Below are 57,671 nucleotides of genomic sequence, written 5' to 3' on the forward strand. Positions count from 1 at the left end.
TTTTATTCAAATGGCTTACAGCATCACCGATATGGCCTGGGTTGGACGCCTGGGCAGTGAAGCCGTTGCGGCTATCGGAGCTGTCGGCATCCTTACCTGGATGACCAATTCGATCTCTCTGTTGAATAAAGTCGGTTCGGAAGTAAGTGTGGGGCAAAGTATCGGTGCACGGAATGAAGAAGATGCACGGAATTATTCATCCCACAACCTCACCATTGCCCTGATCATCTCTGTTTGCTGGGGATTGCTTCTTTTTGTCTTTGCCCATCCGATCATCGGTGTCTATAAACTGGAAGCTCCTATCGCGGAAAATGCTGTCGAGTATTTACGGATCGTATCGACCGCCTTTCCTTTTATATTCCTCTCGGCAGCCTTCACCGGCATCCATAATGCGGCAGGGCTAAGTAAAATACCGTTTTACATCAGCGGAACGGGACTTATCATTAATATGATACTCGACCCGGTATTCATTTTTGTATTCGATATGGGAACAGCCGGAGCCGCCTGGGCAACCTGGTTATCGCAAGCCACGGTATGTGCCATTTTTGTATATCAGTTAAAATGGAGAAGCAAGTTACTGGGAGGATTCTCCTTCTTCGTCAGACTAAAGAAAAACTATTCACAAAGGATTCTGCAACTGGGCCTGCCGGTAGCCATGCTGAATACGCTGTTTGCCATCATCAACATTTTCATGGCACGCACAGCCTCCACTTACGGTGGACATATCGGCCTGATGACACTCACCGCCGGAGGACAGATTGAGGCGATAGCCTGGAACACCTCCCAGGGATTCAGCACGGCACTGAGTGCTTTCGTTGCCCAGAACTACGCGGCCTCCGAAAAGAACAGGGTGCTGGAAGCCTATCACACGACATTGAAGATGACGACTGTATTCGGTATTCTGTGTACCTTATTATTCGTCTTTTACGGCAGCGAAGTCTTCTCACTGATCGTACCCCAGAAGGAAGCCTTCGAGGCCGGAGGTATTTTCCTACGGATAGACGGGTACTCGATGTTGTTCATGATGCTGGAGATCACTATGCAGGGCTTGTTCTACGGAACAGGACGGACGGTTCCTCCTGCAATCATCAGCATTACTTTCAACTCGCTGCGTATACCGATGGCTATTGTATTATCAGCCATGGGATTGGGAATTGTCGGTGTATGGTGGGCAATCAGTATCTCCAGCATGCTGAAAGGAATCGTATCCTTTATCTGGTTCAGGGCTTTACAAAAGAAGATATTGAAGTGAATTTGATATTCCAACCCAATGTCGATGAGTGGATAATCTTGAAATCGCAATTTGCGACATCAAGATGGGGAGGAACCCGCAAACTGCCGTATGCCTTTACAGAACTATAGACCTGGCTATACCAACACTATAGTGCTACTATGGCTAACACGGTGTGCTATCTGTTATGACACTACTGTCCTACATTTGAATCTGTAATATGCCGAATCGAAGCAACATATACAACTTCAATCTATAGATTTCAGCCTTCAGACGCTTCAACAGATTAGTAATCAAACTGCCGCCCTGAAGGGATGAAATGATAAAAGATGTATACGAAAATCCGGACCAGGACAACCTCCAGCAAAACATAGGACCTTTGACTTCAAAACATATATGTTTTGTAATCAAAGGTCCCTTATTTACAAATCAAAACACCTATACCTTGTAAAACGGATAACTACCCGTTGTCCAACGGGTAACTACTGGCCGGGGCATGGCTGCCTACCGGTCGGAATACAAATCAGCAATGCATCCCTTCAGCCAAATGTTTTGAAATATGGTGGATCACACCGGCTGAAACCTGAAAGAGATCAATCGTTTTCTACTACACGGATCATATCGAAGTAGAATTCGCCAGCCACTTCCGCTCCTTTTTCTACAGTACCAGTCTTGGTGTCGTAGATGTAGATGATGGCATTGGCATCAGCTTCGGTATTCACGCCAAAATAAGCTTTCTCGTTGAAGAGAACAGAACGCTGAGAGAAACGGCCACCGCTGTAAGCAAGTTCTTTGCCGTTGTAACCCAAACGAGTCTTTTCACCTGTGGTAAGGTCAATGATGGAATAATAGTGGCTATAGCTGTCGATCTTCGTACCCGAAGCATCATGCCGGCCATAAGCCAACGCTTTGTTATTACCCAGATATTGAACAGTCATCAACTTACCGTCTGCATCCTTGTAACCGTTGTATGAAGCATCAAACTCGAATTTTCCGGCATTGATACGCAGTAACATACCTTTTTCCATATCGCCTTCTTCCGTGAAAGCAGCCAAATAAAGATTACCGGCTTCGTCATACATCACGCAATCTTGCATTAACTCTCCATAAGCACTTCCGGCCATTTCACTGTTGACAGGAGAGACGAGACTTTGTTCTACCTCCATAGTAGCAGGATCGATGACTGCTGTCCGGAACTTCGGTTCATTGGGAGCTCCCACCGGAGTTGTGCTTACGATCTTTCCATAATAGAAATAGAATAGTTTATTATCAGCTTCACGATAAGTCAGGATTCCTGAAGTACTCAGGGTGTTGTATCCTTTCGGAACGGTGATGCTCAATTCGCCTTCAGCGATGATGGACATATCGTCCGCCTTCAGCTTTGTCCAAAGTACTTTTGTCTTGTCCCCATTGGTAGACATGATAACAAGCGTGTTATCGTCAATCCAGGCGTGGGTATAAGAACGTACCTTATAAGTATTTGTCTTGAACGGGCGTTCTGCTACCGTCACAACTTTGTTATCCTTAATTTGATACTTTACAAAACGGTCGTTGGTAGAAGGAATCTGATAGTAATATTTACCCTTCGAGATGGTTTCCATAGAGTACTCTTCAAGCTCTGCTCCTTCCCTTTTAACGGTAATAGTTCCCGCATCGGCAGTCAGCTTATTGATGCTATGGACAATAGTTGTATTCTTGCTACTCATGCCGCCATGCTTCCCTACCGTCAGGAACAAGTCGAAATGATACTTGCTTTCGTCGAAAGCAGGAGCATCGCTGGACACCGTGACAGCGCAAGTGGCAGTAAAAGCACCATCATCCGTTTTTACGGTGATCGTCGCCGTACCTTCGGCAACAGCTGTGACTACACCTTTATCTACTGTAGCGATCTTATCGTCCGAACTGGTCCATGAAACAGTTGTTACGGTTGCATTTTCCGGGGCGACGGTAGCCGTCAATGTTCCTGTGGTTCCCGTCTTCAAGGCTAATGTAGTCGGGGAAACTGTGACTGCGGTAACAGGCACGTCTTTTACTTCATCGTCATCAGAACAAGCCGTGAATGCAAATGAGATCAAGGCTGTCATGAAGGCTAACAAGGCAAATTTGAACTTCTTCATTTTCTTTTGTTTTTAATATGAATGTTAATTAATAAAGACTCTGAATTTCGCAAAGAAAGCACGTCCGGGCTTTTGCAGCTTATAATTGTCGTAAGCCGTTTCATCGAGAAAGTTGGTACACTCCAATGCGATATTGTAGCGGTCATGCTTCCATGAGTAAGTAGCATTGGCATTGCAAATGTGTTGCGAAGGAATACGCGCCTTTGTATCACGGTTGCCATAGGCTTCCCAGGTCAGAAAATACCAATGTACCCACTGGAACGTACAACCTAACCGCAACTTGCCGCCTTGTTGCCAAAGGTTGCGGAACGTATAACTTGCCTCCGCACTGCCGAACAGCCAGGGACGGTTAGGCACATGGTTGTTGTAGGTGGCAGAAGGCTTGCCGTCTTCCTTATACTTTTGCTGGTCGCGGGCATCCTGGTAACTGACATTAGCCATGAGTTGCAACCGTCCGTCCCAGTCATAGCTGACTTCACCTTCCACACCTTTAATATGGACAGCGGGATCGTTGACATACTGCAACATACCTTCTTTTTCGATGACGGAAGTTTGTATATAGTTGTCCACATAACGCAAAAAACCGTTTGTCTCGTAATAGACGGTATGACGGGCGGCCGGACGCCATGTTCCGAACAAGGCTAGATTGACATTGTTACTCTTCTCCGGCTCTAACGCCACATTGGCATAGACGGTCGTTCCGTTGCCCAACAGTTCCCGGGCAATAGGCAAACGTACACTATGCTCGTATGAAATCTTTACAGCCAACGGGTTGAAGAACGTATAACGCAGTCCGGCTCCGTATCCTAAATAGTTTTTCGTAGTCGAACCTTGTACCTTGTCCGAGCCGGTTACGGTGGATTGATCGGTCTGCCGGATATTGGGATGGTTCACGTAGTCTTTGGCAAAGAATACATTCTGCATCTTGCCGTCGAAAAGCGATTGACTGTAAGTCAGTCCGACGATATGTTTGGTTACCGCATCGTTAGACGGCTCGAAACTCTGGTCTAAATCGTCGTAGCGGTCGTTGCCCGTCCGGCTCAGATTATAGTTCAGGTTAAAGCCGTGATGCTCATTCAGCTGATAATCCAAATTGGCACGAGCAATAGTCAGCGGACGCTTATAGTGACGTATGGAGCGTTCGCCGCCACGGATTTCGTTGCGTTGACTCACGATGTAGCCTCCGTCCCAATAATATTTACGGTAGGCGGTATCAATGGTGATGGAATGATCCCATGTGTGTGACAAGGTCGCCTTCAATGTCATGTTTTCTGTGAGAAAGTTGTGTTTGTTGTACCGTGCCGACACATTCCACGCATCCGAATTACGCTCCGCCATGCCATACACTTTGGTCTGTACGGAGCCGGTTTGCAGTTCCTTGTCTGTTTTGGAATAAGATGCCGACACAAAGAATTCGTCCGCCCAAAATTTGCCTACCATTCCTGCTTCTATCTGTGCTAAAAGCGAAAAATAACCGTCATGGAAACGTTTGGGATTGCCATAGATGAATTGGTCGCCAGTCTCGTCACGCATCTGAACATCCTTCATCCGGTAGTCATTTTTCGAATAGTTGATGCCAACGGTAGGACGCACAATCAAGCCTGTGCGTTGTTCCACAAACTGTGCATTCAGGTCGGCACTGTGTGTATGAAAGGAACCAATACTGTAAGATGCATCCAGAAAGTTCTCCTTCTCCGCCTTAGTAATAATGTTGACGGCACCGCCCAATGCATCCGTTCCCAACGAAGCAGGCACCACTCCTTTATAGATCTCCACCCGGTCGATCAGGTTGACAGGTAGATTGGCAAGCGTCACATTGCTCCCTTTACTGTCTAACGGCACCCCATCAATGAAATAACGGACGGAATTACCCGATAACCCGTTGATGGAAAGATCAAAATCAGAACCGACTCCTCCTTCTTCCCGGACCTTTATTCCGGTCGTCCGGTTCACTATATCAGTAAGATTCTTCAACGAGTTGATCTGCGATTTTACATCAAGGGCATTTACCGAGAAAGCACCTTCCTTGATCTTCTGTGTTTTCGATTTGCCATACACCTCGACAGAATTCAGGGTTACGGAATTTTCAGCCATAACGAAATCGAGCGTCTTGTTCCTGCGGATATCAAGAGTTGTTTTTATTGTATTATAGCCCAGTAGGGTAATTATAAGGGTATGTTTTCCTGGTTTCATGCTTAGTGAATAGCGCCCCCGGTCGTCGGTGTATGTCCCTGCCGTCGTATTTTCGATGGCAACAGTAACCGTAGGAAGCGGAGCACCATCTTCTCCCCTCACCTCTCCGGACAGCGTGACCCTGTCTTGCGCCGCCAGACTTACAGGGAACAAACAAATAAACAACAAAAATACATGTATGAAACCTCTCATCCCATCAAAAACATTATATATTAACGACAGGCTTTCGATAAAACTGAACGGAACACATGAACAGTCAGAACTCTCTACAGGATACAGTCAAGTCCTTACTTACATGTTTTTCAGCCTTATTCCTCGAAAGCTTAAAACTACTGATTCTGGCAGGTCTTCTGACTTACTCCGTCATTGAACGTCCTTCCCATTCATTGCGAACAGTGGATTGAGTTGTGTTCAACGACTTTGGCGGAGTTTACAGCAGCGGGTCTGTTCAGGATTTTCACCTGATTCCCTTTTCATCACTTTTCCGTAGAACTGGATTTGTGACACCAAAACCGGGGGCAAAGGTAAAGATTATTTTTAAACAGTACCCTATTTTTTATAAATGATCGTAGATTTGTATTAATGGAACGAACTATTCTTTACTTTTGTCAGCAGAATATAATTACATAGCAAACATTTAATAATATGAGCAATTCATTCAAGCCGGCAACTTTGTGTGTGCAGGGTGGCTGGCAACCTAAAAAAGGAGAACCGCGCGTTCTGCCTATCTATCAGAGTACTACCTTCAAGTATGAGACCAGCGAACAGATGGCGAAACTGTTCGATCTGGAAGAGAGTGGTTATTTCTATACCCGTCTGCAAAACCCGACCAACGATGCCGTAGCATCCAAGATCGCCGCTTTGGAAGGTGGTGTGGCAGCAATGCTGACTTCATCGGGACAGGCTGCCAACTTCTTTGCCTGTTTCAATATCTGCGAAGCCGGCGACCATATCGTAAGCGCAACCGGTATTTATGGCGGTACATACAATCTGTTGTCCGTTACCCTCAAAAAGCTGGGTATCGAATGTACATTCATCGACCAGGATGCCAGTGAAGAAGAAATCAGCAAAGCGTTCCGCCCGAATACCAAGTTATTGTTCGGTGAAACGATCTCCAACCCGGGAGTGATGGTACTGGATATTGAAAAGTTTGCCCGTATCGCTCACAAACATGGCGTACCATTGATCGTCGACAATACATTTGCCACACCGATCAACTGCCGCCCGTTCGAATGGGGTGCCGATATCGTTACGCATTCTACGACCAAATATATGGACGGACATGCGACTGCCGTCGGAGGTTGTATCGTCGACAGCGGTAACTTCGACTGGGAAGCGCATGCAGACAAATACCCGGGCCTCTGCCAGCCGGATGATTCCTATCACGGCTTGACTTATACAAAGACATTCGGGAAATTGGCATATATCACCAAAGCTACCAGCCAGTTGATGCGTGACCTGGGTTCTATCCAGTCTCCGCAAAATGCTTTCCTGCTGAACCTGGGACTGGAAACATTGCATCTGCGTATGCCGCAGCATTGTAAAAACGCACTAGCCGTAGCTAAATGGCTTCAGAATTGCGACAAAGTAGCCTGGGTAAACTATCCGGATCTGGAAGGAAATAAATATTACGAACTGACAAAGAAATATCTTCCGAACGGTTCATGCGGTGTCCTGTCATTCGGCTTGAAAGGCGGACGTGAGGTATCCATCAAGTTTATGGACAGCCTGAAACTGGCTGCAATCGTTACTCATGTGGCCGATGCCCGTACTTGTGTGCTTCATCCGGCAAGCCATACGCATCGCCAGTTGACCGACGAACAATTGAAGGAAGCCGGTATCGCTCCGGACCTGATCCGTTTCTCTGTCGGCATCGAAAGTGCGGACGATATCATTGCGGATATCGAGCAGGCTTTAAATCAGTAATCAATAGTTATTCAACAGGAAATCGTATTGTATAGAATACGGTTTCCTATTAAACATAATGAACTCCGTTTCCAGGAGCTCATTAAAAACAAAACCCCGATGGTATTAAATACCGCCGGGGTTGTTTTTTGTCCATTTCCTCCCTTCGCAGGGATACTCATGGATGAACTTTATTTTATTTTTATTACTAAAATTACGCTTCCAATCTGTTCGCCTTCACAGGCTACTTGCCCTTCCCCATAGGGGAAAGGCAGAGAAGCTATTTTCTATTTAATTATTCTTTAATTCTTATTTTACGATTGCTTTAACAGCAGCTTCGCCTTCAACAGCTACAACTACGATACCTGCAGGAGCAGAGATAGTTGCTTCGTCAGAAGAAAGAACTGTGCTAGCAATTGTCTGACCAAGAACGTTGCTGATAGTAACAGTCTTATTAGCAGCACCCTTGATTGTGATGTCACCGTTACCAGCGATTACGCTAACAGTTGAAGTAGAAATTGCTTCGTTTTCTGTAGCTATATCTTCTTTATTACCCTGTTCAACATTGAAGATCAAAGCATCATCAGCACCAGTAATCTGATCGAATGAAGATTCTGAACCATCCAAAGAACCTGACAATACGATACAACCGTTCTGCATCTTCAACCATTGTCCCTTAGTCGGAGCAATATCTTTATCACCTTCAGCTTTCTGAGATTCCATTAAGAATGCACGATCTTCTTCATTTTCCTTAGCAGCCTTTTCAGGATCTACAAAACGCATTGACCATGTTACTGCTTTGTGATTGTCTTTCTGTAAGTTTACGATATACTTTTCTGCATATTTCTTATCTTTTACAGCTTGTTTGATAACAGCAGTATCGAATGTAGCTAATGTTACATCTGCAAAACGGCCTGTCAAAATGAATAAGCTATCACCCATATGAGCTGCTTTCACGAAACCAGCACGAGTGTAACCTTTCCAAGCATAATCAGCTTTGTTAGCTGCATTATTTACAGAGTCTGCGAAGTTAACCAGATATTCACCCATGTGGAACGGAGCCTTACCTGCTTTATCGTGAGGACAGTTTACAGGACGAGTACCACCATTTGCTACAATTTCTTTACATACAGGACACATTTCACCCGGTTCGAATGCCTGATCCATACGGTTAATAGAGATCAAATATTGCGGTTTGATAGCACCATTCCAACGATTTACGAATGCAGTATCAACGATAAATGATTTACCATCTTTTGTAAAGTCAGGAGTATAGATACCTAAGAACTTGATACCATCAACCTTGAAGTTTTCGTTTGCTTCTACCTGTAAATATTCTTTACGATATTTTTCTACGAAACGTAATGTATCGGGAGCATCAGGAGTTTCTTCATTGCCTTCCAAAACCTTAGAGTTGAAACGACGATATAAAGGAGCACCATAAGGAGCAACTAAGAAAGAAGAAGTTCTTACTTCGCTGATAACCTGTTGTTTCAATGTAGCATCTAATGTTTCGTCTGCAACACCAGCTTTACCATTGATATCATCTGCAGTTGAAGCATTTACATCAAATGTAACCAAAGCATAGAAACTGTTCTTTGCGTCATCGCTTGCACGCTTAGCATAGTTATTTTCTTTGAAGTAGAAAGGAGTAGCTGTAATATCGTTTTCTTTAGAAATTACATATTTATGTTCTACATTCTGACCGAACTTCAAGTTACCCTTTGCAGAAGGAGAAACCATTGTATAAGACTGTCTCTTCAATTGTTTCAAATCCGCAATACGGTTTCCTTTAGCAGGTACTGTATAACCATAAGCTTCTTCAGTACCAGCTGTTAATTCAAACGGAATAATACCATCCATTACAACTAACAAAGAATCCGTTGACTTACCAATATATTTGTCGCTTACATACGGATTGAAGTAATTGAATGTATAACGATTAACCTTCAATTCGTTTTCAGTCAATTTCTTGTAACCAAGATTTTCGTTTCCTAATACAGCTTTATCTGTAATCTGTTCGAATACTAAAGAGTCAGTAATTGCCAAATCATCAAATTCAGCTCCTGCATAGTAATAAGTAGCACCTTCATTTTTATACAACTGATTTGCATTTGTCTTCAAATCTGCAAATTCACGGTTGATAATTTCCACTGTAGATTTATCGGCAAAATAAGAGAGTGTATTATTTTTTAATACAACCCACTGATAAGCAGGCATATTAGCAACGCTCTGTTCATTAGCATCAACAGTTACCCATTTTGCTTCATCACCGTTATTGTAGATCGGAGATGCTAAGTACTGACCTTTAGAGTTCTTAATATAATACAAACCGTCAGCTACAGATGTTTTATAGTCGCTTGCTGTTGCAGGATCAGAAACTGCAAAAAGCAAGTTTTCCTCTACCAATGTAGCAGAAGTAGGAACTGCCGGTTTGTAGAATGTCATTACTTCTGTAGTCGGAGTTAATAAGATGCTTGACAAAGTACAATAATCAGCTGCTGCATGAGGAGTTCCTGTCAAAACCATAGCTGTAGCCCACTGTGAACCAGTTGCATTACCTGCTTCATCATACGTAAATCTTGAACCATCTTGTTTGATTGAAACAAAAACGCTGTCTTTAAACAAATCTTTTACAATCTTAAAATGGTTAGGAACAGAAGCTGCAGTAGTTTCACCTGTTTTCAGTTCTTTACGAGCCAATTGATAAAGATTATCTTTATTCAAACCGGTAGCAACATGAACAGCAGTATCTACACGCAGATACTTTTTAGTACCAAGTTCTTTCAAAGCAACATAACCTCCAGTGATATCTTCAGCCTGGAATTTAACGCCACTGATCATATCAACTTTCAGATCCTTTTTCTTTGGAGTTAAAGTGAAATACAGACCATTTGTACCACCGTCCAAAACATTCAGATCATCTTTTGTCATTGCTACTGTTGTCGGTTTAGTAGCTTGAATAGTCAAGGCTGTAACACCTGTTGCTGGTTTTGCATTAGCATACTTATAAGCAAAAACAGTACCGTCTGTAGCAGTAGCCAAAGCCATTGTTGAGTCAACAGACAATGCATAAGTTAATGCTTTAGGAGCTTCCAACTCATCTGAGTAAGAGTTTGCAACCCATCCCCAAGCCATACTCTGACCTGTTAATAACTGACCTGTTGCAGGTGCCGTTACTGCACCATTTTTATCAGCAACAACAGCAGTCTTCGGATCGAATGTAATAGCCAAACCTGTAGCTTTATTCACCAAGGTAAAGTGATTTGAATTTGTTGCACTGGCAGTGATTGTCCACAAAGCATTGTTATAATCTGAAGTCAGATCATTCGCAACTTTTAATTTACCATCTACAACCTGAAGATTTTTACCTACAACAGTAGAACCATCTGTCGTTGTAACCGCTGTTCCGGAAGCATTCAAGGCATAAAATCCCTTTTCAAGCTTTGATACCTGATCCGCATAAACCTGCGCATTAGCAGAAACGGATCCAACCAGCAACACGCTGGCTAAAAGCGTAGAAAACTTTTTGTTCATAATCAAAAATTTAATATTAATACTAAGTAATTTAAAGTTCTATCTAATAATACCGGTCTTATCTACCGGCTTTTCATACGATCGTCAAATACTTCAGCAAAAGTAAACAATAGTTTTTTATCCACAATTATTTTCATTGATTTTTTTATCAGGTCATATCCTTTCTTATCAATTGAATACGATAGTTTGTACAAAATCGGGGATAAAAATGACAAACCTTATTTTCCTTTCCCATTTCCGGATTATAACCAGGAACATGAAAAGGGAACCCAGATAAGGAAAGCTATAAGCAAGCATTATAAAATGTACACGTACATTAATATTATATATAAACTAACCGGAATAAATAATGGCGAAGAGCCATTACCGCTTTAACGCAATAAAAACTTATCACAAAAATGCGATACCGGTTAAATCGAAAATGTCTTCGTCACCCTATACACCCAATGCATAGACAAGCGATGCCAAACGGATGATGGCATCTCCTCCATCAACAAATCTTCACGGAATTCACGCAGGATTAACCAATCCGCCTGCTGTACCCAATGGCGGAATACAGGATTCGGCTGGTGGGTTTCTGATAAATGCAGCAAAGCATCCAAATCGAAGTGCTCGGCCACCGTACCCGCTCCCGACAAAGATGCATCATAAGCATTACAGGCCTGTTCAATATGGGTTGGAACCATCAGGACAGGCTTATCCAGATACATCGCTTCGCAAACAGATTCGAAACCGGCTGTCGTTGCATACGCTTTGGCATTTGCCATATATTTGACAAAACGGATATCGTTCAACTGATGAAAAGAAAGTGTATCGTCAATCTTTGTGGTTTCTTTGGTTCCCCGCTTATCCCAAAAGAAATGCATCGGAACCTCCGGATGGGCAGTATGCCACTCTTTCACCTCCTCACCGAATCCGCTATTCAACAAATAGCCATGCAGATAGCTACCTTTTCGGGGAGTCTTATTTATTATTTCCTTACGCAATAAAGGAGGTACTACCACCATCTTATCTGCCGGAACTTCGCGCATCTTCCGAAATGACAGGGCCAACTTTTTCGTAGCACCAATAGCCGTTACACGGGTGAAAAACTTCAACAAAGATAAAGAGACTGCATTCAGCTTGGGAAAAGAGAAATCAGGATGCAGAAAAAGATACTGGTGAGCAATGCAAACCATCATCGCTTTCGGACGGCAAAACAAGTAAGTCAGTCCCGTCAACAACTCATAAAAATTGATTACCACATCTGCACCTGTATCCTTTATCATCCGGTTAATATAGTGTATACTAGCCGTATATTTATGCAGTCGCAATACATTATATCCTATACTTTTCAGCAAATTAACCTGCTTATTCTTTGCCGTAGGCAGAAAGTTCGGACTTTCAAAAGAATAGACCGGTGCATTGATTTTCTCCATAAAGAAATCAGGGATACGACGGGCCGGACTTTTCCCGACAAGCACACCGACAACCTGATGGCCTTCGTCTGCCAGCTTCTGCCGGAGAGACAAGGCTTGTGTCAGATGACCTCTACCCTCCCCTTGTATGATAAACAGCATTTTCATATCACTTCAGCATATAATACAGGTTTTGAAACAGATTCTTCCTCCATATCGTACTCTGCCTTATTGTAAGTCAGAATATTCCACTCTCCTTGTTCATTTTCAACCAGGGCAGTCATGCTTTCCACCCAATCGCCGGAATTCAGGTAATGAACATTGCCGTACCGAACATTTGCCGCCTGATGAATATGACCGCAGATAATTCCGTCAAGGCGTTTGGCTTGTGCCAGTTTTACCAGCTCCTTTTCAAAATCGGAGATGTAAGAGACAGCACTCTTCACCCGGTGTTTCACATGCTGCGAGAGGGAGAAATAAGGTTTACCATGCTTTTCCCGATTCTTGTTATAAATCTTGTTCAGCCACAACAGGAAAGTATAACCTATATCGCCCAGCATCGCCAGCCAACGCATATTCGTTGTTATCGTATCAAAGATATCGCCATGGGTCACCAGGTAACGCTTCCCGTGGCTGTTCAGCAAATAGTCTTTTACGATAGAGATATTGGAGAACCGGAAAGGAACCAGTTTATCGAGGAAATCATCGTGATTACCACGGATATAAATGATTTGCGTTCCTTTCTTCTCCATCATTTTCATCAGGACTTTAAAGAAATCGGTTTGTGCCTGCTTCCATCGCTTGCCGGATTTCTGAAGTTGCCAGCCATCAATGATGTCACCGTTCAAGATCAGACGGTCGCAGTCAATATGTTTAAGGAAATTGGTTACTTCTTTCGTCCTGGAATGTTCAGAACCCAGGTGAATGTCAGAAAGCACAACGGTCGGATAATATTTTCTTAGTTTCATACGTAAGATATTTACACTACACAAAGAAACGCAACCGCTGTTACAGCATTGCAACAACCGTATGAAGATGCTTTTTCTTTTTCCACCGTAAATGCTTACATTTGCCCTTTCAAATTAAAACATAATCATTTTATGGATATTAACTCCCTCCCTGAGAGAGCTAAAAAAGTAGAGAAGGAAACAAAGACTTTTTTCAAATCTATCAAGAAGAACCGTCACCGGGAACTGGACGACACGATACATGCCATTCACCAGGAGGTATTCGATTCTATCAATTGCCTGGACTGCGGGAATTGCTGCCGAACATTGGGACCGCGCATCACAGACCGTGATATCGAACGGATTGCACAAGCATTGCGTATCAAACCACACGAAGTCGTTCAACGACATTTGCATATCGACGAAGATAAGGAGTATGTATTCCGTTCAATGCCTTGCCCCTTCCTGGGAAGCGACAATTATTGCAGTATTTATGAGGACCGTCCGAAAGCCTGCCGGGAATATCCGCATACGGACCGGAAAAAGTTCTACCAGATACATGCACTGACAATTAAGAATGCAGAGACCTGCCCGGCAGTATTCCATACGTTAGAGCAGTTGAAACAGGAGTTTTAAGGAAAAAACGACTTGCGATACCAGCTAAAAGAAACAAAAAAGGCATCCCCCAAAGAGGATGCCTTATAGTTAGATACTAATTTATTAATCAATCTTCTGACTGAGTAGCTTCGTAAGCCTTCAACAGCTTATCCTGTACATCTGACGGTACAAGTTCGTAAGCAGAGAACTTCATTGTGAATGAAGCACGGCCACCGGTAATAGAACTCAAAGAAGTTGAATAGTTGGACATTTCTTTTAAAGGAACTTTAGCCAACAACTTTTCAAAGCCTTTTTCACTGTTCATACCCATAATGATGGCACGGCGTCCTTGCAAGTCGCTCATTACATCACCCAGATAATCACCCGGAACGGAAACTTCTACATCATAAACAGGTTCGAGAATCTTTGGACCAGCTTCTTTAAAGGCAGTACTGAAGGCATTACGACCGGCCAACATGAAAGAAATTTCATTACTGTCTACCGGATGCATCTTGCCATCATAGACAATGATGCGCACATCACGGGCGTACGAACCGGTCAACGGTCCCTGTTCCATACGTGCCATAATACCTTTCAGAATAGCCGGCAAGAAACGGGCATCGATGGCTCCACCAACGATACTGTTAATAAATACCAGCTTACCACCCCAGTCCAAATCAATAGTTTGCGTATCACGTACGCTAATTTTATATTCTTGTCCGCCGAAACGATACATATCCGGAGCCGGCATACCTTCATAATAAGGTTCTACAATCAAGTGAACTTCACCGAACTGGCCTGCACCACCGGACTGTTTCTTATGACGATAGTCAGCACGGGCAGCCTTTGTAATGGTTTCACGATACGGAATCTTCGGTTCAAGATACTCAATCGGCAGCTTATCATTATTTTCAATTCTCCATTTCAACGTACGCAAGTGGAATTCTCCCTGTCCGGAAACGATTGTCTGTTTCAATTCCTTAGACTGTTCGATAACCCATGTCGGGTCTTCTTCACGCATACGGTTCAGGATTTCCATCATCTTTTCCGCATCCGACTCATTAACCGGCTTAACGGCACGGCGGTATTTCGGGTCCGGATATTTGATAAAGTCGAATTTATAATCGCATCCCTTACCATTCAGGGTATTACCGCGACGCACATCTTTCAGCTTCACTGTTGCACCGATATCGCCTGCCACCATTTCAGACACTTCGTTACGAGTCTGTCCGGCAACGGAGAATAACTGTGCGATACGTTCTTTCGAACCACGGTCGGCATTCAGCAAATCGTCTCCTGCTTTTACTTTTCCTGATATCACTTTAAAATAGGAAACCTGGCCGATATGCGGTTCTATAGTAGTCTTGAAGAAGAACAGACTTGTCGGGCCATCGGCTACAGGAGTAACCTCCACGCCTTCGGTTGTTACCGGACGAGGCATCTTGTCGGTACAAGGAACCACATTTCCAAGGAATTCCAACGTACGGCGAACGCACATATCACGTCCTGCACAAACGCAGAATACCGGGAACATACCGCGGATAACCAAACCGGCACGGATACCGGCACGCATATCGTCCTCGCTCAAAGTGCCTTCTTCGAAGAACTTTTCCATCAGCATATCGTCATTTTCGGCTGCTGCCTCAACGAGCGCTTTGTGAAGTTCCATGGCTTTGTCCATCTCTTCTGCCGGAATTTCCAGTACGTCAGGTACACCGCCTTCGGGTTTCCAGCGATACATCTTCATTTTCAACACATCGACAACGGCATTGAAAGAGGCTCCTGTATTAACCGGATACTGGATAGGAACAATCTTGCTGCCAAACTGATCTCTCAGCTGGGCAATTGTTCCGTCGTAGTCCGCTTTATCGTTATCCAACTGATTGACAACGAAGATAACGGGTTTATGAAATTGTTCTGTATACCGGAACTGGTTCATTGTTCCCACTTCCACACCATACTGGGCATTCAAAACCATCAGTGCCGTATCGGTAACGTTCAGGGCTGAAACAGCTCCACCGATAAAGTCGTCCGAACCCGGACAATCGATAAAGTTCAGCTTCCTGTCTTGCCACTCAACACTGAAAACGGTTGAGAACACTGAGTATCCATACTCTTTCTCAACCGGGAAATAGTCGCTCACTGTATTTCCTCCGTCCACAGAGCCACGACGTTTTATAACTCCACCCTCGTAAAGCATTGCTTCAGCGAGAGTGGTTTTCCCAGAGCCCGAACTTCCCAAGATAGAGATGTTCTTAATTTCGTTTGTTTGGTATACTTTCATGATATCAGGTATTTTGAGTTTAACAATAAATATCATTACGTGAATTACTCACGAGGCCGCAAATTAGAGAATGTACAGGAAAAAAACAATTATCTGCCCCGTGTTTGAGAACTATGTTATGTAACAGGCCTCTTCTGGGATATTTTTTCGTACCTTTGTATAATAGATATAAATTAAGATTATTACTATGACAACTATGGAATTAAAAGCACGTAAAATGGATCTGGTTGAAGCTCTGATGCAACTGGATAACGAGAAACTGGCTAAAGCCGAGAAGTACATTAAAAAGTTACTATCCGACTCTCCGACCAAAACGTATGATATGCCTTCCGAACTCCTGAATGCATTGTTAAACCGAGCTGAAAATAATAAAAAGAGCGGAAACTATATCGAAGAGCAGGAAATGAGTGACTTCATAAAATCCTTACAATGAAAATAATCTGGGATCCTCTTGTAAAACAACAAATTGAGCAGATATTTAGATTTAACCAGACAACCTTTGGCACTTCTAAAGCCAAACATATTGTAGAATCTATATATCAGCATATTAATCTGCTAAAAAAATTTCCTCTTATGGGAACCATTGAGCAAAATACAACCGATTGGGCTCCACCTTACCGATATTTAGTTGAAAAACATTGTAAAATATATTACACAGTAGATAAAGATGTAATATATGTAGCATTGATTTGGGATACCCGTCAAGACCCTCAAAAACTATGGACGATACTCAAATAATGGCAGGTCTTTATATCCATATTCCCTTTTGTGCAAAACGTTGTTTGTACTGCGATTTTTTCTCCAATACGGAGATGAAGTACAAAGAGCCGTGCCTTGCCGCCGTGGTCCGTGAACTGGAATTACGCAAGGAGTATACGGATGGCGAACCTGTCGAAACCATTTATTTCGGTGGCGGGACACCATCCCAACTGGAGGCGAAGGATTTCGACCGTATATTCAATGCCATCCACCGGCTCTTCGATGTTAGCCATTGTCAGGAAATCACCCTGGAAGCCAATCCGGACGATATGACACCCGAATATGTGGCCTCCCTGCGCTCACTACCCTTTAACCGTGTCAGTATGGGAGTACAAAGTTTCAAGGAAGAGGACCTCCGCTTCCTGAACCGTCGCCATAACCGGGAACAGGCCTTGCGGGCAGTCGAGTTATGCAAGGAGAACGGCTTATCAAATATCAGCATCGACCTGATATACGGCCTGCCGGGACAGACAGTAAAAGAATGGGAAGCCAATCTCGACACCGCTATCCGACTCGACATTCCACACATCTCCGCTTACCATTTAATATATGAAGAAGGAACGGCTTTATATAAACTAAAGGAAGCCGGAAAGATTTCTCCCGTAGAAGAAGAGGTCAGCGTAGCCCTTTTCACCTCACTGATAGAACGGCTGACGGCAAACGGATATCAGCAGTATGAAATATCCAACTTTGCACGTCCCGGAATGCTCTCCCGCCATAACAGCTCGTACTGGACCGGCAGGAAATACCTGGGGATAGGCCCGTCCGCCCATTCCTATAACGGAATAAGCCGCCAATGGAATATATCCTCACTCCCAGCCTATCTCCGGGGAATCGACAGCGGTTCACCCGACATAGAAATAGAGGAACTGGATTTAAACACCCGCTACAATGACTTCATTATTACCGGACTTCGCACCATATGGGGCGTCAGTTTAATTGAAATTCAAAGACTGTTCGGAAAAGAGATACTTGCCTACTGCCAAAAGCAGGCAGGCCCTTACCTTAAACAGGGCCTGCTTATTCAAAAAGGCGAAACTTTACTCCTTTCCAGGGAAGGAATTTTTATCTCCGATGGCATCATGAGCGACCTTTTATGGGTCTAATTTTAACAAAACAGCCCTCCGAAACAACGAAATGCGGGGTTATTCGTACAAATTCTGCACATTTTCACGATTTTTGAGAAATAAATTGTACAACATATAAAACTATTATCTATATTTGCCCTGTCAAAAGCAGCAAATAGTGCCATATTTATATATAATATCAGGTTGCAACGGAGCAGGAAAAACAACGGCTTCCTTTACAATACTTCCAGAAATGTTGAAGTGTAAGGAGTTCGTGAATTCCGACGAGATAGCCAAGGGGCTTTCCCCTTTTAATGCAGATAGTATCGCCGTAGCTGTAGAAGCAAGCCGTATTATGTATAAGCGCATCAAAGAACTCATCGCAGCCGGTGAGACTTTTGCAATGGAAACTACGCTCGCCACCCGATCAGTCGCAAACCTGATCAGGGAAGCACAAAGGGAAGGATATTATGTGACATTGTTATATTTCTGGTTGAATACGCCGGATTTGGCAGTGGAACGGGTAAAAATGAGAGTGGCTGCCGGTGGTCATAACATACCGGAAAGTACTATCCGTCGCAGATACGAGGCGGGTATTCACAATCTTTTTGAACTATATATCCCCATTAGTGATTATTGGATGGTAACAGACAATTCTATGTCTCCGATGGAAGTAATCGCCAAAGGATTCAAGAATGAAAAAAAAGAGATATATAATTCGGATATTTACACTAAACTTGAACATCATGAGTGAACAAGAAGTAAGAGAATTTGAAGAGAATATAGTTAAAGGAGCCAATATAGCTTTTCAACGCTTAGTTAACCAGAAAAAGAAAGAAGACGGAGAATTAGTATTCTCACGTAACGGATATATTTTCCGCGTAAAAGCAGCTGAACTTGAAAAAGGCATGTTTTAATTATATCAGAATATAAAAAAAGCGAGTGATTGTATCAATCATTCGCTTTTTTTATGGCTTTAATCCCTCCCAGATAGCCCAGACGTTCACATCCAGCTATCCGGAATTCAGATTTCTTTCCTATTATTCTACCAAATCCATCTCCTCCAGCAGATAGCCGGCTCCGGCATATTTGTCGATCAGGAATAATACATAACGGATATCGACGATGATACTGCGCTGATAGTCCGGCAAGTACTGGATATCGCCGCCTACACCTTCCCAGTTACGGTCGAAGTTGATACCAATCAGTTCGCCGTTCGCATTCAGGACAGGACTGCCGGAATTACCTCCGGTAGTATGGGTCGTTGCGCTGAAGGCTACCGGCATTCGTCCGTCGGGCATCTGATAGCGGCCGAAGTCTTTGGCTTCATAAAGCGCTTTCAGGCGGGACGGTACAACAAACTCCCAATTCGTAGAATCTTCCTTTTCCATCACACCGTCCAGAGTGGTCTGGCAGTTATAATAAACGGCATCCTTCGGACGATAGCCTTTCACCTGTCCATAGGTCAGGCGCAGAGAGAAATTGGCATCGGGGAAATTGGCTTTATCCTGATACATTGCCAGCAATCCTTTTACATATTCTTTATGAGCCAACGCATATCCGGTATCGAAATCGGCCAGGGCGGCATTCAGATTCGCTTTTTCCTCCTGCACGGATTTGGCAAACAAGATCATCGGGTCCTGCTCCAGGGCTTTCACGGAAGGGCGCGTTTTGAACTTGTCGAAGTTCTCTTCGCTCCCGTAGATAGATTTATCGAACAGGTAATCTACAAAACGGTCTACATCACCCTTGAATTTCTTGTCAATCAAAGAGAAATAAGCAGGCTGGGACTTTGCGGGAACCAGGCGGCGGTATTCCTTCAGCATGACCTTTGCAATCTTCTTGTCTACTTCCGGGGCATAATCCTTATCGGCGAAACGATGGTAAGCCATATCCAGCAGACGGATTTGTTTCTGTTGCTCGTTGCGGTCTTTTCCGCTCAGGGCATCACTGACGGACTGCACCTCTGTCGGTACTTTTGTAAATTCAATTCCACGCTGGATGGCCTCATCCAGCATCCAGCTACGGAAACGGAGGTCTTTCCGGTCGGAAACTATCTGTTCAAGGGTCGACAAGGCTTCCGGGTAGCTTGATTCGTTATTCTTTTGCGCCCAGGCAATCAGACGGTCTTGTTCTTCTTTCTTTACCTGCTCGAAGTTACGTTTCTTTATTGCCCAGTTGCTTCCGATAGCATTCTTATAGGCATTGGTCGAACCGGCATATTTGCTGGCGTACTGGATACGGACAGAAGGGTCTTTCAGCATCTCGTCCAACATGACTTCCTGGCGAAGGTTACGGATATTGATACGGACAGTATTGTCTATATCGCGACGTTCGGCCACCTCCCAGGAGGTATAGTACTTGTTTGTGCGGCCGGGAAATCCCATCATCATGGCATAATCGTCTTCTTCAACACCTTTGACGGATATTTTAAACCAGCGTTTCGGACGTAGCGGGACATTCGATTCGGAATATTCCGCCGGATTACCGTTCGCTTCGGCATAAACACGGAAGACGGAGAAGTCGCCGGTATGACGTGGCCACATCCAGTTGTCGGTATCCGCACCGAACTTACCGACAGATGAAGGGGGAGCACCGACCAGACGGATGTCGGAATAGATTTTCTTCGTGAACATATAATATACGTTACCTCCGTAGAAAGCCTTAATCTCTACTTCCGTACCGGGATTATCCTGCAGGAACTTTTCTCCGACTTTGGCTTTCGCCAACCCGTTCAGGTATTTCGGGGAAAGGAAGTTCATACTTTGCGGGTCTGTATCTTTCTCCAGTTCTTTCTTTACATAGTCGGTTACATCGTCTATCTTGTCGATGAAGGTGACGGTCAGTCCGGGGTTCGGCAATTCCTGGTCGCGGGTTGTTGCCCAAAAGCCATCGGTCAGATAATCATGTTCCAGCGTACTGTGTTGTTGTATCTGGCCGTATCCGCAATGATGGTTTGTCAGCAACAGGCCGTCCGGCGAAACGATTTCACCTGTACAGCCTCCGCCGAAGATAACGACTGCATCTTTCAGGGATGCGGAATCAGGACTGTAGATATCGTAATCCTGCAATTTAAGTCCCAGCGCCTGCATTTCCGGAAACTTCTGCTGCTGGAGCAACGGAAGCAACCACATGCCTTCGTCCGCAACAGCGGGCAATGACAAAGCGGCGACCAGAACGGATAATAAGATTTTCTTCATGGTGTTTTATTGTTTAAATTATTATTATTTCTTTGTCCATTGGGAATAGGGTTCCTTAGTCAGCATCGAGTTGTAATATCTACGGTCGCCACTGACCTCTTCCCCTATCCAGTCGGGTTTCTCAAACGGTTCATCTTCGGAGGCCAGTTCTATTTCGGCCATAACCAGGCCTTCGTTGGCTCCGTGGAAGACATCAACCTCCCAGGTATGTTTGCCGGCGCGGACCAGATGGCGCACTTTGTCGATAACTCCCGGTTCACAGAGGGTCAGAAGCTGTTCGGCATCCGGCAAAGGAATCTCCTGCTCGAACTCGTAACGGCTCAGGCCTTTATCATCGGAAGGGCCTTTAATGGTAAGAAAACCTTTCTCACCTCTTATACGGATACGCACCGTACGACCGGGCTGCGAACAGATGTAACCTTGCACGATACGCTGGGAATTGCAGACTTCTTTAGAGAAGTCTCCCTTTACAATGAATTTCCTTTCTATTTCGGTTGCCATAGCTTGTTGCTGTTATAAACCGGAGCTAATACCTTTTTCCTCAGCAGGGAAGTTGTTGCCGACGACGTCGGCAATATTGTCGACACTGTCAGCAAAATTGTCGACGCTGTCGGCAAAGCTTTCGACACTGTCGGCAACAGATTTCCTGCAAAGGTAAATAAGATTTACCCGGTTGTTATTGGCTGTTTATCAGGAGGTAATTCTTATTTGATAGTCACCATAGTGGCTCCAAAACCGTATTCACGGAAAGAAGCATCCTGATAATAGTATTGTTTGTATCTTGTTTTCAGTTCCTTTTCTATCGCTTTACGCAGAACGCCATCCCCTTTGCCGTGGATAAAGACAATCTTTTGTCCTTTATGATTTGCGTACTTACCCAGTATTTCATGAAATTTATCCAACTGGTAGGTCAGCATATCCGCGTTGCTCAATCCGTTTGTATTGTCCAGCAGTTCCGTAATATGCAAGTCGACTTCCAATACGGCGCTGTCCGATTTCTTCTTCACGATAGTCTGAGAGGCACGACGGTCTTCCTGAGCTTTCTGATACATCGCCTCTTTCAGGTCGGCCGCAGAAACAAGCAATTCCTTTTCCGGCACGTCGTTGCGAACGATGGGATACACCATTGCGTCTTCCTCGAAGAAATCGTTTTCCATAAAACAATGCTGCTTATAGAATTTGACCGTATCGAGATGTAACTCTACGGAGATGGAGTTCTTCAGGGAATAAGGTTTGTCCTTCTTGAAAGCAATCAGCTGCACGCATATCCGTTCGAGGTCGTTCAGGTCTTCCTTGCCGAATTCTTCCAGGAAGATTTTCGTATTCGGTTCTATCAGACCATTGTAACGGCTGACCCAGCTGTTGTTATGGCGGTTCATATAGTTGAAGAACAGATAGTAGTTGCTGTCGTTGATGAAATAGGCTTCATAACCGCTTTGCTGCATGACCTTTGTCGGTTCGAGCGGAAGATAAGCCAGGTAGATATTCATCCGTTCCCCCTCGGCAGTTTCTTCTATTTTCACTTCCTCCTGTTTCGGCTGCGGTTTAGGGGCCGACTGTTGCACCTGCGGTTGCGGCTGTACTTTCGGACGGTTCGAACTATGCACCTGCATCTCATTCTCTCCGCCAACCACAACGCATTCACGAATCAGCGCCGGAATGTCGAATCCGTCTTCATCTTCCACCAGTACCTGGTCTTTTCCTTTAAAACCACGCACGATACCGCCTCCCGTTGTATTCAGGAAGCGGACTTTATCACCTACCTTTATATTACTCATAGCTTTTGTCGTTTATATTTCGTATCGACAAAGATACTTCATTATACCATAATATCATACAAATTTGTACTTTTGCACCCGGGTTCAACAAGAATGTGCCTGATAAACAGAGATAGCAATGGTTACAAAAACTCAACAGATAAGTATTGAAGATTATAATTATTCGTTGCCAGATGAACGAATCGCCAAGTTTCCCCTACCCAAGCGGGACGAGTCCAAATTATTACTTTACCGTGACGGAAAGGTCAGCGAAAGCGTCTTCAAGCATATTACGGATTATCTGCCGAAAGGCTCACTGATGGTATTCAACAATACCCGCGTAATCCAGGCACGGCTGTTATTCCAACGTGCAACAGGGGCACAAATCGAAGTATTCTGCCTCGACCCTGCCGCCCCGCACGATTATGAACTTATCTTTCAGCAGACAGAAGCATGTAACTGGATTTGCCTGATAGGAAACGCTAAAAAATGGAAGGAGCCGGTTCTTTCCCGGGAGATTACCGTCGCGGGCCAGACGGTCAGACTATCTGCCGAAAAAGTACAGAGTTACGGAGAGACGCATCAGATACGTTTCAGTTGGGATGGCGGTTTCAGCTTTGCCGAAGTACTGGATGCCGCGGGAGAACTTCCGATACCTCCGTATCTTCACCGGAAAACGGAAGAAAGTGATTTAAAGACTTATCAGACTGTTTACTCCAAGATAAAAGGTTCGGTTGCCGCACCGACAGCCGGACTTCATTTCACACCGGAAGTACTGGCCGACCTGGATGCCAAAGGTTTCGGTCGTGAAGAACTGACGTTGCATGTCGGGGCCGGGACATTCAAACCTGTCAAGAGCGAAACGATAGAAGGGCACGAAATGCATACCGAATATATCTCCGTACGCCGCAGCACTATTGAACGGGTAATGCAGAATTTCGGCAAAATCATTGCTGTCGGTACGACTTCTGTCCGCACGCTCGAAAGCCTGTATTATATCGGCGTCACGCTTGCCGCCCATCCGGATGCGACTTCCGAAGAGCTGATTGTCAGACAATGGATGCCGTATGAGGACGCCAATAACCGCCTGACACCGGCCGAGGCTTTGCAAAACATACTCGATTATCTGGACAAACACCAGCTGAATACGTTGATTACAGCCACGCAGATTATCATTGCCCCAGGATATGAATTCAAGATTGTAAAAGGAATCGTCACCAACTTCCACCAGCCGAAAAGCACTTTGCTGCTGTTAATCTCAGCCTTCGTAAAAGGCGATTGGAAGAACATCTATGATTATGCCCTGGGACATAATTTCCGTTTTTTGAGTTATGGGGATAGTTCGCTGCTATTATAATAATGAATCCCGGTCCGGGCAATATCCTATCAATCCGTTCGTTATTACATAATATAAAGATTATCCGGTGATGAATAAGAAGATTACTCCCTATATACTACTGTTTTTAACCGCATTACTGCTGTTTTCCTGCAAATCGGCGAAGCTGAGCGATGCAGAAGAGAAGCAACGGATTGGTGAATACTTTGAGGCGGCGGCTATTTATCGGAAGGTGTATACGAAAACGTCTCCGCAGAAACGGGATTTACGCGGGTATATCGCCTACCGGATGGCTGAATGTAACCGGCTTATCAATAACACTCCGAGGGCGACCAGTGCCTATATGAATGCGCTGCGCTATGACTATCCCGACAGTATCGTGAGCCTGCGCCTGGGACAGATGTACCAGAAAAGCGGGAAATATATGGACGCCATACGCCATTACAACGACTTCCTGTTATTAAACCCGGAAAGCCAACTGGCCCTCAACGGTATCAAAGGAAGCGAACTGGCCCCGCAATGGAAACAAAACCCGAACCGTTATATCGTCAAGCGGATGGAGAAATTCAACTCGCGCCGCGGCGAATTCTGCCCGATGCTTTACGGTGAGAAATACGACCAACTCTACTTCACCTCTTCCCGTACACCGAAAGGTGCCAACAAGGACAAAGACGAAACGATCAGTGCCATCACCGGCCAACGAAACAACGACTTCTTCCTGATCAAACAGGATGAACAGGGCAACTGGCTCGCCCCCGTCGAACTGGAAGATGAAGTAAACACCGAATTTGATGAAGGAACTCCTTCTTTCTCGAAAGACGGCAACACCATGTACTACACCTACTGCGCACAGGACCCGGAAGGACCGCGCACGTCAGAAATATATGTATCCACCCGCAGTAGCGCCAAATGGGGAAAAGGGACGCGTGCCAGCATCGTGAAAGACTCGGTTACTGCCCTGGGACACCCGGCAGTCTCGCCCGACGGGAAATACCTGTATTATGTATCGGACGCTGTCGGCGGTTTCGGGGGAAAAGATATATTCCGCTCCCGGCTCGTAGGTAATGACTTCGGCCCCATGGAAAACCTAGGGCCGGACATCAATACACCGGGCGACGAAATGTTTCCGTACGTACGCGATTCCGTCACACTCTATTTCGCCTCCAACGGCCATCCGGGCATGGGCGGACTGGACCTGTTCAAAGCAACCCAGGACAGCACCGGCAAATGGCATGTCGAGAATCTGAAAGCACCCATCAACTCGATGGGAGACGATTTCGGCATCACCTTCGAAGGAGATAAGGAGAAAGGCTTTTTCAGCTCCAACCGCAATGACGCCCGCGGCTACGACCACCTGTACTCATTCGAACTTCCTATCATAACTATCTTTATCGAAGGTATCGTGTTTGATGTGGACGAGAATCCGATTGAAGACGCAACAGTCCGCATCGTCGGAAAAGACGGTCTGAATGAAAAAGTACTGGCAAAAAAAGACGGTACCTACCGCGTAGAACTGGAACGTGATATCCGTTACGTAATGATGGCAAGTGCCCGCGGTTACCTCAACCAGAATTTCGAACTGAAAACCGGACCGGAAGAAAAGAACGAGACGTATATCGTAGACTTCTACCTCTCCCCGATAAGCAAACCGGTAGTTATCGAAAATATCTTCTATGACTTCGACAAAGCAACCCTGCGCCCCGAATCACAGAAGGCACTGGATGAAATGATTAAGATGCTGAACGACAACCCGAACGTGACAATCGAGTTGGGAGCGCATACCGACCGTAAGGGAAGCGACCAGTATAACGAACGCCTGGCACAACGCCGTGCCCAATCAGTGGTGGATTACCTGATTGCAGGAGGTATCGAAAAAGAACGCCTGGAAGCCAAAGGCTATGGCGAAAGCGTACCGAAAGTTATCAATAAGAAAATGGCTAAGAACTACGATTTCCTGAATGAAGGAGATGTATTGACGGAAGAGTTTATCCTGACGCTGACTCCCGAACAACAGGAAATAGCAGACCAGATAAACCGCCGCACAGAATTTAAAGTACTCAGAACAAACTATAACCTGTTCTAAAGGTTGTTATTCCGTTTTACTCTTCGCCAGCACTTCGGAAAAAGAGATGGGCCAGTCAATCGCACTCATCAATGTTTCGAAAACCAGGCGGTAGTTAAGCGGAATAACCATATACTCTGAATACAGGTCACATACGGTCAGTGCCAACATCATCTTGGTGTTGTAATGCGCCCCTTTCAGGATCACCAGACTTTCCAGGACCGAGGTATCCCGTGCCTTCTCGAAATCCTGCTCCGTCAAAAGGATTTTATTCTGCAACTGTTGATAATGAGGACAATCAGATACGGAGGCATAACCCTCCGTTCCTTCGGCGATATCCAATAAAACACGGCAAACAGCAATCCGTTCTCTTTCTTTTGGGTTCATACGTCAATCAAGCCGCTCCGTTTCCCTCGTTTGGCATTTTATATCATAAAGAAGCGTGGAAACTGTTAATCCATTATTCGGAACTGAGGTATCGCCAAACACCCATCGAACAAATAATAAGACAACAGCCCACGCTCTATTCTATATACAGGAGTATATATAACAAGCGTGAGCGTTCAGTTGTCTATCATCTTCGTCCGACTAGAAACTTGGCGATTTTCAGTTCCAAAGATAATATCTTAAACGCTTACATATCGTTCCCCTGGAGAGTAACCGAAACTCAAAGGACGGCTTCCCCATTGAACGAAACAAAGATAGTTAAAAGCAATAATATATATTCTTTGCAAAGAATTATTAACAAGAAAAAAGATATACCAAAAGGATATTACCGGACGCAGACGACGCAGAAAGCGCAGAATAACGCAGACTTATTAATTAAAATATTATCTGCGTTATTCTGCGCTCCGTCTGCGTCGTCCGCGTTCCTTTCTACAAACTGGAACTACTTACTCCACCGTAAACTTATAAATACATTCACTGAGGTACTTTTCTCCCGGATTAAGCACTACACTCGGGAAATCCGGATGGTTGGGACTGTCCGGATAATGCTGTGTTTCAAGACACAAAGCACCACGATGCGGATATAAGACACCATGCTTTCCGGTATCTTTTCCATCCATGAAGTTTCCGGTATAGAATTGGATACCCGGTTCATTGGTATATACTTCCAGAGCGATACCGCTGGTCGGAGAATACGCCTTGGCTGCCAGAACATTCTTATCGCCGTTTGTATTCAGTACCCAGTTCAGGTCATACCCACGCCCGAACACTAATTGCTGGAACGGGTCGTTAATCTGTTTGCCGATAGCGACCGGAGTACGCAAATCCAGCGGAGTTCCATCAACAGGACTGATACCTACGGGAATCAGGGTACTGTCTACCGGAGTATAGTTGTCCGCATTAATCATAACCAACTGGTCCAACACATCGGAACCGGGAACACCGGAGAGATTGAAGTAACTATGGTTTGTCAGGTTCACAACCGTCTTCTTATCGGTTGTTGCTTCATATTTGATACCGACAGCATTGTCATCCGTCAGCGTATAAGTAACCTTGATATCCAGATTTCCGGGGAAACCGGCTTCACCGTCTTTTGAAAGATAAGTCAACTCCAGTGCCTGGTCGTTCAGCTGCTTAGCATCCCACATGCGGGCATGATACCCCTGCGGACCACCATGCAGGCAATGCGCACCGTTATTTTGAGGAAGAGTATATTCAACATCATCCAAAGTAAACTTACCCTGATTGATACGGTTTCCGTAACGTCCGATCAAAGCACCGTAGTTTCCGTCTGACTGCACATACTGCCCAATATTGTCATAACCCAGCACGACATCGGTCATTTTACCATTCTTATCCGGAACCATTACAGAAACCAGGCGTCCACCGTAGTTTGTAATACAAGCCTCTGCCCCTTTTTTATTCTTCAACACATACAAGGCAGTCGGCTTACCTTCCACTTCCGATACAAAATCAGACTTCATTAACCCGGAGAGTGTAGCCTCTTCTCTTTTTTCGCCGCATGACAGCAATAAACACATTGCCATAACAGCCATACATAGTCTTTTCATTTCAAATTGATAAATTAAAGTGTTTGTTGGATATAGGGCAAATATACGCCATTCTAGTCAGAATCTCCTTCATCCTCCGAATAATAATATCTTTTAACGAACCCGGAACTTCATCGTCTGCACACCTTGTTCTCCTTCGACTCTCAAGGAATAAATTCCAACAGGAAGTGAGGACAGGGAAACGGTTTCTCCCGGACGGGCAGAATAGTAGACCTGTTTTCCACTCATTGCATAAACCATCAGGTTTTTGTAATTACCATTCAGATACAGGATATTATCAACGACAGAAATCAAATCGGATGGCAATTGCACTTTTTCTGTTGAAACCGGGTCTTTATAGATAAGTTCCACACTTTGCACCGACAAGGTGTTATTCTCCTTTATCAGGCTGCGATTACGGTAATCGGCACCGGATATAGTTATATTCATCTTCTCCGGGGCTTCTTCCGACAGGTAGTCGACAGGTACCGAGATACGCGTCCAGTCGGATAACTCGCCTTCTATTTTAAATTCAGCTTTACCGATCAGGGTAACAGAGCCATTCTCCGCCAGCACGTCTTTCTCATTATCGATCAACTCTTTGCCATCCGGACTTTGGGAAACGACTGTTCCTTTCCAAAGATAAAGGACTATCCAGCCAATCTCTTCCGCAACGACTTTACGTTTGAATACGCCGACAATAGAATCCGGACGATGGGTAAATTCTATTCCTCCGGTTGTTCCTCCGTCACTCTTGGATATATCCGAAATATTGGCATATACCCAGGGAGTTCCCAAAGAGATATAAGCCGGCGCATTCGACCCGATTGAGAACAACCCGACAAACTGGTTGGTCAACTGCACGGAACCATCCGAATTGCGGGTTACCAACTCTTTCTTCACACCCATCTGACTGACATTCGATGCTTTCCAGAAAGCAGGTTGCTTGCCGACTCCATTATAGCCGGTCTCCCATTCAGCAGAGAAATCGCCATTGGGAACAGACTGGGCACTCACATAACTAAAAAAAGCCGCTCCGTTAATAATCAGGACACAGCACAAAATCCTTAGTAGACATTTACTCATAATACATTATTTTATAGTAGTTTACATGACAAATATACAAAAGCCCCCCGGAATAATATCCGAGGGGCTCCGATTTTTTATCCACTTCCCGAAAGGGAAATAGGAAAGAACTATTTCTTAACAATCTTTACAGTCTTCGCTTCGCCATTCGTCAGGACGATCCGTACCAGATAGTAACCGCTACGCAACTGGCTCAGGTCGATAACCTGCTCAGGATTCCTGAACAATTTCTGAAGTTTACCGGATGCATCAATCACATAGATTGCTTCTACCGGTATTTCGGAAACAACTGTCGCATTGTATTCTACGATTGTAGGATACAAACCGACACCTTGCAAAGTGATCGACTCATTGCCTACTGCCCCCAACTTCACATTGAAGGTCACAGAATCACGATACGCCAGATGGTTTGTAGATTCCGGTATAGTCATGTAGACTTTGGTTACACCTTCGGATTTACCGATAACGTGTACGCCCTCTACATGGTCACGTAAACCTGCAATATCAATACGTTCAGCAGCAAAAGATATCTTCGCCGGAGATTCGCAGTTCGCATACAGCAGAACGGAATCACCAACCGTAATCGTTGTCGATTCAACTGAATACTGTAATCCGGCTGCAGCTTTCGCAATGTTCAGCTTGCCAGGAACCAATGTCACGGCATAGTTGTCTTCATCCGAACTCAGACAGTCGATAATCAGATCATAAGTGCCGGCATTGACCGGTTTCACATTCGTTTTCACCGTGTAAAGGAAGTTCAGGGCATCCGGATTATCGTTGCCGACGAAGCCTTCGTATACCGGTTTGAATTCCGGTATATCATCACCGTAAACGATGTTGACGGTTCCGGCGCTGATCTTCAACAGAGCTTTCGATACAGTAAGTGTCCCCATACCTCCTACGATTGTATAGTTTGTACCTGGGTCGCCACCTTCTACATATAATGTATAATTACCTGCACCGGTTATGTCGCCGGAAACTTTTACAGAAGGAGCAGAAGACGCCTTGAAGTCGTCGCTGCCGATAAAGCCGGAATAAGTATATTCGAATGTCGACGGCAAAGCCTCACCGTAAGAGATCAATGCATCCTTCGGTTTCACATACACTTCACGCGGATTGATCTGCATCTTTTCCTTGCGGACAAGCAGTTCGGAACCGTTATGTTTCACAAAGATGGAGATGTTATAGGTTCCCGCATTGACCGGCAGATCGTAATCACCGTTATAAGTGACGATCGGAGTGTATGTGGTAATACCCTTCAGATCGGTCAGTTTTACATCGGCTGCTTTACCTTTACCATCGTAATCAAAGACCATATTACCTAATACGACATTGTAGTCTGCTTCGTTTTTCAGGCGTACTACTTTAAATACTTCCGACTTCAACGCTTCTTCCTGTCCGGATTCTGCATTGTAGCGGGCAGTAATGGTAACACCATCGTTTTCTGTCAGCGCTTTTGCACGCAAATACCAGATGCTTTCCACCTTCTCAACCTGGATCAGAGCTGGATTGGATGATTCGTAAATAATCTGTGAACCTTCGGCAATCACGGTCGATCCTTGTTTTACAACTGCATTCAGACGAACCAGGTCACCCACGATCAATTCATTCTGTATCGGAGTCCAAACCATGACATAACTGTTATCCGGATACACCTGATAGCGTGCCTTTCCTACAATTGTAATTTCATAGTTCGGATTTTCCTTGTTGATATCGGTGATACCGGTCAGTTCATAGGTGCCAACCGGTAAGATACCCGCCGGACGGTTATTAAGAACCAGGTTCTTGATACGGTTTCCGACAGCTACGGTAGCAGTCGAATCCAGGCTGTTAGCCGATTCGTCGAGCTTGAAGCCTTCGTAAGAGATAAACTCTTTCTGAACTTCCGCTTTATTAAATTCAGGATCAGTTGAACCGTATGCTCTCTTGATTGTATCCAGACGGATGATCAACGGAGCTTTCGCCACTTCCAAGCGGACACTGTCGTTGGTCATTGTACCGGGAACCAGCGTGTTCATGATCAACTTATAGTTACGGTCCTTTGCCTGGAACGGAGGCTGGATAGACTTATCTTCGGTAACTACTTTGATATGCAGTGTATCGTTGTAAGAACCTGCATGCAACGTATTATCGGCAGCAACCGGCTTAACGACAACTTTCGGCATGAAGTCGATGATATCGTCAGGAGTTGTTGTTGTTTGATATTTCGCATCGAAGATGGCTAAGCCACGTTTTTTGTCGGCATCGTTCGGTTCGAACGTCCAGGTCGTATCCTTATCGGCTTCACCATATATACGGTCAACGATCACTTTCCAGACAGCCAGCGGACGCTGGTTGATAAGGAACGAACCGTCAACAGTTTTGAATGCGTAGTTCAGCGAAGATACTTTGTCGATGTTATCCACTTTGGCAACATACAAGCTGTCTTCTTTCTGATTCGGTTTCTCACGCTTCAGGTTTACTTCAGTCTTTTCTGTTGCTTTCTTGCCTTCATAATCGAAGTATCCGGCAAGCGGAACTACTTTGAAGCCTTTGTCGCCTTCGGCTGTCGCAGAAATATAATTTACTGCCTCAGCTGTTTTCGAGAACGCATAAGAAGGAGCACTACCAGTTTCCAGACGTTTAGCCAGATAGAAATAACCGTCAGGATTAGGTTCACCGTAAATCTTTTGCATTACCTTGACCGGTTTATCGTTGATAATAACTTCTGCATCAGCCGGGAATACGGTGATCGTGATGGTATCTTGCTTCACTTCGTACTTTCCTGCAGCGATTGCCTGGATATCGTAGTTAGAAAGAGTAGTCGACACTGTAGTTGTTGCTGCAGCATTTAACTCATAACTATATGTTCCAACATCACTTTTTGATTGACCTAATGCAGCCGAAGTAGCCGTATGAACTACCTGCAGTTTGGTTGTACCGAATAATGCCTCCAGCGTCTGGTCGTTCTTCAAAGTACCTTCTGTGATGAGGAGTTCTTTTCCGAAGATGTTCTTCACATTCGCATCGTCATACAAACGTGCGCTGTCGGGAACAGCCAGTGTCAGCGGAGATTGTTTTATCGTCAGAACACCTCCGAGAGAAGCTCCACCGGTAGATATCTGTAGATTCAACTCATAATTCTGAGCTTGTCCACCTTCCAACTGAATAACATGCAAGGTATTTGCTGCTGCCGTTTTAGTTGCAGTCGGGAAAGATACATTCGGCAATACATTCACTTGTGAATTAGTAAAAATAGCCTCCGTTTCATCATTTACGAACCCGCTGAACACAAAGTCTTTGGCAGACCAAGGAGTTGCCGGGTTTTCGTCTCCGTAGAAACGGCTGGTGTCTTTGGCTGCAATGCTCAATGTAGCCTTATTCACTGTCAATGTTCGAGTTATAGTCGCATCATTCCGGTTACTGGTAAAGAAAACTACATTCTCACCATTTGCCGTATAGCTAAAATAATCCGAAAGATTATCGGCTACAAACCCAAGAGCCTGTCCGCCTCCGACTGTCGGCGTCGCAGAAAATTTCAATACATTGGCTACGGTAGCACCGTCCTTGAAAGATACGGTTCCATTCAAACCGCTGGTCGTACCGTCCTCTGCTTTCACATACAGATAACTAAAACTACTACCTGTCAAGCCAGCATCGGAAACAACCGTATTCATGTCCTGTCCGTAAGTCATCGTTACCGGATCTGCGGCATTGAAACTTACATATATGGTATCGGGAACAGCCGTTTGCGCCTGCATGATACCGCCTGAAACAAGCATCAGGGGAAGCAGCATAAGCTGCTTCCTCGATGTTAATATTGATTTAATATATTTCTTCATACTAAATTAGTTTTACAGGTTACTTCTTAATGATCTTCACTGATTTGAAGGTTCCGTCTTCCAATGTTACATTGAGCAGATAGATACCTGATCCAAACGATGACAGATCAATAACAGATCCCGGTTTGCGAATTACTTTCTGCAACGTACCGTTCATCAACAGCAATTCAACTTGCTTGATTTCAGAAGGAGCGGCCACTGTTACAGAATGGGTAAACAGTCTCGGATATACTTCGATGTAGTCTGTTACTGTGATCTTTTCGTTATCGACAGACAGATATTCGTCGTCTACAAGGAATGTTACCACTACAGGTTCAGCTGCGTTATAGTTCTTGTTACCATGCTGCATAGCTGTAACCGTTACGGTTCCGGAAGTAACCGGAGTCAGAATCCATGCATCCCCAATCTGGTTCACGTATGCAACAGCATCGTTAGACGAATTGAATGTTACAGGAAGTTTACTTGAAGCAGAAGCGGTCAGAATAACATCTCCACCTTCTACGTCGATCACGCTTTCCGGATTCCATGTGATCTTCTGCGAAGCAGCGATAACAGAATATTTGCCGTCCACGTAAGAAACTTCGTAATTGTCTGAAGTATAGTTATCAGAGAATGTGATCGGATAAACTCCTGCATCTGATGTTCTTGTAACAGTCGAGCTGATACGCGGAGCGAAACCAAGATCTTTCAACGTCTCACCTTTCACGAAACCTGTAGCTGTATAAGTCAGTTCTTCCAGATCCTTGCCGTAAACCGATTCCTTATTATCTGCCAGGATCGTCAAAGCAGCTTTGCTGACTTTCAGGAATCCGGAAACATAAGTAACCACATAATTGCGACCGAAGTCCTGTGCCGAATACGGAGTCAGTTTATAAGAACCAGCCTTGCCGTTGTATGCTTCAATACGTACAACCGGAGCCTGACCAACCTTAAAGTCTTCACCATTCAGGAAGTCATTCTTATTATAATCGTAAGCATTTGCATAAGAAGGCAATTCATTGCCGTACTTGATGTCGAAGCTACGGGCTGTTACCACCACGGCTTTCGGAGCAATCACCATTTTATTCTTAGCGGTGTAAGCATAAGTGACAGAACCAAGTGTAGCCTTCACCGTTACAGTATATACACCGGCATCTGTCGGAGCATCCTGTGATGACGGATAAGTTGTCGGTACTGAACCCAGCTGGTCGCCTTCATAATAGATACTGAAGTCTTTCACTTCTTCACCTGTTTCTACGTCGGTCACCTTCACGCTGACAGTTCTAGGATTGCCGTCATAAATACTTGTTACGTTGGAAACGATCACGTTTACTTTAGCTGCGTCACCTTCCGGAGCGATCACTTTGATCGTACCTGTTACAGGAGTTGCATCTTCGTATGTATCGTCACCGTCTGCATATACCGTGATGGTTACATAGTTGTCGCCTTCCGTACGTACATGACCTGTTACAGCATACTTGCCTCTGGCAACTTCAGACAGGATAACACGTTCGCGATCGTTGCCCGACAGTTCGTAACGGATATCATTGATAGACGGCTTGCCGTCAGCTTCCGATTTCAGGTAAGCGGACAACTCAACAGTTTCACCGACCGGTATGACCAGATTACGCTGATCTTCCGGCCAGATGATCGTACGACGGATCTTATCGATAGACAACGTTCCGTTTTCATGCGTTACCGTATAGTTGCGTGCAACACCTTCTGTCGTGAAGTAGATGTCGTAAGAACCACGTGAATCGGATTTAGCATCCGTAGCGATCTTCGGCATTACAGAGAATACGTCTGCCAGATTTTCATATTCATTATTCTTCAAACCGATATACTCGATTTCAAGATCCGGGTTACCACCGCCATACGGACGGCTATAACTCTTCGCACGTACTGTCAGCGGAGCCTTCGTAACCGTCAGACCAGCATTAACAATAGTAGCACCTGTAATATCGAAGTTCGGAAGCAATGCTGCAATCTGTGCGGCAGCTGAAGAAGTCAGACGTAATTCATAAGTACCAACGTCTGTTTTCTTATTGACACCCGACAAATCCAACCAGCTTGTACGGTTCACATTTTCTGCATTCAGCAATTTGCTGATCTCTGCCTGGAATGCGTCAGACAATTTACCTGTCACAGCGGCATAAACGTCAGCATCTGTTGCATCTTCACCGTATTCACGGGTTACAGAAAGAGTGACAGTCAAATCTGCAGCTGTCAACGGCGCCGGAGTTACAGTTACTTTTGCCTGCGCTTCGCTGGCGGCAAACTTAACACCGATAACCGGAGTCAACATTTCTCTTGTCATATCATCAATTACGCGGAGTTGGTAATCGCCTATAGGAGCATCTGCTTCGTACACATCTTCGTCAACCGGCAGAATTGTTTCAAACAAGTCGATCACGTTCTTTTCAGCCAGCAACTTCGCAGCTTTCAGAGTCGGTTCAGTTACAAAGTTCAGTGCAACCTTCAGGTCTGCTGCCTTTGTCACTTCTGTTCCATATACTTTTGTATAAACATCTTTACCTGCTTTTACTTCTACGGTTGCCGCAGTCACTTTCAGATTAGCCAGATCAGTGTCGAGCTGTATGTCGAAGTTACCGATAGCAGATTTCAATGTAGAAGCATCAACGATACGAAGTTTATAGTTACCTTGAGTCACGTTATTCTTGATCGAATCAACCAATACGCTATTCAGTGTATTCCCGTGGAATTGCAGTTTGTTGTTACGATACAACGCCCAATGTAGTTTATTCGTACTAAATAACTGGTTCCAGCGGGCTTCCGTCATTGCGGCTTTCTGATTTTCAGGATCTTCCTCGATAGATACCAAGCTAAATCCATAATCATCGGCAGCCAATGTCAGATTTGTCAGGTCGTAAACAGGAACACCGCTTACAATACTCCAGACACCTTTCAATTGTTCTTCGCTGAATGCAACAACGATACCCGGAGCTACCACTTTCACCGCATCTACAGCAGTAACAGCTTCCGAATCAGGAATAGTTGTAACTTCTGCGCCTTCGATAGCATAGACGAATGTATAATCGTCGGAAGTCAACTCTACCGTATAGCTGTAATTACCGATCACCGGATTTTGCTTATCCATCTGTTTGTTGGTAATCACCAGGTCTACCGCTACCATATTATCGGTTGTCAGCTTAGCATTCAATGCCAGGATATCATCGGTAATCTGTTTGATGATTTCCGCTTTCGTTGCTTTACCGAATGTGAAGGCAGCTTTAGCAGCTGTTCCTTCTTCGGCGGTTGCAGCCAAATAAGTAGGCAATGTAACAGTCAGTTTGCGCTGTCCGATTGAAACACCGTCACCCTGTTGATGTGCATAACCGACGAATGCTGTATTTCCGTTATAAGTAAATGTAAAGTTGTCCCATGCAGTCCGCTGGCCTTCTTTTACAGTAATCGTATAAGGATAGTCACCAACAGCAGGAGGAGTAGCACTTACATTATCCAGATTTATTGTAAACATATCAGACAAATTATCTGCCAGGCAAGCATACAGGCTGAATAGGTCGTTGTTGCCATCGATAAATTTGTTCAACAGGTCGTTTTCAATAGAGACTTTAGTTCTTCCGTATTTGTAAGAAGTTACCGGGAAGGTTAGTTCTATAGCCGCTTTGTTTACATTCAGCTTCTGGCTACCGGTCAGTGTAATCGCAATATTGTTAGTGACAAGATTTGCGAACACAACAGTATATCCATAACCCGCTTTTGCAGGAACAGGGCCTTCTGCCGGAGCATCCAAAGTCACAGTTAAGCTCTTCGCCGGTTTCATAAGTTTAGCCACATCTGCAAAGAACTTAGCATTGGCCGGATCTTCCAGAATAGCATTCTTGATAGAATCCTGCAAAGCAAGTTTCGTATTGATATCGCGGTAAGTAACGTTTACTAATGGCAATGTCACTTTATGTTTTGCTTTCTGGATAGCAACAGACAGTTTGTAGACAAATTCATTTCCGTCTGCTTCCAACTGTCCTTCACTTACCGTGTAAGCAAACTTATAGAATTTCTCGAAGTCTGCTTTATTGGCAAATTCCAGTTTATAACCATATACGTTAGTTACCTCCGGATATGAATTATCTGCAATCGCTTCCGATGTGTTGCCCGATTCGTTGTAGATCAAAGAAATCTTTCCACCCCAGTTACTCAAAGTAGGTATCTGCGGGAATAAAGCTTCTTTGTCAGCCTTAATCCGTTTCTGGATATCGGTCAGGATATCATTTCCATATTCTTCGGCAGTCTTGCCGAATGTCAGCGGATTCTTGATATAAGCCGGAAGTGCCGCATTCATATAGTAAGGAACTCCTGGAATATCACCCTCATCACCGAATGTGATCGAGCGGATATAAGTACCGGAGAAACCGCCTCCCAAATTAGGAAGAACAATAACACCGGACGGATCAAATTTCACATCTCTTACCTTTGATGAACTCTGGAAGAAAACAGTATAAGCCAGTGTACGAGGTATGTACAGAACCGAAGAAATAGTCACACCCATCAGATCCGGATTTGTCAACAGCAGATCTGCTTTAATCCATTGTTCTATCACCTCATCTGTCAGGCTACCGTCGTTCTTATTGAATGTATAAGTATTTAACTTGATCGTTAATACAGGACGGGCAATCAGGCCGAAGTTTCCGGTATATACATAAGAAGTACCTTCTGTGGTAACTCCTGTTGTACTGCCATTCACTGTGATCGATTTGAAATCTGCTACAGCATCGGTAAATACGACTTTATAAGCAGACTTGAAATCACCGTTTTTATCTGTAATATCTCTGTCGCGGTTGATATTCGGCAATGTTACATCACCAATATATTCAGCCAGACCCGGATTGGCAAACAGGATGGCAGATTTGATGCGTTCGATAATTTCCTTTTTCGTGATACCAGCCACAAAATCATATTCGAAATCAACACCGCTCATAGTCACGGAAGCATCCTTACATACGAAGTTTGCATCGTTACGGAGTTTGATTTCAACGCTGTTCACAAAAGTAATAACAATCTTATCTGTTGCGGAATTATCCACATACACATTCTGCATGTCAAGATCAACCGCCTGCAAATATTTGCTCTTGTTGATAGTGATCTTATAGCCATACGTTGTTCCTTCTGCTACTGCATTATTCTGACCGACAACCGTACCCTGGGCATTCAGAAGAGCCACGGCATAGTTAGGAGTATATTTGTTTCCGTTCTTTTCTACTGTCAGGATACCAGCATTCTTCAACAACAGATCGTTGGCTATCAGAGTCGTTACGTCTTTTGCTTTCCAGTCGTACACATACGTTTCCGAATACTTCGGCAGACGCATAGTTGTTGCTGTTGTCGGCAAAATCTTTACAAACAACAAGGCGTTATTGAATACACATACATTTTCTGTCGCCTGCAGATTTCCTGAAGATACAGAACCACCGGTCACAAATGTATAATCGTATTTCGATTTATAGTCCGGATCGGAAGGATCGGAAACTGTCACCGTATAAGCGATCTGTGTATTATCGGCTGTCGGTAATTGAGAGATACCCGTTACTGTAGCCGTTAATCCGGTTTCAGTAAACATCGTCTCGTTGATCGTATTGATAGAGGCGGCCAGATAAGCTGCCAAATCGGGAACAGAAGCAAACTCACTGCCTATCTCGATCGGATTTGTGATACGATCCGGCAACGCAATCGTTACAGATGTTTTCTTTACGGAAATAACATTCTTAACCTTATAACTATTTGTTGCTTTGTCAAACGATACAAATTGCGAACCAACCGAAGTTGTTGTTTTTCCACCATCCGTATAGTTAGCATCCAATGTAACAATATAACTATATACATTACCCGGTGTCAATTTACCACTGGTTACTTCCGAATTGAAGCCGTCGTTTGTATAAATCTTAACATCAGCGATACCTCTGATAGCTGATATCTGGCTCAGGATTCTATTCTTCGCCTTATTTACCGTCACGGCATCCAACTGTCCTAAAGCGGTAGTCTGCAACCAGACAGGGAGTTCTACTTCCCCAATCTTTTGCTGGCTGATCGTGAACTTGGCAGTAGCCGTAAAGACATCACCCGTTGCTCTTGTTCCGTTATCAACGGCTACTTTAGAGAAATCGTAAACATCACTGGTAGGCAATGTCAGTTTAAGGGTGTAGGTTCCTGCCGGAGGAGTCGGGGTTGTCAGTAAATCGTATTCCGTATTATCGGCAGCGACCAATGTCAGAGAATACCCCTGTGCCATATCCGGCATCTTATCCAGCGAAATAGCATTACGCAAGGATGTCGAAGGATCGGTACCATACGTTACAGCCGTAAATTTAGCCGGGAAAATAACTTTGCCGGTTGCGGCTACAACTGATTTCTTTACTTCTACTTTATTCACAGCATTGAAGCTGCCTGTCTGGCCTTCCAGAATAACCTGGGCTGCCGTAGTCTCAGCATCGGTGAAACCAATCTTCAGATCTTTCTTTGCACGAACATCAAAAGTATAGGAATAAGTACCTACTGCCAAAGGATATGCAGGCGAGCCTGTGATCTGTATGTTTTCGAACGAAAGCACGCCATCATTGATCAGCGTCTGGTTCTTTTTGGACAGACCGGCCAGGATAGCACTCTTCAATGCTGTTTCGTCCTGAACCTGGGCACTTATCGGAGTATAATTTGCTACTGTAAATACAGAAGCTTCAAGAGTCGGTTTTATTACAATACTGTTACCGACACCCACCAACTGTCTGTTTGCTATACCTTCTACTCTCGTCGGATCAATTGTTGTAACACCACTTATCTGGGCATTCGACCGGACAAAGTCAACGATCAGATCATCCGAATTAATGTTTATTTCAAATGTATATGTATAATTCTGTGCAGTTAACCCATCGATATAGACTGTACCGCCATTAGATATCTTCACATCTGAGATATGTATATCGTTCTTTTCAGTGCCTGGTATTTCGGCTTCTATCAGATTATAGATTTCATCAGCCAGCTCTACAGCATTGGCCTTCGTTTCCTTTTCATAATGGGCTAAGATTTCCTTGGCCGGCACCTTTATAGTTACCACCTTTTTATCAGTTACAACAATAGCGCCTTCAACCAGGACAGAAACATTGGTTTGTCCCGGTTCTACCGGAGCAACATTTACACCGTCGGAACGGGTAAATGAATATTTAACCCCTGCCGGAGTCGTCAGCTTCGCCGTATAATGAAAAGTTCCTCCCGCCAGTTTATCAGAAGTAACAGGTCCAGTCGGACTGCTTAAAGTAATATCACTGGCATAAATCGGAGTTCCGGTTGAAGTTGTCAACCTGTCTGCAATGTCACTTTTTAAGCTGACTACATTAGCCAGGTTATCCGTAGCAGTAATGGTGTATAAAGGTAATTCAACTCTCTTTGTTACCGAGTTTATATTACCAATCGTATAAGCCACGGCATTTTCCCAGTTAACTCTCTGCTCGCATAAAGTAAAACTTACAACTTTACCATCTGCACCAACCCTCAATATATAATAATATATAGGATCATTATAAGTTAAATCAGGCGAATGTCTGGAATACTCTTTCATCCGGACCTCAGTAGTTCCTTCAATACTTGCCGGTAAACCTTCAAGCCTCGGACTATCATAAGAAGTCAAAGTTCCTAACTCAGAAACTATTGCACTAAAATCCTGTCCCTTAAACTGTTTGTTGGTACCATCCAAACGATCATCAAAAAACTGGGGACTGCTGGAGGATTCTGTTGTTATCCTTTGATATGCAATAATCAAACTTTTAACATCATCAGCCGTGGCTCCAAACTTAAGTTCATTAAGATTTCCATTATCCACATATGGAATCTCTCTAAACACAATTACATTACTGGTAGTAGTAATAGCCTGCGCTTGCGTCACAAACCCCACCAACAGTAATGCAAACAGAAGTAACCTTCTGCTTATATCAGTAAAGTATATTTTTCCCATACTTTATAGTATTTCATTTTTAATATTCTATTTCTATCACGCATTGATCCAATTCATGCAGGGGATATAATTTAGGGTACACTGCTGAACCTTCTCAAATATTTCACGTACGACACGTTCATTATGTTTAATGAGGAATCGTGGCTTTTCGTAAGACATTATTTATTTGCACTTTAAATAGGCAAAAAGGCCCCGGCCGTGAATAAATATTTACTGCCAGGGCCCAATTTTTTGTCCACGTTCCTGCTTCACAGCAATACTAGCGGAAGAATTTATATTTCATTACTTTAGTATTAATATCCGCTTTTTCGTCCTCACGGATTAGTTGGTGTCAGGTAGAGGCATTGCAAGCAACGCCTCTACTGCCGCCGCGCGGTTATCTATTTTAAATTATTGATTATAAACTTCTTTATATCAATAGTTATTCATTGTCTTACTTAACGACAGCCTTCACTGTTGTTCCATCAACTACAACAACTACGATTCCTGCCGGAGCATTGAATGTAACGTTGTCGGAATTGATTGTCGTGTTAGCGATTGTCTGACCCAATACGTTGCTGATGACAACATTCTTGTTTGCAGCATTCAGGATCGTTACCTTACCCTGGCCACCCAGAACTGTTACGTCAGTTGTATTAATAGATTCGTTGGATACCGGATCAAGTTCGTCAGCTTCATCGAAGTAGATGTCACCAGTAGAGGTAGCAGTCTTAGATGTAGCGAAGTCATAATAATCTTCCGACGGAATCATTTCTTCACCACCTACACATTCGTTGAATGCACGTACACGTGCCGTGTAAGCAGTTTGCGGGATCAGGTTATGAACAGCTATTGATGTTGCAGTAGCAGCAACCTTGAACGATTCTTCACCGTCGAAGTTGATATCATCCTGCCATTCGTAATATGCTGTAGGCAATGAACCTACTTCTGTTCTCCAGTCACCAGTATTGAACTCGCCACCGTTGATAGGCATACCCTGAACAGGTTTTCTAACCATCCATGTTGCAGGAGTATCGAACAGATAGATATCGATCTGATGTGCATCAGTCTGGAATCCTTCCATCAAGCGGATTGTATACTTAACCGGTTTCGTGATATCGGTAGTCAGATCCATGTTGTCCATCTGGTGGGCAATCGGAGCATAACCCCAGTTTCTGTCGATCGGCTGGGTATTACCCTGCAATTCGAAGTTGTCTACACTTACCTTAGTTACTTCTTTCTGCGGTTTACCTGCTGCATCTGTATATTCTTTAGTTACTTCCAACCAGTAGTTAACTTTGTTATCACGGTGGATAACATCACCTGTTGCGTTGAACAATTCAACCCAGATAGTTCTGCTTGCATCGTCAGCACGTACTTCAGACATAAATACATCTTCAGAAGTATACTTCGGAGTGAAGCGACCTACAGCAACCTGATAGTATTGAGCACCCGGAGTGGCTGTCCACTTGATACGAGCATCGCTACCACCTACATCACCTGGTTCCATATCTTTAATATACGGCATTTCAAGACCGGCTGTGAATGCCAGCGGCAGATTCTTCTGTACATCACATACAGCTGACAGAGACAATGCGTTTTCTACGTCGCAAAGATCTTCTACATTCGGAGTTGCACGAACACCGATCTGAGCAGCTACGTCGCCACGAAGAACATCGTTCACCAGGTCGTTTTCACCACCCTTGAATGTATAAGGATTTTCTTCTGCTGTTGCAGCCAGTTCCATAGATTTCTCACGGATGAACAGTTTCACTTCTTTTGCTTTGTTTGTTCCGAATGTGAACAAGTCAGAAGCACTCAACAAGTTGATTTCCTGTTCTACCTTAGATTCTTCACCACTTACAGTAGTACCGTAATGAGGCAGGTCACGACCCTGGATATAGAATACAGAATCTTTAGAAGCACCACCATTTACAACACCGAACTGGAATCCTTCGATCTTATTCTTACCGGCAGCGTCAGAGCTGAACCATACTTCAGGAACTTTCACGTCACCCTTGATACCAGCTGTCAATGTATCGTTCACATTGATTCCGTAAGGAGCCCAGATACCGAAGTGTGCCCATCTTTCGTCGTTAACTGTCAGATTATGTTTATAATCATCCAGGTCGAAGAAGTATACGCGGTTGTAAGCTTCTGCGTCAGCACCATGCTGTTGCGGAGCCAGACGGATAGAGTCTTTTGCATAGTAGCGAGCCCACATGCCTCTTTCAGAACCACTGGTAATTGTATCGATAGACATTTCAAGACCGTTACGATCTTTCGGATCGAACTTAGCAGAAACCAATGCCAATATTTCACCGTATTTGTTCGGAGAAATCTGAACCATAGTACCTACTGTATCTACTCTACCATAAGCTTCACCGTTCAGGTCGCCCAGAACTGTTACTTCATATTCGAATGCACCCTTCTTATTAGAGAATACTTCCATGTCAACCGGGTCAACGATGTTCAAACCTGCGATGATGAACTGACCGTCGCGTACCGGATAGCAAGTATTTACATAACGAGTCTTGTAATCCTTACGGAACATTTCGTTATAGATAAAGTTAGGAGCAGGAACCCAGTTTTCGCTTGAACTGCCAGAAGAAGAAACTCTATCTGCTACACTACCGCCACCGCAAGAGTTGCAAGAGCCGAACTGTTGAGTCAGGAATGAATAGAAGCTAGTATAAGAACCGATGATCTTATCAGCATTCATTGTAGTGATCAAACCTCTGTCGGTAGTACCGAATGTATAGAACTCATTCCAGCCTTTTTTGTTAGATGCAGTTGCACCGAACTGAGCTACGTGGTTGAATACGTTAGGAGTTCCGCCAAAACATTCGTTCCAGCTTTCAGCTGCGATCGGAAGCAGATTCACGTCATTGTAAGGAACATACTTAACAGTCATGTCAAGACCCATTTCTTCCACATACTGTACAGCATAGTCGTTATCCAGGTCCACTTTATAGACCAAAGTATCGCCAACGCTCAAACCGATAAATTTACCGAATGTAGCACCGTTATATTCTTCGATCGGTTTTTCCTGAGAACCTTTCTTCACATATACTTTCGCAAAGTCAAGGCTTTCACCAGAGAATACGAATGCATTTGTATGATAGATAGCGTCGTCAACGTTCTCAGTCTTAGAGAACTGTTCTTTGAAGACCTTGATTGAAGCAACTGTACCACCTTCTACATCAGGTTTCAAACCTGTAGCAAAGATCTTAACAGTGTGAGGTCTTGACTCATATTTGTAACCATCCCATTCGTCGAACGGAGCGAAGAAGAAGTCCTTACGGTCGATCTTTTCGAAGTATTTTACTAATTCTGAGCTCAGAACACCCATAGCATGGCTTAACAGAGACTGATCGGTATCTTTGAACCATACGAATGTATTGTTTCCGTAGATCTTGATCGGTCCTTCATATACAGTGCCTTCTACTTTCTTATCCATCAGATCCTGACCGGTGAAAGTATAAGTTGTACCATCCAATGTCTTTCCATTTTCAAAATATCTTGCGATAGACGCATCGTAAGTCAGAGCCGGGTTGATAGTATATGTTTCATTTACATACTTAGACTCGTCGTCACCGATATTCACATCACCACGGTGATATTTGAAGATAGCGTTAACGCTAACGATATTCGAATAGATATTACCTGAACAGTCGATAACTTTCACTGTTGCGTCAGTACCTACAACTTCAGGATAATCTTCTATACAACAATCCGGACAACCATGTTCTTCCAACCATGCAGCATAGTCGGTGTAGCTATGTCCCTGAACTGTCATCGGCAGATAACGACCCGGTACATAAGTTGAATCTTTCTTACCATCTTTTGTATAGACGATCTTCCAACCCTTGATATTTACATCGTCATCATAACGGCCTGTTGAATGCTTCGGAGCTTTTGTCTGGTTAACCAGCAGCAATTCACCATAATGCATTTCACTCATTTCGCGTCCGTTGTTGAACGAGTTGAAATAAGGCAAGTTCTTGAAACTAACTTTTGCAGTCTTATAATCCAGATATTCGTCGAAGAACAGATCGTTCAATTCGTTATATTCAGGAATAGATGTAGCCTGAAGTGCATAACGAGCTGTATCCGATGCTTCTGCTGTGATTGTAGACCAGATATAATCATCTTTGTCAAATGCTTTTACTTCTTGCGGAGCAAAGTAGTAAGTGAAACGAGCGCTTGATTTGCAATCGCGATCGTCTGTTGCATCTGTCTGAACAAAATATTCACGAGGAATAAGATAAGTTACTTCCTTACTTACACCCGGTGTACCCGTTCTACCAATCTTACCATCATCAAACATTTTATCCAAAGAAACAAAACCATCGACTTCCGCCAGATTGCTTTCTTTAGAAACTTCCATCTTATCTGCGATAAACGGATACTTAACGTTCAATTTGTAATATGCCAGTTCTTCCTGCGGAGCAGCATCCTGATCTGCTTCGTAAAGACCATCACGGAATGCAGCACTGAATTTATCGGTATATACGTTGTTAGTTTTACTATAGTTATTCTTATATAACGTATTCCAGAACTCAACGTTTGTTACCAATGTATCAGGAGCACAAGAAGTGTTACGTCCGGCACCAGCTTCAAATACTTTTGCATTAGCTGCACCGAAAGCAACATCCGGGCGAGTAAACGCCAATCTTGCATTCGTAAATACAGTTAACGGTTCAGTGTCTGAAGAACCTGTATCACTTTCCGGATCTTCTACTGACTTGGCACCTCTTAACATTACAATGATAATTTTGTTATCAAGGGACCCCTGCTGCCATGAATTCGGATTCTGGTTATCAGCATCCGAAACACTTGCTTTCACATGTGTAAGATGTCTTTCACCGATTGTGTGGTTCTTTGCAGTAAAGATAGCACGATCGCTAACCATTTGACTAACATATGAACCGTCCAGGTTATAAACGTATACATCAAATGTCCAGTCGATCTTACGGTTTACCAGATCCGTGTTACCAAAAGCACGAACATCCAGTTCAACGCTTTCAACACCTGTCAGACCTTTTGTGCTATACACAAAGTCTACACGTGCACTGGCGTTCTGGTTCTGATAAATACCCAAGCCCGTATTACCTTTCTCATCCGTAAACTTCATATATTCGGCAGTATTCATAATCTCATGATTCTTAATTTCCGAATAATCCATTTCCAGATATTTACCTGTAAACGGTTTCTGATAGTTACCGCTTGTTGGATCCACATTTAGGAATGTTGCAAAAACACCATTCATCACACCAGCTCCCATTTGTGTAAAATCGATCAACGACTCATAGTTTCCATAAGAAGTTGAATTTGCAACCCAATGATCATGAACATTCACCCGCTCAGTAAGCTTCATCATGCTCTCTGTAACAAGACCACCTTCGTCTTCCCACTGGGCAACACTGTTCACGGTTTTATACCACGGCGCCTTAATATTAGCATAGTCCGGATCTGCTGCATTCAGCATCGGAGACAAGCCATAAAAAGCCATAGCACATAAAAGAGCGGCCGACCCGCCTTTTACCAAAGTACTTTTTCTCATACGTAAAACATTTAATTAATAAAATTATGATCTATACTCAAATTGACTATTTTTCGTCCATTTAGCTCATTTCAACCGCCTAAACCCGTAGGACACAAGAAAAAGCATTTTAGGGGAACTGTTAAATGCCTGTATATGGGCATCTTTTTTACTCATCGATTACCGATTTGGCGAGTTTAAACGTTCCTTTTTTCTCGCCACGCGTTTAAGATTCTTTTACTTTTGTAACAGGAATAGGGTATTTTGTCCTTGTTTCCGTATCGTACTGATAAGAAAGCAGATAGAAAAGTGAAAAAAGTTCTGAAAAGAATTGCAGGTTCAAAAGGAATGCGTATTTTTGCTGCAAGAAAAAAAGGAACGTTTTTTTTAGTCATTCAAAATTCGACCTCTGCCCTTGATTCATATTCCACACAAAGGATTCAGCCTATTTGTTAAAGCATCTTTTTTTACTCAACAGGAGTGTTCTGTAAGTACATAAAACTAACGTACCTGTACTTTAATATTAATAAATATATATCCAAAATTATCCATACTTCCAAGCAGTATAATAAAAAATTATTTGCATTTATATAAATGTAATATGCACACTATGACTACATCTCCCGATTATCATTTTGTCACCTCCCATCAAATAAATCAGTTCAACATGCTAACGGAGATACGGGTTGGTTCAAGATTTGTCAGTAACCAAAAGATCAAGGGAAAAGTAGGTTCAACGATTTCTATAATCGGAAAACAACTATTCCCGGAATCAAATACAAGAGTCTATAATATAAGTCTGTTTGTTATCCGATTCGACCCCCTTATGAATTGCAGACTATTGCCTTCAGCTTTCAAATGTTCTGGATAGAATGTTTTTCAATACGTCCGACTGAAAGGAGGAAACTGCTAAAAAATGTATACGAGAATTCAAGGTTAAATAGCTGCCGGTAAAATAGAAGACTTTTGTCTTCAAATATATACACTTGTCATCCAAAAAGCTGTCTTGACAATTCGGAACACCTATGCTTTTGGGACGGATAACTTCCCGCCGGCCAATGGATAACTATTCGTTGGCGAACGGATGCCTACTTATCGGAATCTACTTCCTGTGTAAGGCATCCTTCAGGCGGATCCGCTATTTTTCAATCAGTTATCTATCCTGAAATCTGAAAGGTGAAGTTTGAAAACTTTATTGGAGGGTGGTTTACAGAACGATGGACTCGCTCAATGGAAGTTAAAAATGAATCTCTTTTCGTTCCGGCAATGCCGGCATCAGTTATCGTTACCTGTCATCCGGCAATGTGACTTTTTAAATTAGTTCTTTCATTTCCTATAAAGAGATAAAGGAGGAACTATTACATACCTCCTTATCTATTGTCTCTTAAGTCCCTACCCAGTAAAGCTACCCTGTACACCCTAGTCGGTTAGGGTGTACACCTCATCCCGTTACCCTGTACACCGTATTCAATTCCTCCGTACAGGCCAGTAATACTAACTAACTACTAATAAACTAGTTGATAGTCGCTTTTAATATAATAGCCAGTAACCTATGAGAGAACATTCGATGACAATTTCACCACGCTGACACAACAGTTGTGCACAACTGTTGGCAAACATACGAGCTATGAATGGTTCATTTATTGTCAAATTTGAACTATCCTGTCCCCGTGTAGCCGGAGAAAAGAACATAAAAAAAAATACCTGTTGTTTTATACAAATCCCTTTCGTACTTTTGTAAGCTACTATAGAGATAAAAATGAAACAATATTTAGAATTGCTGAATCGCGTATTAGCCGAGGGAGTGAGGAAGGAAGACCGTACAGGTACCGGTACACAAAGTATTTTCGGCCATCAAATGCGATTCAATCTGGAAGAGGGATTTCCTCTGCTTACGACAAAGAAGCTGCATCTGAAGTCTATCATTTACGAGTTACTCTGGTTCCTTCAAGGGGATACCAATGCAAAATATCTGCAGGAACATGGAGTGCGTATCTGGAACGAATGGGCGGACTCCGATGGAAACCTGGGACATATCTACGGTTTCCAGTGGCGCTCGTGGCCAGACTATAAAGGTGGTTCTATCGACCAGATCAGCGAAGCTGTCGAAACGATCAAACATAATCCGGATTCCCGACGGATCATTGTCAGTGCCTGGAATGTGGGTGACTTGGATAATATGAACCTCCCGCCTTGTCATGCGTTTTTCCAGTTTTATGTGGCAAACGGACGCCTGAGTTTACAGATGTATCAGCGCAGTGCAGATATATTCCTGGGCGTACCTTTCAATATTGCTTCTTACGCATTATTATTACAAATGATGGCACAAGCGACAGGACTTATAGCCGGAGATTTCGTTCATACGCTGGGGGATGCTCATATCTATAGCAATCACCTCGAACAGGTAAAGCTTCAGCTTACCCGCGAACCGCGTCCTCTTCCCCGGATGGAAATAAATCCGGACGTAAAAAACATCTTCGATTTCAAATACGAAGATTTCAACCTGACCGGTTATGACCCGCATCCCCATATCAAAGGAGAAGTGGCGGTATAGGGAATTGAAAATTGAGAATTGAAAATTGAAAATTAAAGAGAGAGTATATACATTACTAATAAATCGATAAGTTTATGAGTACTATTTCAATTATTGCCGCTATTGCAGATGACAACGCGATTGGTAAAAACAACAAGTTGTTATGGCGTTTGCCTGCCGATATGCGACGTTTTAAAGATTTGACAACCGGCCACGCCGTAATCATGGGACGTAAAACATTCGAATCTCTGCCCAAAGGACCGCTTCCCAACCGGAAGAATGTAGTCCTGACCACCTTGCCGGAAGCCGGTTTTGTGAACTGCTTCGGTTGCGAATCGATGGGTTCGGCACTGGATATTTGTGAAAAAGAAGATGAAATATTCATCCTCGGCGGTGCATTGGTGTATCGTCAGGCTTTACGCATCGCAGACAAAATGTACATCACCCGCGTACATGGTGAGTTTAAAGATGCTGATACTTTTTTCCCTGTCGTAAACTGGGATTTATGGGAAGAAGTAGAACGCCAGGAATTCCCGGCGGATGCAAAACACGCTTATCCGTACACATTCCTGACTTACGTTCGCAAGAAATAAATGATAGTACAGATAGTTTCCTGTTCACGAGGGCCTCATAAATATTTTTGACGCCCTCGTGAATGTTTATGAGGACGTCGAAAACATTTATGAGGACGTCGAAAACAATAACCTTCCTATAGAAATCCTGAACCTTACACCTCCTCATTACTTATTACCACGCCAATTTATTATTACACCTTATTAACAAACAGTTTACATCTTTTTACCCTTTCTTTGTATCTATATAGCAAAGAACGTTGTTTAACATGTAAACCCATATAGATATGAAGATAAAAGCTATTATTGTTTCCGCCCTGATACTATGCTGTATTTCAGCGGTTATCATGTATACAAATGCGGCACAACCTAAAAATGAAAGCAAAATGATTACCGAGGCTATTCAAGGTAAAAATACACCGCAACTCATCAAAGCGCTGATCAGCCGGATGAAAGAACAACTGGATGTGAATGACGATGACTTCCCCGAACTTATCAAGGAAGTGGAAAACTATGCGGCCGAATGTAAAGAACCGGCTTCTACAGCCGTACTACACTCGATGGTTGCCGAGATGTACAATCAGTATTATACGATGAACCGCTGGAAGATTAATCAGCGGACCGACCTGGCCGGATACGTTCCCGAAGATATCCGCGAATGGACTTCAAACCTTTTCACGAATAAGATAAAGGAAGAACTGACCGCATCCCTGCAACCGGCGAAGCTGTTGCAGGAAACACCGGTATCCGATTTCAAAGCCATACTGGAGACTGGAAAAGACACGCCTGCCCTGCGCCCTACATTATATGACTTTCTGGCGTTCCGTGCTCTTGACATCGCTCCTTCCACAGAGATATATGAAGAACTTATTGCCTATCTGAACACGCAACCGGACAAAAAAGCAGCCATGCTTGCCAACCTGGACTATCTGAGATTCAAATATACCACCCGCTATTCCGAACAGGCAAGAAATAATTATACATCCGCACTGGATAGCCTGTTGGCCATCTACGGTAATAAAGATTATTCCGTGGAAATCATTGCAGCTAAACTGAATAACGGATTTTACGGATATGGAACAGAAGCCAATATGGATTCTCTGAAAACTGCCGAGTACGAACTTTGCAAAGAAACAATTGCCCGCTTTCCGAACTATGAACGGATCGGCCTGATAAAAAATAGGCTGGCCAATATGCAAAACCCGTTCCTGCAAGTCAACACAGACAATAATGTGTATCCCGGAAAAAAACTGACTCTAAAACTCAGATATCAAAATATCCGGCAGATTACCGCTCGCATATACAAGAGCCTGAAAACTCCGCAACAGACACTTAATTATAACACTCAGGATACTGCAAACAATTTGGGAACCCTGGTCAAAGAAGTTACTTTTTCATTAAAAGTACCGAATACCTATACCGAGCTGGATACGAGCCTCGTCATCCCGATGGACCAGACAGGATTGTATGAATGTGTTATTACCGCTCCCGGAACGAATCTGAAAACGAACAATCTATTCGAGGTAAGCCGCTTGGCTGCCATTTCGCGCAGTATGCAAAATGGAAATACGGAAGTATTGGTGACCGATTATTTAAGTGGCAAACCAATCACTGATGCCTCAGTAACTTATTATTCGGGAAAACGCCGTGAGATGCAACCACAGGGAACCGTAAAAACAGATAAAGACGGCATCGCTGTCTTTCCACATAAACACGATATGATGGCTTATCAGGTGGCCCGTCCGGGAGATTCACAAACAATGCTGACAGCCGTTTATCCGAACGGACGACGGGAAATCAGCCAGACAAAACGTCCGGAACTGGCCCTGTTTACAGACCGCGGACTTTACCGCCCGGGACAAAATCTGTATTTCAAAGGAATCGCTTACACAAATACGACCGACAAGCCTCATGCCATTGAAGGCGAAACGTTCAAAGTAACTCTCAGGGATGCGAACTGGAAAGAAGTGGCCACCAAAGAGTTCAAGACAAATAAATTCGGTTCTTTCAACGGTGAATTCACTTTGCCTCAGCAAACCCTTGGAGGAATGTTCACGCTGTCTACCGAATATCAAAGTGTGAATTTCCGTGTAGAGGAATACAAACGTCCCACTTTCTTCATTGATTTACTTCCGGTAAAAGGTGAAATTACGTTTGGCGACCTGGTGACAATCCAGGGAAAAGCACAGACTTTTTCCGGTATCTCCCTGCAAAGCGGAGAGATTACTTATCGTATCAACAAACGTCCCTTCTGGTTACGCAGCTACATCAGTAGTTTTTCTAACGAACAAGTAGCAGAAGGACAGGTTACTGTGAACAGCGACGGGACATTCTCTTTCAGTTTCCGTCCGGAAAAATCAAGTAGCAATTTCCCTGCCTATCAAAGTTATCTGGTCACAGCCACATTAACCGACAGCAATGGTGAAACCCAGGAAGCGACTTCCGTATTCTCTGTTGGGACATCAAGTATTGTCCTGAATACCGACCTTTCCGGACAGCTCGACAAAGATTCTGTAAAGGCTTCCGTATCGGCACAAACACTGAACGGTGAAAAAATAACAGTGAATGGGACTTATACGATAAACAGATTGGGCGACACCAAAAAACCGTCCAAATACGGAATCATTGAATATGAAGTAAAAGAACAGGTGGCAACCGGTAATTTTACATCCGGTAAAACGATTGATAAAAATGTATTCGCCAAACTAGCTTCCGGCCGTTATCAAATCAAGCTGGATGCAAATGATTCACAAGGACGTCCGGTTACTACAAAGCAGGATTTCATCCTATATAGTTTACGCGATAAAAGACCGCCGGTATTCATGCACACCTGGATGTTAGATGAAAAAGTCTGGTGTCTTCCCGGTGAAGAGGCGAAGATATTGTTTGGCACATCCGACAAAGACGCACATATTTTATATGAACTTTACCAGGACAACCAATGTATTTCACGCAAACGCATCGTACTGAGTAATGAAAACCATCTCTTCCGTATCCCATTCATGGAAAGCTACGGGGAAGGAGTCGTGGCACAATTTACCTTTGTAAAAGACGGCAAATTATATACATCACGAACTGATATTAAACGCCAACAACCGAATCTCTCATTGGCAATCAAACCGATTACCTTCCGTGACCATCTGCTACCCGGCAATAAAGAGACATGGAAATTCAGGATCTTAGATGCAGACTCCATGCCTGTTATTGCAGAAATGCTGGCCAGCATGTACGATGCGTCGTTAGATAAGATATTACCATCCGGTTCCTTCAGATGGAATTTCGACCCGAGAAGATATTTCTACTTGTCCGCCCCCTCTTTCAACAGAGGCATCGGCATGGATGATAAGACAGCTTATAAATCAGAAGAGTCGAAAAATGTCAATGTTCCGGATTATCAATATGACCGCTTGAACTGGCAAGGAATCATGAATTTCAGAAACCGTGGAATGTATGCCGGAGGCATCATGATGAAGTCGGCAGCCCCTATGGCCGCTGCTGAAGCACAGGTTATCGGTTACAGAACTCATGACGCTGCAACCGCTACCGGAAATGTAGAAATGGTTGCAGACGATGAAGTAGAGGTTGAATCAGATATGGCTGTCTTCTCTCTGGCAGACGGAGCTCCGGCTGAAAAGGGAATGTCAGAGCAGCAAGTTGTCCAGATACGCGAAAACTTCAACGAAACCGCTTTCTTCTATCCGTCATTACTGACGAATGAGGAGGGAGACGTCATGGTACAGTTCACGTTACCGGAAAGCAATACGACCTGGAAGTTCCAGGCACTGGCCAATACGGAAGACATGAAATACGGCATGCTGACCAAAGAAGTCATCAGCAGCAAACCATTGATGGTATTGCCGAACCTGCCACGCTTCATGCGCCAGGGTGACGAAGTATCCGTCAGCACACAGGTTATCAACAATTCAAAAGCGACTATCAACGGACGTGTCAGCCTTGAATTGTTCGACCCGGCAACCGACCAACCGGTTATCTGTCTGACAAAATCACAAAAGCCGTTTACCTTGTCTGCCGACAGCATCACCACCGCTTCATGGACTTTCCGCGTACCGGAGACCACCAATCTGATTGGTTGCCGCATCGTAGCAGATTCCGAATCCGGTAGTGACGGTGAACAACATTTGATTCCGGTTCTCTCCAACCAAATACTGGTAACGGAAAGCACACCTTTCTACCTGATGGAGAACGGAGAAAAACAAATCCGGTTGTCGGGAAAGAATGGAACGGACAGCCGCAATCCGTTCAGAATGACATTGGAGCTGACAGGCAATCCAATCTGGTATGCCGTACAGGCTTTGCCTACGCTTACCCAACCGACAAATGACAATGTCATTTCCTGGTTCGCCTCTTATTATAGCAATACGCTGGCTAATTATATCGCAACAGCCAATCCGCGCATCCAGCAAGTAATCAGCCAGTGGAAGGCACAGGGCGGAACCGCTTCTACCCTTTATTCAAATCTCCAGAAGAATCAGGAGTTGAAAAATATCCTGCTGGAAGAAACTCCCTGGGTGCTGGCAGCCGAGAATGAAACGGAACAAAAACAGCGTTTATCCCTGTTGTTTGATATGAACCGGGCAGCACAACAACGCGAAGTAGCCATGCAACAAATAGTAAAGCTACAAAACGAAGATGGCGGATGGAGCTGGTTCAAAGGTTTCCCGGCAAGCCGCGAAATAACACTGTCTATCCTGAAAGGGATGTCCCAGTTGGTTGAAATGAGCGCCGTACAATACGGACAACAGGAAAAGGAAATGCAGATGAAAGCGCTCAAATATCTGGACAAACAAATGCAGTCCGATTATGAAAGCCTGCAAAAGAACAACAAGAAATGGCAGAGCAGCGTTCCGAACGCATTGCAACTCGAATTTCTCTATGTCCGCAGCGCTTACCGCGACATTCCGGAACTGGGTGATGCCCGCGAAGCAATCCGTTTCTATACAACGCAGGCAGAAAAGACCTGGGGCGAACAATCCCTTTACGGAAAAGGTGAAATCGCCCTGTTGATGTACCGCAACGGCAAGAAAGAGGTTGCCAATACGATATTGGCCTGGTTGCGCAAAACAGCCACCACGACTACCGAACAGGGTATGTATTGGGCCAATAACCGGAGAAGTAACAGTTATTTCACTTCGCCGATCGACACTCATTGCCTGCTGATGAAAGTGTTCAATACCTTATCGCAAGATAAGAAAGACACCGACCGTATGAAACAATGGCTGTTGAATCAGAAACGTACGCAGAACTGGGAATCTGTTCCTGCAACACTGAATGCAATCTACGCATTAATCCTGACCGGAAACGACTGGCTGAATGAAAATAATACCTGCACCGTAACATGGGGCGGCAAAACATACAGCACTGCCGAAGGTGAAACAGCCACCGGTTATCTGAAAGTGGTACTGGATGAAAAAGAAATTTCTTCCGGTAGTAATTCCATTTCCATTCGGAAGGAAGGAAATACACCTGCCTGGGAAGCCGTTTACGAACAGTATTTCGAAAACATCGACAAAGTGGAAAAACAGAAAGGTGTACTCAATGTTGAAAAGAAATTATTCATCGAAAACAACAGCGGCAGCGGCTTACAGATTGTACCGGTAGAAAACGGAAAGCTCCGCGTCGGAGACAAAGTAATCGTACGCCTGACTATCCGGACAGATCGCGAAATGGATTACGTATTCCTGAAAGACCTGCGCGCCGGCTGTTTCGAACCAGCCAACCAGCTATCAGGAACACAGTTCAGAGACGGAGTCGCCTATTACCAGTCGCCTACGGATGTTTCCGAAAACTTCTTCTTCAGCCGCCTGCCGGAAGGAACTTTCGTTATTGAATATCCGGTTTACGTGTCCCGCACCGGTGAATATGCCGGAGGACTAAGTACCATCCAATGCCTGTACGCACCTGAATTCGTTTCACATACGGAAGGCACGAACCTCACGGTTAATTGAAAATTAAAAATTGAAAATTAGGGATTGAATATGAAGAGTAGCAGAATGTTCTTATATCCGTCCAAAGGTAATTTTCAATTTTCAATTCTCAATTTTCAATTCAATTGTCTATCTTTGTAGAATAAACAATAGCTAAATAAAAAGTAAAATGAAACAGATTATTTTTATTTTTATGGCGATCCTGCTTGCTACAGGAATGGCCTCAGCTCAGAAAAAAGCTGTTATCGCAGCAGACGAAACCTCTCATGACTTTGGACAGATAAAAGAAGCTGACGGAAAAGTTTCCGCGACATTTGTCGTAAAAAACACAGGAGATGCGCCGCTGGTTATTACCCGCGTCATCGCTTCCTGCGGTTGTACGACTCCGGAATGGACAAAAGAACCGATCGCTCCGGGAGCAAGCGGAGACATCAAGATAACATACGATCCGAAAGGACGTCCCGGCCCGTTCTCAAAAACAATTTCTGTTTACAGTAACGGGAAAACCGGAAGTTTTATCCTGACAATACGGGGAGAGGTAATTTGATTTCCAACAAGCAAAACTAAAAACAAAGAATGCTGAATATGAAAAGACTGAGCTTTATCCTTTGCGGCATATTATTCTTTGCTGTGCATATGGCAGCACAGAACGGAGCTCAGATAAGTGCAGACGAACTGACGTACAACTTCGGTACAATCGCTGAAGCTGACGGACCGGCCAGTCATACTTTTGAAATAAAAAATACGGGAGACGGCCCACTCGTCATCACCCGTGTTACAGCGTCTTGCGGTTGTACGCAGCCGGAATGGACAAAAGAGCCGGTCGCTCCGGGAAAAACGGGTAATGTAAAAGTAACTTACAACCCCAAAGGCCGTCCCGGCCCTTTTTATAAAACGATTTCCATATTCAGCAATGGTAAGAAAGGCAGTTATACACTGGCAATCAAAGGGAATGTGACACCGAAACCGCTTACACCGGTTCTAATTTACCCGTATTCGATTGGTGACCTGAAGATGCAGACCAAGACGGTCCTGTACAGCAGTATCCGTCCCGACGAAACTCTGGGTGAAAAGATCAGCGTAAAGAATGAAGGAAAGACAACCCTGACAATCCATCCGGGAAAAGTTCCTCATTTCCTGACTGTCGAAGTACATCCAACCCAACTGGCACCGGATGAAGTCGGTGAAATAACTTTACTCCTCGATGCCAAAGCAACCAAAAGAAAAGGCCGGGTTACAACAGAAATACCTTTAACGATCGAAAGTATAGGTCAGAAAGATGTTTCCGGTGGAGTACATGTCGCAGCCAATATCATCGACAACTTCGGTAAACTTTCGGTTGCAGAAAAGGCACAGGCACCGGTTGCACAGTTATCCGGCACATTACTTGACTTCGGCAAATTACCGGAAAAGGGAAGTTTCATTCCTCTGATCGGTGGAAAAGTGACCGGTACTGTCGACGTGACCAACACCGGGAAGTCTCCGCTTATCATCCATAGCTTTACCTGCGACGATGAACGGGTAGATATTTCAGGAGGAAAGAAAGAAGTAAAACCGGGAACAACGGCGACATTTAAAATATCAGTCCGTCCGCGAGAGATCAAGACGAAACTGGAAGCACTAGTAAATATTGTATGTAACGACCCGAACGGTCCTGTTCGCCTGATAAAGGTAACAGCAGAGAAATAATAAGCCAATTAAAACAATGTGCCAATATGCCAATGTTTTTTTCGATTGGCATATTGGCACATTAGCACATTAAATAATTATTCATCATGGAACATCCCGAAAACGACGATCTTTACAGAGGATTAAAGGTAAACAAGGGAGTAGCCGACGTACCGACT

General features: G+C 44.0%; 31 protein-coding genes and 1 riboswitch (2 of these 32 cut by a window edge). Of the genes, 16 read left to right on the forward strand and 15 right to left on the reverse strand.

The annotated features are described in order from the left end of the window. Nucleotides 1-1,252, forward strand: partial view of an MATE family efflux transporter gene (locus NBH14_RS10315; RefSeq protein ID WP_186959058.1) — the 3' portion only. The gene continues 80 nt to the left of window position 1, outside the view; 1,252 of the gene's 1,332 nt are visible here — the last part of the coding sequence; its start codon lies beyond the left edge, outside the window; the stop codon is at nucleotides 1,250-1,252. A gap of 572 nt (nucleotides 1,253-1,824) precedes the next feature. Here the strand turns inward: NBH14_RS10315 and NBH14_RS10320 are convergent. Then, nucleotides 1,825-3,348 (reverse strand): DUF4374 domain-containing protein, encoded by a 1,524-nt coding sequence (locus NBH14_RS10320; RefSeq protein ID WP_186959059.1) that lies wholly within the window; start codon nucleotides 3,346-3,348, stop codon nucleotides 1,825-1,827. Between the two features lie 24 nt (nucleotides 3,349-3,372). Continuing rightward, nucleotides 3,373-5,733, reverse strand: coding sequence for a TonB-dependent receptor (locus NBH14_RS10325; protein ID WP_186959060.1), 2,361 nt, complete (start codon nucleotides 5,731-5,733; stop codon nucleotides 3,373-3,375). 131 nt (nucleotides 5,734-5,864) lie between these two features. Continuing rightward, nucleotides 5,865-6,067: riboswitch (cobalamin riboswitch) on the reverse strand. A gap of 119 nt (nucleotides 6,068-6,186) precedes the next feature. On the opposite strand from NBH14_RS10325, the gene NBH14_RS10330 reads away from it, so the two are divergent. Next, nucleotides 6,187-7,467: an O-acetylhomoserine aminocarboxypropyltransferase/cysteine synthase family protein gene (locus tag NBH14_RS10330; RefSeq protein WP_186959061.1), complete on the forward strand. Its 1,281-nt coding sequence runs from the start codon at nucleotides 6,187-6,189 to the stop codon at nucleotides 7,465-7,467. A gap of 288 nt (nucleotides 7,468-7,755) precedes the next feature. On the opposite strand, the gene NBH14_RS10335 is transcribed toward NBH14_RS10330, so the two are convergent. The 3 genes from NBH14_RS10335 to NBH14_RS10345 form a co-directional block, all read right to left on the reverse strand. After that, on the reverse strand, nucleotides 7,756-10,983 hold the full coding sequence (locus NBH14_RS10335; RefSeq protein ID WP_186959062.1) for a DUF6383 domain-containing protein: 3,228 nt from the start codon (nucleotides 10,981-10,983) through the stop codon (nucleotides 7,756-7,758). 410 nt (nucleotides 10,984-11,393) lie between these two features. Next, nucleotides 11,394-12,548, reverse strand: coding sequence for a glycosyltransferase family protein (locus NBH14_RS10340; RefSeq protein ID WP_186959063.1), 1,155 nt, complete (start codon nucleotides 12,546-12,548; stop codon nucleotides 11,394-11,396). After that, nucleotides 12,545-13,348, reverse strand: coding sequence for a UDP-2,3-diacylglucosamine diphosphatase (locus NBH14_RS10345; protein ID WP_186959064.1), 804 nt, complete (start codon nucleotides 13,346-13,348; stop codon nucleotides 12,545-12,547). Before NBH14_RS10345 ends, NBH14_RS10340 begins: the two co-directional genes overlap by 4 nt. A gap of 132 nt (nucleotides 13,349-13,480) precedes the next feature. On the opposite strand from NBH14_RS10345, the gene NBH14_RS10350 reads away from it, so the two are divergent. Further along, nucleotides 13,481-13,963 carry a YkgJ family cysteine cluster protein gene (locus NBH14_RS10350; protein WP_007654842.1) on the forward strand — a complete coding sequence of 161 codons (483 nt, stop codon included), beginning with the start codon at nucleotides 13,481-13,483 and terminating at the stop codon, nucleotides 13,961-13,963. Between the two features lie 88 nt (nucleotides 13,964-14,051). Here the strand turns inward: NBH14_RS10350 and fusA2 are convergent, their stop codons facing one another. After that, nucleotides 14,052-16,208, reverse strand: coding sequence for an elongation factor G2 (gene fusA2 / locus NBH14_RS10355; RefSeq protein WP_186959065.1), 2,157 nt, complete (start codon nucleotides 16,206-16,208; stop codon nucleotides 14,052-14,054). 196 nt (nucleotides 16,209-16,404) lie between these two features. Here fusA2 and NBH14_RS10360 point away from each other — a divergent pair, with 196 nt between their 5' ends. The 5 genes from NBH14_RS10360 to NBH14_RS10380 all read left to right on the forward strand — a co-directional run bounded on the left by NBH14_RS10360 (nucleotide 16,405) and on the right by NBH14_RS10380 (nucleotide 18,951). Next, nucleotides 16,405-16,641 (forward strand): hypothetical protein, encoded by a 237-nt coding sequence (locus NBH14_RS10360; RefSeq protein WP_052329213.1) that lies wholly within the window; start codon nucleotides 16,405-16,407, stop codon nucleotides 16,639-16,641. After that, a complete protein-coding gene (locus NBH14_RS10365) occupies nucleotides 16,638-16,946 on the forward strand; it encodes a type II toxin-antitoxin system RelE/ParE family toxin (RefSeq protein ID WP_007654845.1) in 309 nt (102 codons plus the stop codon). The genes NBH14_RS10360 and NBH14_RS10365 overlap by 4 nt, the downstream gene beginning before the upstream one ends. Beyond that, nucleotides 16,946-18,073, forward strand: a complete 1,128-nt coding sequence (gene hemW, locus NBH14_RS10370; RefSeq protein ID WP_186959125.1) for a radical SAM family heme chaperone HemW — start codon at nucleotides 16,946-16,948, stop codon at nucleotides 18,071-18,073. The genes NBH14_RS10365 and hemW overlap by 1 nt, the downstream gene beginning before the upstream one ends. 115 nt (nucleotides 18,074-18,188) lie before the next feature. Continuing rightward, complete coding sequence (locus NBH14_RS10375; protein WP_007654847.1) at nucleotides 18,189-18,788, forward strand: ATPase; 600 nt, start codon at nucleotides 18,189-18,191, stop codon at nucleotides 18,786-18,788. Further along, the gene (locus tag NBH14_RS10380; RefSeq protein ID WP_007654848.1) at nucleotides 18,781-18,951 is read left to right on the forward strand and encodes a DUF8506 family protein; all 171 of its coding nucleotides are present in this window, start codon (nucleotides 18,781-18,783) and stop codon (nucleotides 18,949-18,951) included. Before NBH14_RS10375 ends, NBH14_RS10380 begins: the two co-directional genes overlap by 8 nt. A gap of 123 nt (nucleotides 18,952-19,074) precedes the next feature. Here the strand turns inward: NBH14_RS10380 and NBH14_RS10385 are convergent, their stop codons facing one another. The 3 genes from NBH14_RS10385 to NBH14_RS10395 form a co-directional block, all read right to left on the reverse strand. Then, the gene (locus NBH14_RS10385; RefSeq protein WP_186959066.1) at nucleotides 19,075-21,234 is read right to left on the reverse strand and encodes a S46 family peptidase; all 2,160 of its coding nucleotides are present in this window, start codon (nucleotides 21,232-21,234) and stop codon (nucleotides 19,075-19,077) included. A 24-nt stretch (nucleotides 21,235-21,258) separates the two neighbouring features. Beyond that, nucleotides 21,259-21,735, reverse strand: coding sequence for a CYTH domain-containing protein (locus NBH14_RS10390; RefSeq protein WP_186959067.1), 477 nt, complete (start codon nucleotides 21,733-21,735; stop codon nucleotides 21,259-21,261). A gap of 203 nt (nucleotides 21,736-21,938) precedes the next feature. Continuing rightward, nucleotides 21,939-23,012 carry a DUF2027 domain-containing protein gene (locus NBH14_RS10395; protein ID WP_186959068.1) on the reverse strand — a complete coding sequence of 358 codons (1,074 nt, stop codon included), beginning with the start codon at nucleotides 23,010-23,012 and terminating at the stop codon, nucleotides 21,939-21,941. A 118-nt stretch (nucleotides 23,013-23,130) separates the two neighbouring features. On the opposite strand from NBH14_RS10395, the gene NBH14_RS10400 reads away from it, so the two are divergent. Next, nucleotides 23,131-24,348, forward strand: a complete 1,218-nt coding sequence (locus NBH14_RS10400) for an S-adenosylmethionine:tRNA ribosyltransferase-isomerase (RefSeq protein WP_186959069.1) — start codon at nucleotides 23,131-23,133, stop codon at nucleotides 24,346-24,348. Between the two features lie 70 nt (nucleotides 24,349-24,418). Then, a complete protein-coding gene (porE, locus tag NBH14_RS10405; protein WP_186959070.1) occupies nucleotides 24,419-26,410 on the forward strand; it encodes a PorE family type IX secretion system protein in 1,992 nt (663 codons plus the stop codon). A gap of 6 nt (nucleotides 26,411-26,416) precedes the next feature. On the opposite strand, the gene NBH14_RS10410 is transcribed toward porE, so the two are convergent. From NBH14_RS10410 to NBH14_RS10435, 6 genes are all read right to left on the reverse strand, one after another. Then, entirely contained in the window at nucleotides 26,417-26,776 is a 360-nt protein-coding gene (locus NBH14_RS10410) for a hypothetical protein (protein WP_128133436.1), read from the reverse strand. 506 nt (nucleotides 26,777-27,282) lie between these two features. Continuing rightward, the gene (locus NBH14_RS10415) at nucleotides 27,283-28,407 is read right to left on the reverse strand and encodes an aldose epimerase family protein (RefSeq protein ID WP_186959071.1); all 1,125 of its coding nucleotides are present in this window, start codon (nucleotides 28,405-28,407) and stop codon (nucleotides 27,283-27,285) included. A gap of 93 nt (nucleotides 28,408-28,500) precedes the next feature. Continuing rightward, the gene (locus tag NBH14_RS10420) at nucleotides 28,501-29,472 is read right to left on the reverse strand and encodes a T9SS type A sorting domain-containing protein (RefSeq protein WP_186959072.1); all 972 of its coding nucleotides are present in this window, start codon (nucleotides 29,470-29,472) and stop codon (nucleotides 28,501-28,503) included. Nucleotides 29,473-29,582: 110 nt separating this feature from the next. After that, on the reverse strand, nucleotides 29,583-33,293 hold the full coding sequence (locus NBH14_RS10425; RefSeq protein ID WP_186959073.1) for an MBG domain-containing protein: 3,711 nt from the start codon (nucleotides 33,291-33,293) through the stop codon (nucleotides 29,583-29,585). 19 nt (nucleotides 33,294-33,312) lie between these two features. Next, on the reverse strand, nucleotides 33,313-41,250 hold the full coding sequence (locus NBH14_RS10430) for an MBG domain-containing protein (protein ID WP_250817405.1): 7,938 nt from the start codon (nucleotides 41,248-41,250) through the stop codon (nucleotides 33,313-33,315). A 433-nt stretch (nucleotides 41,251-41,683) separates the two neighbouring features. Further along, the gene (locus NBH14_RS10435; protein ID WP_250817407.1) at nucleotides 41,684-46,795 is read right to left on the reverse strand and encodes a DUF6383 domain-containing protein; all 5,112 of its coding nucleotides are present in this window, start codon (nucleotides 46,793-46,795) and stop codon (nucleotides 41,684-41,686) included. A gap of 1,738 nt (nucleotides 46,796-48,533) precedes the next feature. Between NBH14_RS10435 and NBH14_RS10440 the strand changes: the two genes are divergently transcribed. From NBH14_RS10440 to meaB, 6 genes are all read left to right on the forward strand, one after another. After that, nucleotides 48,534-49,328, forward strand: a complete 795-nt coding sequence (locus tag NBH14_RS10440) for a thymidylate synthase (RefSeq protein WP_250817411.1) — start codon at nucleotides 48,534-48,536, stop codon at nucleotides 49,326-49,328. Nucleotides 49,329-49,402: 74 nt separating this feature from the next. Next, nucleotides 49,403-49,900, forward strand: a complete 498-nt coding sequence (locus tag NBH14_RS10445; RefSeq protein ID WP_128132960.1) for a dihydrofolate reductase — start codon at nucleotides 49,403-49,405, stop codon at nucleotides 49,898-49,900. Between the two features lie 266 nt (nucleotides 49,901-50,166). Beyond that, the gene (locus NBH14_RS10450) at nucleotides 50,167-55,845 is read left to right on the forward strand and encodes an alpha-2-macroglobulin family protein (protein ID WP_128132959.1); all 5,679 of its coding nucleotides are present in this window, start codon (nucleotides 50,167-50,169) and stop codon (nucleotides 55,843-55,845) included. Nucleotides 55,846-55,993: 148 nt separating this feature from the next. Beyond that, nucleotides 55,994-56,371: a DUF1573 domain-containing protein gene (locus NBH14_RS10455; protein WP_128132958.1), complete on the forward strand. Its 378-nt coding sequence runs from the start codon at nucleotides 55,994-55,996 to the stop codon at nucleotides 56,369-56,371. Nucleotides 56,372-56,400: 29 nt separating this feature from the next. Next, nucleotides 56,401-57,513: a DUF1573 domain-containing protein gene (locus NBH14_RS10460; protein ID WP_128132957.1), complete on the forward strand. Its 1,113-nt coding sequence runs from the start codon at nucleotides 56,401-56,403 to the stop codon at nucleotides 57,511-57,513. 86 nt (nucleotides 57,514-57,599) lie between these two features. Continuing rightward, nucleotides 57,600-57,671 carry the 5' end (the start) of a methylmalonyl Co-A mutase-associated GTPase MeaB gene (meaB, locus tag NBH14_RS10465; protein WP_128132956.1) on the forward strand. Its footprint extends 1,023 nt past the window's final position, so only the first 72 of its 1,095 coding nucleotides appear in the window; the start codon lies at nucleotides 57,600-57,602; its stop codon lies off the right edge, out of view.

This window comes from Parabacteroides caecihominis, assembly GCF_023656785.1.
Lineage (GTDB): Bacteria > Bacteroidota > Bacteroidia > Bacteroidales > Tannerellaceae > Parabacteroides > Parabacteroides segnis.

What these genes read in the sequence shown, in the direction of transcription:
- NBH14_RS10450 (WP_128132959.1), top strand. Translation starts at nt 50,167, where the DNA reads ATGAAGATAAAAGCTATTATTGTTTCCGCCCTGATACTATGCTGTATT.
- NBH14_RS10445 (WP_128132960.1), top strand. Translation starts at nt 49,403, where the DNA reads ATGAGTACTATTTCAATTATTGCCGCTATTGCAGATGACAACGCGATT.
- NBH14_RS10330 (WP_186959061.1), top strand. Translation starts at nt 6,187, where the DNA reads ATGAGCAATTCATTCAAGCCGGCAACTTTGTGTGTGCAGGGTGGCTGG.
- NBH14_RS10415 (WP_186959071.1), bottom strand. Translation starts at nt 28,407, where the DNA reads ATGAAAAGACTATGTATGGCTGTTATGGCAATGTGTTTATTGCTGTCA.
- NBH14_RS10345 (WP_186959064.1), bottom strand. Translation starts at nt 13,348, where the DNA reads ATGAAACTAAGAAAATATTATCCGACCGTTGTGCTTTCTGACATTCAC.
- NBH14_RS10410 (WP_128133436.1), bottom strand. Translation starts at nt 26,776, where the DNA reads ATGAACCCAAAAGAAAGAGAACGGATTGCTGTTTGCCGTGTTTTATTG.
- NBH14_RS10335 (WP_186959062.1), bottom strand. Translation starts at nt 10,983, where the DNA reads ATGAACAAAAAGTTTTCTACGCTTTTAGCCAGCGTGTTGCTGGTTGGA.
- NBH14_RS10350 (WP_007654842.1), top strand. Translation starts at nt 13,481, where the DNA reads ATGGATATTAACTCCCTCCCTGAGAGAGCTAAAAAAGTAGAGAAGGAA.
- NBH14_RS10380 (WP_007654848.1), top strand. Translation starts at nt 18,781, where the DNA reads ATGAGTGAACAAGAAGTAAGAGAATTTGAAGAGAATATAGTTAAAGGA.
- NBH14_RS10420 (WP_186959072.1), bottom strand. Translation starts at nt 29,472, where the DNA reads ATGAGTAAATGTCTACTAAGGATTTTGTGCTGTGTCCTGATTATTAAC.
- fusA2 (WP_186959065.1), bottom strand. Translation starts at nt 16,208, where the DNA reads ATGAAAGTATACCAAACAAACGAAATTAAGAACATCTCTATCTTGGGA.
- NBH14_RS10460 (WP_128132957.1), top strand. Translation starts at nt 56,401, where the DNA reads ATGCTGAATATGAAAAGACTGAGCTTTATCCTTTGCGGCATATTATTC.
- porE (WP_186959070.1), top strand. Translation starts at nt 24,419, where the DNA reads ATGAATAAGAAGATTACTCCCTATATACTACTGTTTTTAACCGCATTA.
- NBH14_RS10320 (WP_186959059.1), bottom strand. Translation starts at nt 3,348, where the DNA reads ATGAAGAAGTTCAAATTTGCCTTGTTAGCCTTCATGACAGCCTTGATC.
- NBH14_RS10340 (WP_186959063.1), bottom strand. Translation starts at nt 12,548, where the DNA reads ATGAAAATGCTGTTTATCATACAAGGGGAGGGTAGAGGTCATCTGACA.
- NBH14_RS10455 (WP_128132958.1), top strand. Translation starts at nt 55,994, where the DNA reads ATGAAACAGATTATTTTTATTTTTATGGCGATCCTGCTTGCTACAGGA.
- hemW (WP_186959125.1), top strand. Translation starts at nt 16,946, where the DNA reads ATGGCAGGTCTTTATATCCATATTCCCTTTTGTGCAAAACGTTGTTTG.
- NBH14_RS10400 (WP_186959069.1), top strand. Translation starts at nt 23,131, where the DNA reads ATGGTTACAAAAACTCAACAGATAAGTATTGAAGATTATAATTATTCG.
- NBH14_RS10360 (WP_052329213.1), top strand. Translation starts at nt 16,405, where the DNA reads ATGGAATTAAAAGCACGTAAAATGGATCTGGTTGAAGCTCTGATGCAA.
- NBH14_RS10395 (WP_186959068.1), bottom strand. Translation starts at nt 23,012, where the DNA reads ATGAGTAATATAAAGGTAGGTGATAAAGTCCGCTTCCTGAATACAACG.
- NBH14_RS10435 (WP_250817407.1), bottom strand. Translation starts at nt 46,795, where the DNA reads ATGAGAAAAAGTACTTTGGTAAAAGGCGGGTCGGCCGCTCTTTTATGT.
- NBH14_RS10390 (WP_186959067.1), bottom strand. Translation starts at nt 21,735, where the DNA reads ATGGCAACCGAAATAGAAAGGAAATTCATTGTAAAGGGAGACTTCTCT.
- NBH14_RS10425 (WP_186959073.1), bottom strand. Translation starts at nt 33,293, where the DNA reads ATGAAGAAATATATTAAATCAATATTAACATCGAGGAAGCAGCTTATG.
- NBH14_RS10365 (WP_007654845.1), top strand. Translation starts at nt 16,638, where the DNA reads ATGAAAATAATCTGGGATCCTCTTGTAAAACAACAAATTGAGCAGATA.
- NBH14_RS10385 (WP_186959066.1), bottom strand. Translation starts at nt 21,234, where the DNA reads ATGAAGAAAATCTTATTATCCGTTCTGGTCGCCGCTTTGTCATTGCCC.
- NBH14_RS10430 (WP_250817405.1), bottom strand. Translation starts at nt 41,250, where the DNA reads ATGGGAAAAATATACTTTACTGATATAAGCAGAAGGTTACTTCTGTTT.
- NBH14_RS10325 (WP_186959060.1), bottom strand. Translation starts at nt 5,733, where the DNA reads ATGAGAGGTTTCATACATGTATTTTTGTTGTTTATTTGTTTGTTCCCT.
- NBH14_RS10440 (WP_250817411.1), top strand. Translation starts at nt 48,534, where the DNA reads ATGAAACAATATTTAGAATTGCTGAATCGCGTATTAGCCGAGGGAGTG.